55 protein-coding genes (2 of these 55 cut by a window edge) are annotated in these 55,781 nt (G+C 69.8%); 26 read left to right on the top strand and 29 right to left on the bottom strand.

Going from position 1 to position 55,781, the window contains the following annotated elements; all coding sequences use genetic code 11:
* Positions 1–153, top strand: the end of a protein-coding gene (locus tag N7E59_RS05240; RefSeq protein ID WP_261623865.1) for a DNA alkylation repair protein. Its footprint begins 522 nt before the window's first position; only the last 153 of its 675 coding nucleotides appear in the window; its start codon lies off the left edge, out of view; it ends in the stop codon at positions 151–153.
* 6 nt (positions 154–159) lie between these two features.
* Here the strand turns inward: N7E59_RS05240 and N7E59_RS05235 are convergent, their stop codons facing one another.
* The 4 genes from N7E59_RS05235 to N7E59_RS05220 form a co-directional block, all read right to left on the bottom strand.
* Complete coding sequence (locus tag N7E59_RS05235; RefSeq protein WP_261623864.1) at positions 160–465, bottom strand: cupin domain-containing protein; 306 nt, start codon at positions 463–465, stop codon at positions 160–162.
* Positions 466–510: 45 nt separating this feature from the next.
* Positions 511–1,077, bottom strand: coding sequence for a DUF3887 domain-containing protein (locus tag N7E59_RS05230; RefSeq protein ID WP_261623863.1), 567 nt, complete (start codon positions 1,075–1,077; stop codon positions 511–513).
* A 109-nt stretch (positions 1,078–1,186) separates the two neighbouring features.
* Positions 1,187–2,854, bottom strand: coding sequence for a formate--tetrahydrofolate ligase (locus N7E59_RS05225; protein WP_261623862.1), 1,668 nt, complete (start codon positions 2,852–2,854; stop codon positions 1,187–1,189).
* Between the two features lie 42 nt (positions 2,855–2,896).
* The gene (locus tag N7E59_RS05220) at positions 2,897–3,418 is read right to left on the bottom strand and encodes a methyltransferase family protein (protein ID WP_261623861.1); all 522 of its coding nucleotides are present in this window, start codon (positions 3,416–3,418) and stop codon (positions 2,897–2,899) included.
* Positions 3,419–3,583: 165 nt separating this feature from the next.
* Between N7E59_RS05220 and N7E59_RS05215 the strand changes: the two genes are divergently transcribed.
* Positions 3,584–4,222, top strand: a complete 639-nt coding sequence (locus N7E59_RS05215; protein WP_261623860.1) for an HD domain-containing protein — start codon at positions 3,584–3,586, stop codon at positions 4,220–4,222.
* A 33-nt stretch (positions 4,223–4,255) separates the two neighbouring features.
* Here the strand turns inward: N7E59_RS05215 and N7E59_RS05210 are convergent, their stop codons facing one another.
* Positions 4,256–5,173 (bottom strand): NADP-dependent oxidoreductase, encoded by a 918-nt coding sequence (locus tag N7E59_RS05210; RefSeq protein WP_315942987.1) that lies wholly within the window; start codon positions 5,171–5,173, stop codon positions 4,256–4,258.
* 174 nt (positions 5,174–5,347) lie between these two features.
* Between N7E59_RS05210 and N7E59_RS05205 the strand changes: the two genes are divergently transcribed.
* Entirely contained in the window at positions 5,348–6,259 is a 912-nt protein-coding gene (locus N7E59_RS05205; protein ID WP_261623858.1) for an SDR family NAD(P)-dependent oxidoreductase, read from the top strand.
* On the opposite strand, the gene N7E59_RS05200 is transcribed toward N7E59_RS05205, so the two are convergent.
* From N7E59_RS05200 to N7E59_RS05190, 3 genes are read right to left on the bottom strand one after another with little or no spacing between them, the layout of a single operon-like run.
* Positions 6,235–7,644, bottom strand: a complete 1,410-nt coding sequence (locus N7E59_RS05200) for a cryptochrome/photolyase family protein (protein WP_261623857.1) — start codon at positions 7,642–7,644, stop codon at positions 6,235–6,237. The genes N7E59_RS05205 and N7E59_RS05200 overlap by 25 nt on opposite strands.
* On the bottom strand, positions 7,641–9,224 hold the full coding sequence (locus tag N7E59_RS05195) for an SDR family oxidoreductase (protein ID WP_261623856.1): 1,584 nt from the start codon (positions 9,222–9,224) through the stop codon (positions 7,641–7,643). The genes N7E59_RS05200 and N7E59_RS05195 overlap by 4 nt, the downstream gene beginning before the upstream one ends.
* 10 nt (positions 9,225–9,234) lie before the next feature.
* A complete protein-coding gene (locus N7E59_RS05190; protein WP_261623855.1) occupies positions 9,235–10,305 on the bottom strand; it encodes a hypothetical protein in 1,071 nt (356 codons plus the stop codon).
* 165 nt (positions 10,306–10,470) lie between these two features.
* On the opposite strand from N7E59_RS05190, the gene N7E59_RS05185 reads away from it, so the two are divergent.
* The 5 genes from N7E59_RS05185 to N7E59_RS05165 are packed head-to-tail and all read left to right on the top strand — an operon-like array spanning position 10,471 to position 14,648.
* A complete protein-coding gene (locus N7E59_RS05185; protein ID WP_261623854.1) occupies positions 10,471–11,370 on the top strand; it encodes a phytoene/squalene synthase family protein in 900 nt (299 codons plus the stop codon).
* Positions 11,367–13,022 (top strand): phytoene desaturase family protein, encoded by a 1,656-nt coding sequence (gene crtI, locus N7E59_RS05180; RefSeq protein ID WP_261623853.1) that lies wholly within the window; start codon positions 11,367–11,369, stop codon positions 13,020–13,022. Before N7E59_RS05185 ends, crtI begins: the two co-directional genes overlap by 4 nt.
* Positions 13,023–13,024: 2 nt before the next feature.
* Positions 13,025–13,411 (top strand): lycopene cyclase domain-containing protein, encoded by a 387-nt coding sequence (locus N7E59_RS05175; RefSeq protein WP_261623852.1) that lies wholly within the window; start codon positions 13,025–13,027, stop codon positions 13,409–13,411.
* The gene (locus tag N7E59_RS05170) at positions 13,408–13,764 is read left to right on the top strand and encodes a lycopene cyclase domain-containing protein (RefSeq protein ID WP_261623851.1); all 357 of its coding nucleotides are present in this window, start codon (positions 13,408–13,410) and stop codon (positions 13,762–13,764) included. Before N7E59_RS05175 ends, N7E59_RS05170 begins: the two co-directional genes overlap by 4 nt.
* Entirely contained in the window at positions 13,761–14,648 is an 888-nt protein-coding gene (locus N7E59_RS05165; protein WP_261623850.1) for a prenyltransferase, read from the top strand. Before N7E59_RS05170 ends, N7E59_RS05165 begins: the two co-directional genes overlap by 4 nt.
* A 25-nt stretch (positions 14,649–14,673) precedes the next feature.
* On the opposite strand, the gene N7E59_RS05160 is transcribed toward N7E59_RS05165, so the two are convergent.
* Positions 14,674–15,324, bottom strand: coding sequence for a hypothetical protein (locus tag N7E59_RS05160; RefSeq protein WP_261623849.1), 651 nt, complete (start codon positions 15,322–15,324; stop codon positions 14,674–14,676).
* A gap of 160 nt (positions 15,325–15,484) precedes the next feature.
* Between N7E59_RS05160 and N7E59_RS05155 the strand changes: the two genes are divergently transcribed.
* Positions 15,485–16,819, top strand: coding sequence for an HAAAP family serine/threonine permease (locus N7E59_RS05155; protein ID WP_261623848.1), 1,335 nt, complete (start codon positions 15,485–15,487; stop codon positions 16,817–16,819).
* A 4-nt stretch (positions 16,820–16,823) separates the two neighbouring features.
* Here N7E59_RS05155 and N7E59_RS05150 read toward each other — a convergent pair whose 3' ends face one another.
* Positions 16,824–17,276 (bottom strand): hypothetical protein, encoded by a 453-nt coding sequence (locus N7E59_RS05150; RefSeq protein ID WP_261623847.1) that lies wholly within the window; start codon positions 17,274–17,276, stop codon positions 16,824–16,826.
* A 149-nt stretch (positions 17,277–17,425) separates the two neighbouring features.
* Here N7E59_RS05150 and N7E59_RS05145 point away from each other — a divergent pair, with 149 nt between their 5' ends.
* On the top strand, positions 17,426–19,099 hold the full coding sequence (locus tag N7E59_RS05145) for a long-chain-fatty-acid--CoA ligase (protein ID WP_261623846.1): 1,674 nt from the start codon (positions 17,426–17,428) through the stop codon (positions 19,097–19,099).
* A gap of 33 nt (positions 19,100–19,132) precedes the next feature.
* Here the strand turns inward: N7E59_RS05145 and N7E59_RS05140 are convergent, their stop codons facing one another.
* Positions 19,133–19,861 carry a pyroglutamyl-peptidase I family protein gene (locus N7E59_RS05140; protein ID WP_261623845.1) on the bottom strand — a complete coding sequence of 243 codons (729 nt, stop codon included), beginning with the start codon at positions 19,859–19,861 and terminating at the stop codon, positions 19,133–19,135.
* Between the two features lie 41 nt (positions 19,862–19,902).
* Complete coding sequence (locus N7E59_RS05135) at positions 19,903–20,316, bottom strand: hypothetical protein (protein WP_261623844.1); 414 nt, start codon at positions 20,314–20,316, stop codon at positions 19,903–19,905.
* Positions 20,317–20,399: 83 nt separating this feature from the next.
* On the opposite strand from N7E59_RS05135, the gene N7E59_RS05130 reads away from it, so the two are divergent.
* Complete coding sequence (locus N7E59_RS05130; protein WP_261623843.1) at positions 20,400–20,981, top strand: TetR/AcrR family transcriptional regulator; 582 nt, start codon at positions 20,400–20,402, stop codon at positions 20,979–20,981.
* 69 nt (positions 20,982–21,050) lie between these two features.
* Here N7E59_RS05130 and N7E59_RS05125 read toward each other — a convergent pair whose 3' ends face one another.
* Positions 21,051–23,939, bottom strand: a complete 2,889-nt coding sequence (locus N7E59_RS05125) for an FAD-binding and (Fe-S)-binding domain-containing protein (protein ID WP_261623842.1) — start codon at positions 23,937–23,939, stop codon at positions 21,051–21,053.
* Between the two features lie 208 nt (positions 23,940–24,147).
* On the opposite strand from N7E59_RS05125, the gene N7E59_RS05120 reads away from it, so the two are divergent.
* The 10 genes from N7E59_RS05120 (at position 24,148) to N7E59_RS05075 (ending at position 35,589) form a co-directional block, all read left to right on the top strand.
* Entirely contained in the window at positions 24,148–25,734 is a 1,587-nt protein-coding gene (locus N7E59_RS05120; RefSeq protein WP_261623841.1) for an N-acyl-D-amino-acid deacylase family protein, read from the top strand.
* 60 nt (positions 25,735–25,794) lie between these two features.
* Positions 25,795–26,118: a YhdT family protein gene (locus tag N7E59_RS05115; protein WP_261623840.1), complete on the top strand. Its 324-nt coding sequence runs from the start codon at positions 25,795–25,797 to the stop codon at positions 26,116–26,118.
* Positions 26,118–27,632, top strand: coding sequence for a sodium/pantothenate symporter (panF, locus tag N7E59_RS05110; RefSeq protein ID WP_261623839.1), 1,515 nt, complete (start codon positions 26,118–26,120; stop codon positions 27,630–27,632). Before N7E59_RS05115 ends, panF begins: the two co-directional genes overlap by 1 nt.
* 233 nt (positions 27,633–27,865) lie before the next feature.
* Positions 27,866–29,038, top strand: coding sequence for an NAD(P)-dependent malic enzyme (locus tag N7E59_RS05105; RefSeq protein ID WP_261623838.1), 1,173 nt, complete (start codon positions 27,866–27,868; stop codon positions 29,036–29,038).
* Between the two features lie 119 nt (positions 29,039–29,157).
* Positions 29,158–30,930, top strand: coding sequence for a bifunctional sugar phosphate isomerase/epimerase/4-hydroxyphenylpyruvate dioxygenase family protein (locus N7E59_RS05100; RefSeq protein WP_261623837.1), 1,773 nt, complete (start codon positions 29,158–29,160; stop codon positions 30,928–30,930).
* A gap of 134 nt (positions 30,931–31,064) precedes the next feature.
* The gene (locus N7E59_RS05095) at positions 31,065–31,604 is read left to right on the top strand and encodes a TRAP transporter small permease (protein WP_261623836.1); all 540 of its coding nucleotides are present in this window, start codon (positions 31,065–31,067) and stop codon (positions 31,602–31,604) included.
* Entirely contained in the window at positions 31,601–32,875 is a 1,275-nt protein-coding gene (locus N7E59_RS05090; protein ID WP_261623835.1) for a TRAP transporter large permease, read from the top strand. The genes N7E59_RS05095 and N7E59_RS05090 overlap by 4 nt, the downstream gene beginning before the upstream one ends.
* Positions 32,872–33,792 (top strand): shikimate dehydrogenase, encoded by a 921-nt coding sequence (locus tag N7E59_RS05085; RefSeq protein ID WP_261623834.1) that lies wholly within the window; start codon positions 32,872–32,874, stop codon positions 33,790–33,792. Before N7E59_RS05090 ends, N7E59_RS05085 begins: the two co-directional genes overlap by 4 nt.
* A gap of 15 nt (positions 33,793–33,807) precedes the next feature.
* Positions 33,808–34,839 carry a DctP family TRAP transporter solute-binding subunit gene (locus tag N7E59_RS05080; protein WP_261623833.1) on the top strand — a complete coding sequence of 344 codons (1,032 nt, stop codon included), beginning with the start codon at positions 33,808–33,810 and terminating at the stop codon, positions 34,837–34,839.
* A 114-nt stretch (positions 34,840–34,953) separates the two neighbouring features.
* Entirely contained in the window at positions 34,954–35,589 is a 636-nt protein-coding gene (locus N7E59_RS05075; RefSeq protein ID WP_261623832.1) for a TetR/AcrR family transcriptional regulator, read from the top strand.
* Here N7E59_RS05075 and N7E59_RS05070 read toward each other — a convergent pair whose 3' ends face one another.
* From N7E59_RS05070 to N7E59_RS05045, 6 genes are all read right to left on the bottom strand, one after another.
* Entirely contained in the window at positions 35,590–36,444 is an 855-nt protein-coding gene (locus N7E59_RS05070) for an IclR family transcriptional regulator domain-containing protein (protein ID WP_261623831.1), read from the bottom strand.
* Positions 36,445–36,479: 35 nt separating this feature from the next.
* Complete coding sequence (locus N7E59_RS05065; RefSeq protein WP_261623830.1) at positions 36,480–37,157, bottom strand: CoA-transferase; 678 nt, start codon at positions 37,155–37,157, stop codon at positions 36,480–36,482.
* 11 nt (positions 37,158–37,168) lie between these two features.
* Entirely contained in the window at positions 37,169–37,849 is a 681-nt protein-coding gene (locus N7E59_RS05060; protein ID WP_261623829.1) for a 3-oxoacid CoA-transferase subunit A, read from the bottom strand.
* A gap of 24 nt (positions 37,850–37,873) precedes the next feature.
* On the bottom strand, positions 37,874–39,064 hold the full coding sequence (locus N7E59_RS05055) for a thiolase family protein (protein ID WP_261623828.1): 1,191 nt from the start codon (positions 39,062–39,064) through the stop codon (positions 37,874–37,876).
* Between the two features lie 165 nt (positions 39,065–39,229).
* Entirely contained in the window at positions 39,230–39,676 is a 447-nt protein-coding gene (locus N7E59_RS05050) for a PTS sugar transporter subunit IIA (RefSeq protein WP_261623827.1), read from the bottom strand.
* Entirely contained in the window at positions 39,676–39,906 is a 231-nt protein-coding gene (locus N7E59_RS05045) for a PTS glucose/sucrose transporter subunit IIB (protein WP_261623826.1), read from the bottom strand. The genes N7E59_RS05050 and N7E59_RS05045 overlap by 1 nt, the downstream gene beginning before the upstream one ends.
* A gap of 212 nt (positions 39,907–40,118) precedes the next feature.
* On the opposite strand from N7E59_RS05045, the gene N7E59_RS05040 reads away from it, so the two are divergent.
* The 3 genes from N7E59_RS05040 to nagA are packed head-to-tail and all read left to right on the top strand — an operon-like array spanning position 40,119 to position 43,287.
* The gene (locus tag N7E59_RS05040) at positions 40,119–40,886 is read left to right on the top strand and encodes a GntR family transcriptional regulator (RefSeq protein ID WP_261623825.1); all 768 of its coding nucleotides are present in this window, start codon (positions 40,119–40,121) and stop codon (positions 40,884–40,886) included.
* 2 nt (positions 40,887–40,888) lie between these two features.
* Positions 40,889–42,187: a PTS transporter subunit EIIC gene (locus N7E59_RS05035; protein WP_261623824.1), complete on the top strand. Its 1,299-nt coding sequence runs from the start codon at positions 40,889–40,891 to the stop codon at positions 42,185–42,187.
* Positions 42,187–43,287 carry an N-acetylglucosamine-6-phosphate deacetylase gene (gene nagA, locus N7E59_RS05030; RefSeq protein WP_261623823.1) on the top strand — a complete coding sequence of 367 codons (1,101 nt, stop codon included), beginning with the start codon at positions 42,187–42,189 and terminating at the stop codon, positions 43,285–43,287. The genes N7E59_RS05035 and nagA overlap by 1 nt, the downstream gene beginning before the upstream one ends.
* Before the next feature lie 80 nt (positions 43,288–43,367).
* On the opposite strand, the gene pcaC is transcribed toward nagA, so the two are convergent.
* The 8 genes from pcaC to N7E59_RS04990 form a co-directional block, all read right to left on the bottom strand.
* Positions 43,368–43,823 (bottom strand): 4-carboxymuconolactone decarboxylase, encoded by a 456-nt coding sequence (pcaC, locus tag N7E59_RS05025; RefSeq protein WP_261623822.1) that lies wholly within the window; start codon positions 43,821–43,823, stop codon positions 43,368–43,370.
* Complete coding sequence (locus N7E59_RS05020) at positions 43,816–44,649, bottom strand: alpha/beta fold hydrolase (protein ID WP_261623821.1); 834 nt, start codon at positions 44,647–44,649, stop codon at positions 43,816–43,818. Before N7E59_RS05020 ends, pcaC begins: the two co-directional genes overlap by 8 nt.
* Positions 44,646–46,049, bottom strand: a complete 1,404-nt coding sequence (locus N7E59_RS05015; protein WP_261623820.1) for a lyase family protein — start codon at positions 46,047–46,049, stop codon at positions 44,646–44,648. Before N7E59_RS05015 ends, N7E59_RS05020 begins: the two co-directional genes overlap by 4 nt.
* A 4-nt stretch (positions 46,050–46,053) precedes the next feature.
* Positions 46,054–46,668: a protocatechuate 3,4-dioxygenase subunit alpha gene (gene pcaG / locus N7E59_RS05010; protein WP_261623819.1), complete on the bottom strand. Its 615-nt coding sequence runs from the start codon at positions 46,666–46,668 to the stop codon at positions 46,054–46,056.
* 4 nt (positions 46,669–46,672) lie between these two features.
* The gene (gene pcaH, locus N7E59_RS05005; protein WP_261623818.1) at positions 46,673–47,482 is read right to left on the bottom strand and encodes a protocatechuate 3,4-dioxygenase subunit beta; all 810 of its coding nucleotides are present in this window, start codon (positions 47,480–47,482) and stop codon (positions 46,673–46,675) included.
* Positions 47,483–47,628: 146 nt separating this feature from the next.
* Positions 47,629–48,369, bottom strand: a complete 741-nt coding sequence (locus N7E59_RS05000; protein ID WP_261623817.1) for an IclR family transcriptional regulator — start codon at positions 48,367–48,369, stop codon at positions 47,629–47,631.
* Positions 48,370–48,392: 23 nt separating this feature from the next.
* Positions 48,393–49,610: a 4-hydroxybenzoate 3-monooxygenase gene (locus N7E59_RS04995; RefSeq protein ID WP_261623816.1), complete on the bottom strand. Its 1,218-nt coding sequence runs from the start codon at positions 49,608–49,610 to the stop codon at positions 48,393–48,395.
* A 59-nt stretch (positions 49,611–49,669) separates the two neighbouring features.
* Positions 49,670–50,425 (bottom strand): IclR family transcriptional regulator, encoded by a 756-nt coding sequence (locus N7E59_RS04990; RefSeq protein WP_261623815.1) that lies wholly within the window; start codon positions 50,423–50,425, stop codon positions 49,670–49,672.
* 179 nt (positions 50,426–50,604) lie between these two features.
* On the opposite strand from N7E59_RS04990, the gene N7E59_RS04985 reads away from it, so the two are divergent.
* Positions 50,605–52,062, top strand: a complete 1,458-nt coding sequence (locus N7E59_RS04985; protein WP_261623814.1) for an aldehyde dehydrogenase family protein — start codon at positions 50,605–50,607, stop codon at positions 52,060–52,062.
* A 21-nt stretch (positions 52,063–52,083) separates the two neighbouring features.
* Here the strand turns inward: N7E59_RS04985 and pabB are convergent, their stop codons facing one another.
* Positions 52,084–54,258: an aminodeoxychorismate synthase component I gene (gene pabB, locus N7E59_RS04980; protein ID WP_261623813.1), complete on the bottom strand. Its 2,175-nt coding sequence runs from the start codon at positions 54,256–54,258 to the stop codon at positions 52,084–52,086.
* Complete coding sequence (locus N7E59_RS04975; RefSeq protein WP_261623812.1) at positions 54,236–55,084, bottom strand: aminotransferase class IV; 849 nt, start codon at positions 55,082–55,084, stop codon at positions 54,236–54,238. The genes pabB and N7E59_RS04975 overlap by 23 nt, the downstream gene beginning before the upstream one ends.
* 67 nt (positions 55,085–55,151) lie before the next feature.
* On the opposite strand from N7E59_RS04975, the gene N7E59_RS04970 reads away from it, so the two are divergent.
* Positions 55,152–55,781, top strand: partial view of a D-serine ammonia-lyase gene (locus tag N7E59_RS04970; protein ID WP_261623811.1) — the 5' portion only. 699 nt of this gene lie beyond the right edge of the window; the window shows 630 of its 1,329 coding nt (coding positions 1–630); the start codon lies at positions 55,152–55,154; the stop codon falls past the right edge of the window.

The raw sequence follows: 55,781 nt of genomic DNA, 5'->3' as shown, positions 1-55,781 counted from the left end.
GGGATCAGTCATGCGGAGCAACGTGCCCGGGCGATCGGCGTCGGAGAGCGACTCGGGGTCCTCAGGGACTATCCGACCCCTCCGAACTGCACCTCCCCCTACGCTCCCGTCTGGATCGCAGAGATCGTGAGACGTCGGGAGGAGCAGGGATAGGGAGTCTCATCCCGCTGGGGACTGCCGCTTCAGCTCGATCTCCACGAAGGCGCACTCCGAGTCCGACTCATTGACCACGTTGTGCCGGGCCCCGGCCCGACGCGTGTAGCTGCGTCCGGGGACGAGGTCGTTCGGTGCGACCTCACCGTCGGAGTGGACCTGGAGGGTCCCGCCGGTCAGCGGCACCACGACGTAGTCGAACTCATGGGTGTGCTCACCGGTCTGGGTGCCCGGCGCGAAGCGCCATTCGGTGACCCTGACATTCTCGTCGTCGATCTGAACGGTGGCCTCGGCAGTGACGTCGGTACTCATAGATGCAGTCCTATCAGGCCCGGGCCGCCGGGGGAACAGGGGTGGTCAGAAGGGCAGCGGACTGTAGTCGGGCGGGAGGATGAGCAGCCCGACGATGCGCCGTCGGTCGTCGAACGCGACCCTTCCCATCCGTTCTCCGGCCTCGCAGTTCAGCGTCGTGACGCCGACGACGGTTCCCATGATCTGGTCGTCCTCCTCGATCCTGTCCCCGGCTGGGAGGACGACGTGCGTGTCGTCGAAGGACTCCTTGGCACCGAACTCCGTGAGCACCGACGTCCAGACCTGGGAGATCGTCGAGGCGGTGAGGTCGGGTCCCACATCGGGATGCAGCATCTGCTCGAGTGCGTCGTAGTCGGCGGTGGAGATGAGGTCGAAGACCTGCTCAGTCCGGGTGCGGATCTCTGTCAGTGACATGGGGACTCCTGTGATCTTCCGGCTGTCGACCGGATCGGTGACTTCTCCGAATCGCTTGAATGCGGCCTGACGGCTCATGCCCAGCGCCCGACCGATGTCCACCCAGGTCCGCCCTTCATAACGAGCCTGACGGACGCTCTGCCGGAGCTGTTCCTTGGCCTGGTCGAGGTGCTGTTGAGCCTGTCTGATCGGATCCATGCCATCAGTAAACCTTTGGTTGACAGGCTATGTCAACCAAAGGTTTACATCGTGCGGATTCGATCTCCCGGTCACAGGTGCGAGCTCAGGTGCCTGCCCCGTCGCATCCTCAGGAGAGGCCGCTCACCCCGCCGTCGGCGGTGATGTCCATGTCCAGCGCCGCAGGGTGCTTGGGCAGTCCGGGCATCGTCATGATGTCTCCGGTCAGCACCACGACGAATCCGGCGCCGGTGCGCACCTGCAGGTCCCGGACGGTGAGCGTGAAGCCCTCCGGGGCGCCCCGCAGGGACGGGTCGTCGGAGAAGGAGTACTGGGTCTTGGCCACGCACACCGGCAGCCTGTCCCATCCCTGGCGCTCATATTCGGCGAGCTTCCGACGGGCGACGGAGGAGAACTCGGCGCCGTCGCCGCGGTACACCTCGGTGACCAGGGTGCGGATCTTCTCCTCCAGAGTCATGTCTGCCGCGTAGAAGGACTGCATCTCAGCAGGCTGTTCGAGCGCCCGGGACACCTGCTCGGCCAGGTCGACGGCACCGGCGCCTCCGCGGGCCCAGGCTTCGACCACCGCGCTGCGCAGCCCCTGCTCCACGCACCAGGAGCGCAGCGCCTCGACCTCGGCGTCGGTGTCGTGGACGAAGGCGTTGATCGCGATCACCGGCTCGGCACCGGCCCCGCGCATGTTGGTCACGTGGCGGTCGAGGTTCGCCAGTCCCCGGCGCAGCGCGTCGACGTCCTCGGTCCTGAGGTCGTCCTTGGCTACGCCGCCGTGCATCTTCAGCGCCCGTACGGTGGCCACCAGCACGACGGCATCCGGGTAGCAGTCGGCCTGCGGCGCCTTGATGTCGAGGAACTTCTCCGCACCGAGGTCCGCGCCGAAGCCGGCTTCGGTGACGACGACGTCAGCGAGCCGGCGAGCCGTCTGAGTGGCGCGGACCGAGCTGCACCCGTGGGCGACGTTGGCGAAGGGTCCCCCGTGGATCAGGGCGGGGTTCCCCTCGAGGGTCTGCACCAGGTTCGGCTGGACGGCGCGTTTGAGCAGAACCGTCATAGCGCCGGCGACACCGATGTCCGCGACCGTCACCGGCCGCCGGTCGTAGGTGCTGGCGACGGTGATCCTCCCCAAGCGGGCCTTCAGATCCTCCAGGTCAGTGGCCAGACATAGGACGGCCATGACCTCGCTGGCCACGGTGATCGTGAACTGGTCCTCACGCGGCACGCCCTGGGCCGGTCCGCCGAGGCCGACGACGATCTGGCGCAGTGCCCGGTCGTTCATGTCCAGGACCCGGCGGAAGTCGATGCGTCGCGGGTCGATGCCCAGCGCGTTGCCCTGCTGGATGTGGTTGTCGATGCTCGCGGCGAGGAGATTGTTGGCCGAGGTGATGGCGTGGAAGTCTCCGGTGAAGTGCAGGTTGATGTCCTCCATCGGCACCACCTGCGCATAGCCGCCGCCGGTCGCTCCGCCCTTCATGCCGAACACCGGACCCAGCGAGGGTTCGCGCAGGGCGGCCGCCGCCCTCACGCCGATCCTGTTGAGCCCGTCGGTCAGACCGACCGTCATCGTCGACTTGCCCTCCCCGGCCGGGGTCGGCGTCAGGGCGGTGACCAGGACGACCCGTCCCGACTGGGGGCGCTCACGGAGCTGTTCGGCGTCGATCTTCGCCATGTGGTGACCGATCGGATAGAGGGCCTCATCGCTGAGACCCAGGTCATGGGCGACGTCGCCGATGGGTCGGAGGTCCGCCGCGGATGCGATCTCGATGTCTGAGAGGTGACTCATGTCACGATCCTATGATCTGTGCCGTCGGTCGGTGAAGCGGTTTCAACCTGTGGAGGGTGTGTCGCCGAGCTGATCGTCGGGGGCTGCGGAACTGCGGGCGGACGTCCGGGAGGGGGACCACAGCCACCTGGGAGTCTGAGCGGCGTACTGCTCGTACTCGCCTCCGAAGCGCCGCCGCAGCGCCGCCTCCTCGACGGGGATCTGCATGCGGTCGATGGTCACGGCGAACGCCGCCGCCGGCGGAAGCGCCCAGAGGCTCCGCCGCACCACCGCGTGGGCGACCAGCAGCCCCGTCATGCCGACGTACATGGGATTCCGAGTCAGCCGATTCGGGCCGGTCCGGATCAGGGACGACGGCCGGTCGACGTCGACCGGATCGACGGTGGTGCCGCCGGTGACGAACCGGCGGATCGACTCGGCCAGCATCCACAGGGAGCCGCCCGCGATCACCCCGGCGCCGACGGTCGCGATCCGTGAGGGACGGGTGCGTGGCGCCGCGAGACGCTGCAGCGCACCGGCCGCACCCAGCAGCACGACCGGGGGCACACGCACGGAGACGTCCATGCTCACACGGTATCCGCGGGACGGGGCGAGCACCACAGGTGTGGCCCTCAGCGTCGCTGACCAGCGATAATGACCATCGAGGCGCCCGTGGAGGCGCCGTCCGATGAGAAGCGGTCACATCCCTGGGGCTCATCAGCCCCACCCGACGACGAGAGGCAGGACGACATGGCCGAGACCATCGCCGGCATCGACATCCCCGACAGCAGGATGGCCCGAGAGGCCACCGCACTCGTGCGGGATGCGTCCTCCGACCTCATCTACGACCACTCGAGGCGTGTGTTCCTCTTCGGCTCCCTGCGCGGCCGGCAGGAGGGGCGCGAGGCGGACCCCGAGCTGCTCTACGTCGGAGCGATGTTCCACGACCTCGGACTCACCGAGCGCTACCGGCGCACCGACCAGCGGTTCGAGATCGACGCCGCAGACGAGGCGCGCCGGTTCCTGAGGTCCTACGACCTCGACGAGGCGGCGATCGACCGGGTCTGGGCCGGCATCGCCCTGCACACCACCCCGGAGATCCCCCTGCACATGGCGCCGGAGACGGCCCTGGTGACCCGAGGAGTCGAGGTCGACGTGCTCGGCGTCGGTTTCGATCAGATCCCTGCGGCGGCGCGGGAGGAGATCGTCGCGGCGCACCCGCGCCCCGACTTCAAGGAACGGATCCTCGCGGCCTTCACCGAGGGGCTCAAGGACCGACCGGAGACGACCTTCGGCAACGTGAAGGCCGATGTGCTGGACCACTTCCTGCCCGGCTTCCGGCGCGACGACTTCGTGGAGATCATCCGAGGCTCCGACTGGCCCGAATGAGCCGACGGAGCGCTGCCGACCCGTCGAGCCGCCTCAGGTCGTCGGGTCGATGAGGATCTTGCCGTTCGCCTCGCCGCGGCGGCTCACCTCGAGCGCCTCGACGGCCTCGGACAGCGGGAACGTCCGATCCAGCCCCACCTCGAGGGATCCGTCGGCCACCTGGTTCAGCAGGGTGTCGAGGCGACGCCCGTCGGGGCGCACCCACACCCAGCGGCCGCCGTGCTCCTCGACCTCCGGGTCGGCGATCGAGATGTGCCGCCCGTCGATGGTCAGCAGCTCACGGGTCTGCTCCCACACGCCGCCGACGAAGTCGGCCACGGCGCTCACCCCGTCCGGAGCCTCGGCGCGGACCTGCTCCACGAGCCCTTCTCCGTACTCGAAGGGCGTGACGCCGAGCCCGCGCAGCCGGTCATGGTGCTGGGCCGAGGCGGTGCCGAAGACCGTCGCACCCCGGGCGACGGCCAGCTGGGCGGCCAGGTGGCCCACCCCGCCGGAGGCCGCATGGATCAGCAGCGTGTCCTCCTCCCCGATTCCGAGGGTCTCCAGGGAGCGCAGAGCCGTCAGACCGGCCAGCGGCAGACCGGCGGCGACGTCGGATCCGACCGCGTCGGGGATGCGGGCGACCGAGGACGCCGGCAGCGCCGTGAACTCGGCATAGGTGCCCCCGTGGACGACGTCCTTGCGTCCGTAGGAGGCCACCCGATCACCGACGTGGAACTCCGGGACGTCGGGGCCGATGTCTTCGACCACACCGGCGACGTCCCAGCCGGGGATCGCCGGGAAGATGACGTCCAGCATCGGATCGAGGTGCCCGGCCATCACCTTCCAGTCGACCGGATTCACCGCAGCCCGCTCGACGCGGATCAGCACGCTTCCGGGTCCGAGCTTGGGACGTGGGGCGTCATCGGTCAGGCGCAGCGTCTCAGGGTCGCCGTATTCGGAGTAGGTCATCGCACGCATATCCGCCCCAACGGGACCTGAGGTGCGGCTATTCCATCCCCACCCTCATCGGTTGGGCGCTCCGCGTCGCCGACGAGCGCCCCCGACGGCCTCAACGCGACGCGGAGCGCCCAACCGATGAGGGGGTGAGGGGACGGCAGAGGAGGTGATGGGAGGATGGACCCCATGCCCAGCCGCCGCACCGTCGTGATCACCGGGGCCAGCGCAGGGATCGGTGCCGCGGCCGCACACCGGCTGGGTCGCCGAGAGGACACCCGACTCCTCCTGCTCGGCCGCGACCCGGAACGTACCCGTCGAGTCGCCGAGGCGACCGGCGCCGAACATCTGATCGCCGACTTCACCGAGCTGGACCAGGTCCGCACCGCCGCGGAACAGCTGCGTCAGCGCTGCGGGAGGATCGACGTCCTGGCCCTGAACGCGGCCGCCGTCCACCGGCACCACCGGCGCACCGTCGACGGCTTCGAGGCCACCCTGCAGGTCAACCATCTGGCCCACGCGCTGCTCACCGAGCTCCTCGCCGACCTCATCGGGGCGCCGCAGTCCGCCGGCGCCGCCGTAGTGGTCACCGCAAGCCGCGCCGAACGCCACTCGGTGCTCACCCCGCCCTTGGACCGTCGACGGTTGGAGGGCGGAGACCACTGGTGTCCGCACCACGCCTACGCCGCCTCGAAGCTCGGCAATGTGCTCTACGCCCGCGCGCTGGCCCGGCATCGTCCGACGCTGCGACCGGTGTCCTTCCACCCGGGGGTCATCAACACCGGCCTGGCCTCGGCCCTCTCCCTGCGCCACCGCTTCCTCTACCGCAGCGCCGGACTGGTATCACCTCTCAACGTCATCGACGGTGGTGACAACCTGGTGCACTTCATCGACGGGATCCCCGGCCGCACCTGGCAGCCCGGCGTGCACTACGACGCCGACCGCACCCGATCCAGGCTCTCCGCGCTCGCGTCCGACGACGACGTCGCCGAGTCCCACTGGCGACTCACCCGGCAGATGCTCGGACTCACCCCCGAGGCAGGGACCGGTGAGCCCTCAACGGTCCCAGCCGCCCCTCAGCGGCCCCTGATCGACTCGTAGTGGGCCAGCGCCTCCCGGCGGGATTCGGCGAGGTCAACCACCGGCTCCGGATAGTCGTCGGTGCCCAGCTCCGGGATCCAGCGCGCGACGTACCGGTGCTTCGGGTCGAAGCGCTCCAGCTGCCGCTCGGGATTGAAGATCCTGAAGTACGGGGCCACATCGGCGCCGCAGCCGGCCACCCACTGCCAGTTCGCCGGGTTCGAGGCGGCGTCGGCGTCGACCAAGGTGTCCCAGAACCAGGCCTCACCCTCTCGCCAGTCGATGCCGAAGTTCTTGATCAGCAGGCTCGCCGAGGCCATCCGCACCCGATTGTGCATATGCCCGGTGTCCCAGAGCTCCCGCTGTCCGGCATCCACCCAGGCGAAACCGGTCTCACCGCGGGCCCACGCGCGGAACAGCTCCGGCTGCTCCCTCCGGGTGCTCCACGGGTAGGCGTCGAACTGCGCCTTGAGGTTCCGGTGGGGCATCTGGGGGAAGTGGTACAGCAGGTGCCAGCAGAACTCCCGCCACCCCAGCTCGGAGAGGAAGCCGGACGCCTGCTCCGGCGCCTCCTCATGGGCGGCGGTCCAGACCTGCCGGGGGCTGAGCTGTCCGAACCTCAGGTAGGGGGAGAGGCCGGAGGTGCCGTCGAGCTCCGGGCGGTCACGGGACTCGTCGTAGTCGTCGACCTTCTCCTGCAGGAAGGTCTCCAGCCGTCGGTGTCCGCCCGATTCGGTGGGGTCCCAGGTGCGCCGCAGCCCGCCGGCCCAGTCCGGTGCCGTGGGCCGCAGATCCAAGTCGGAGACCGAGCCGCGGGACACCCCGGAGCCGGAGACGGCACCGGCGACGCGCTCATACTCAGCCACCGGCCGAGGCTCCGGCAGCGGATCCTCCTGACTACGAGCGCCGACCTCCCGCCAGAACGGAGTGAACACCTTGTACGACCCGCCGTTCTGGGTCTCCACCGTCCACGGTTCGTGCAGCAGCGAGGACGGGAAGCTCTCCGGAGTCACCCCCTGCGCGGACAGCCGTCCCTTGATGCCGGCGTCGACGTCCCGCTCGGGACCCCCGTAGCGCCGAGACCAATGGACCCGGTCGACCCCCAGCGCCTCGGCCAGCTCGGGGACCAGGCGGGCCGGATCGCCGGAGCGGACCAGCAGCGGGACTCCGAGTCCACGCAGCCGTTCCTCCAGCGACTCCAGGGCTCCGTGCAGCCACCACTTCACCGCCCCGCCCAGGGCGCGCACCCCGGGACTCACCTCGTCGAGGACGTAGAGCGCGACGACGTCGCCGGAGCCGGCCCCCGAGCCCTCTCCGGCTTCGGCGGCCCGGACGCAGGCCGCATGGAGGGCCGGGTGGTCGGCGGTGCGCAGATCGTCGCGGAACCACACCAGGGTGCGGGTCATGCGGCCCCCTCCGTGCGTCGCGCGTGGGCGGCGGCGATGATGTTCTTCCGCATGGCCGGGAAGATGAACCGATGGAACGGCGCCATCGCCGCCCAGTAGGCACGTCCCAGGACGTTCTCCGGGAAGAAGACGGCCCGCTGGGTGTACCGGCACCCGCCGGGTTCGTCCTCGACGAGGAACTCCAGCCAGGCGTCCCCGGAGACCCGCATCTCGGCGCGCAGCACCAGGCGTCGATCCCGCTCGAGGGTCTCCACCCGCCACCAGTCCACCGGATCGCCGACGCGCAGCTCGTCCGGCAGACGACGCCCTCGGTTCAGACCGGCCCCGCCGGCGAGCTTGTCCACCACACCGCGGATCTTCCAAGCCGCGGGCATCGAGTACCAGCCGTTCTCCCCACCGATCCCCTCGATGACAGGCCACACGTCGGCGGCGGTCGCCCCCTCGACGTGGGCGCTGCGCCGGTCCACATGGACCGGGCGGCCCGACCACTCGGGGTCGCTGGGCAACGACCCGGCGGCCTGGTCGAGCTCCCCGACGTCGGCGTCCCACGACGTGTCGATCGCACCCTCCTCCTCGCGCCGCAGGGCCAGCTTCACCGATTCGGCGTAGCTGAGCAGCCCCCGGGCCGGCGGCGGGATGATCTCGTCGACGTCGTGGTCGTCGGTGATCGCGTCCTCCTGGAGGGACTGCACCAGCGGCCGGGTCAGCGCCATCGGCAGCGGGGTGACCAGTCCGACCCAGATCCCGGAGAGCGTGGCCGCCGGCAGCGGCAGCGCGAGCACGACGCGTCGGCGCAGACCGGCCAGCCGGGCGAACTCCCGCATGACCTCGGCGTAGGTGAAGACGTCGCGGGAGCCGATGTCCAGGGCACGGTTGACCGGACCGGTGACGTCGGCGGCGCGGACCAGGTAGTGCAGGACGTCGCGCACCCCGATCGGCTCCACCCGGTTGGCCACCCAGTCGGGGGCGGGCATGACGCGCAGCGCCAGGGCCAGGTGGCGGATCATCTCGAAGGATGCGGATCCGGAGCCGATGATGATCCCGGCCTGGAAGGCGATGGTGTCGACGGGGCTGTCCAGCAGGATCTGGCCCACGGTGGCGCGGGAGCGCATGTGGGGAGAGAGCTCGCGGTCGTTCGGGTGCAGCCCGCCGAGGTACACGGCCCTCGAGACCCCCGCCCCCGCGGCGGAGTCGGCGATCCGGTGCGCCATCTCTGCCTCATGCTGTTCGAAGTCGGAGCCTCCGCCCATCGAATGCACCAGGTGGTAGACGACGTCGACGTCGGCCATGGCCTCGTCGAGTCCGACGCCGTCGTCGAGATCGACCTGATGGGTCTCCACCTGATCCGCCCACGGGACGTCGACGAGCTTCTGCGGGGAGCGCACCGCGACGCGCACCTGATGACCGGCCTGCAGCAGGCGCGGGACCAGCCGTCCGCCGATGTAGCCGGTCGCGCCGAGCACCAGCACCCGTCGGGGAGAGGGTGTGGGGGCGACCCGCTCGGGTCCGAGTCGGGCCTCCTCCGAGGTGTCGGGGGTCCGGTGTCGCGGACTCGCGTCATCGGCCGGTCGGTCGCTCATGGTGTCTCCCTCATCTCGGGTCCAGCGCCTTCTCCGGGAACATGGCGTCGAGCAGCATCCCGGTGACGTCCCGGGGCGAGCCGACCCAGGGGTAGTGATGGCCGATCATCATGGGACTGGCGTTGATCTCCAGGACCATGGGCTCGCCCGGGCCGGGGGAGCCGTCGGGGTTGCGGGGCAGCAGCAGATCCAGTCCGGCCAGTCTCAGACCCGGGATCGAGCGCACGGTGCGTTCGGCCAGACCGATCTCCGCCGAGGTCAGCTCATCCGTGGCGTCGATCCCGTCCCCGCCGCTGTGGACGTTGGAGTTCGCCCGCAGCGGCACATGCCTGCCGTCATCGGGCACCGTGGACCACTCCCAGCCGTGCTGTGCGAGGGTGCGGGTGGTCAGCTCGTCGACCGGGATCTCCCAGTGGGCGGGGTTGTCGGCCTCGCGGCGAGCACGGTTCTTCTCCTCGACGAGGGCGGCGACCGTGGAGGAGCCGTCGCCGACGACGTGGGCCGGCGCCCGCCGGGCCGCGGCGGCGACCTGACCGAAGATCATCAGCACCCGGTGCTCGACGCCGCGGATGAACCGTTCGACGAGCGCATCGCCGTCGGAGGCGGCGACGTCGCGGAAGGCTTCGGAGAACTCGTCGGCGTCGCGGATGTCCAGGTGAATCTGGCGTCCTCCGTCCCCGGAGTTCGGCTTGACGACGACCGGCAGCCGGCGCTGGGCCCAGGACCAGGCCAGGTCAGGCTCGTCAGCACGGAAGACCATGTTCTCGGGTGCGTCCACCCCGTAGGTGCGCAGCAGTCGGGAGGTCACATCTTTGAACAGCGTGCACCGCTTGGCCAACACGCCGTTGAGGTTGGATCGGGCTCCGTTGAACCACACTCTGCGTCCCTGGTGCCGCACGCTCAGCCGCTGCTGACGGTCCGGGGCGAAGTCGATCCCGCGCACCAGGGCCCGGTGGGCGAGCATCGTGCTGGTCGACCCCGAGTGGATGGCGCGCTCGAGCAGGTAGGACTTGGTCTCAGCCAACGTTTCGGCCCGCGGAGTGGCCCCGAGGTCTGCCCGGGCTTGGGCGCCGATGGTCACCGAGCGGCTCCCTTCTGCTCCGAGGTGCGACGGGAATGGCTCCCAGAATACGAGATGACGCCGCGGATCAGCAGGAAAGTGTCTCAGCGAGACCTCCGAAGATCTGCCCGGCCGGGTTCCCGATAGGATGGTCGAGGACTCGGCGCCGGTGATGAGGAGGTTCGCGTGAGTGCGGAACCCTCGCCGGCGCGGCGGTTCACCCGGACTGCAGATGCGGCAGCGGACGATGTGATCGATGCCTATTCCACCTCCTTCGGCTGGGCCACGCGGCTGCTCGGTCGCCGCCACCGCGCCCACGTGCGCAGCATCTATGCCCTGGTGCGCGTGGCCGACGAGATCGTCGACGGCACCGCCGCCGGTTTCGGGCTCGGGCCTGAGGCGCAGGCCGAGACGTTGGACCGCTACGAGGCCGAGACCCGCCGGGCGATGGCATCGGGCTTCAGCACTGACCTGGTCATCCACAGCTTCGCCCGCACCGCTCGGCAGGCGGGTATCGACACCACGCTGACAGGTCCCTTCTTCGAGTCGATGCGCGCCGACCTCTCCGGCTCTCCCGCCGACGCCGGGGAGCGGGACCGATATGTCTACGGTTCGGCCGAGGTGGTCGGACTCATGTGCCTGCGGGTGTTCCTGCGGGAAGAGACTCCGTCTCCGGCGGAACGGGCCCGCCTGGAGGTCGGGGCGCGCCGTCTCGGCGCGGCCTTCCAGAACGTGAACTTCCTGCGCGACCTCGCCGCGGACTCGGAGGATCTGGGCCGGAACTACCTCTCCGACCGCGGCGTGCTCACCGTGGAGGAGCATCAGGCATGGGTGCGGACCATCGCCGAGCAGCTCGACGCCGCCGCCGCCGTCATCCCGCTGCTGCCGAGGGACTGCCGGGCGGCGGTGACGGCGGCCCACCTGTTCTTCGCCGAGCTGCTGCGCCGGCTCGCGGCCACCCCCACCCACGAGCTGCGACGACGACGCATCCGCGTGCCGGACCCGGTGAAGCTGCGGCTGCTGGCCCAGGCGCTCGCACCCACCGGCCCCGCCCTGCGGCCGACCCCGACGAGGAGCACCCGATGACGGAGCCTGCGACCACACGCGACGACCATTCCGTCGGCCGTCGGATCGCGATCATCGGTGCCGGCGTCGCCGGTCTGGCGACCGCGGCCCTGCTGGCCCGCGACGGCCACCGCGTGACCGTCTACGAGCGCTCCGAGTCCCTCGGCGGACGTGCCGGGCGCATCGAGGACCGCGGTTTCCGCTTCGACACCGGGCCCTCCTGGTACCTGATGCCGCGGGTCTTCGAGCACTTCTTCGCGATGGCCGGCACCAGCGTGGACGACGAGCTGGAGCTCGTGGACCTCGACCCCGGATACCGGGTGTTCCCCGAACCGGCGGCGGGACGCGCCTCCGAACCCGTGGACGTCCACGCCGACGCCGCCCGGAACCGTGAGCTCTTCGAACGGCTGGAGCCCGGTGCGGGGAAGGCGCTCGCCGACTATCTGGATTCGGCCGAGCGGACCTCCGAGATCGCCGAGCGTCGCTTCCTCTACAACCCGTTCACCCGACCCACCGGCTTCGCCTCCCGTGAGGTGCTGGCCGCGCTGCCGCAGCTGACCACCCTGCTCGCGCGGTCACTGCAGCGGTACGTCGCCGACCGGTTCACCCACACGGTGCTGCGTCAGATCCTCGGATACCCGGCGGTCTTCCTGGGCAGCCGACCTGAGGACGCCCCGGCGATGTACCACCTGATGAGCCACCTCGACCTCGCCGACGGGGTCCGCCATCCGATGGGCGGCTTCGCCCGAGTCGTCGATGCTCTGGCCGATGCGGCGCGCCGGGCCGGAGCAGAGATCGTCACCGGCAGCGAGGTCACCGAGATCGTGGTCGCCCCACGGCTGCGGCGCCGCCGGCCCGGTGCCGCACGCGGCCGGGTCACCGGGGTGCGCCGGCGCGACGCGGACGGGGCCGAGCACCAGGACGACGCCGACGTCGTCGTCTCCGGAGCGGACCTGCACCACACCGAGACCGCGCTGCTCGCCGAGGCATACCGCAGCCGACCCCAGAAGTGGTGGGACACCCGCGCCGTCAGCGGGCCCGGCGCCGTCCTGGTCATGCTGGGTGTGCGCGGGAAGCTGCCGGAGCTGGCGCACCACAGTCTGCTCTTCGCCGACGACTGGACCCCGCAGTTCGAGGCGATCTTCGGTGAGGACGCGGACTGGCCGGAGACCCCGTCGATCTATGTGTGCCGCCCCAGCGCCACCGACCCCGAGGCCGCCCCGGCCGGCCACGAGAACCTCTTCGTACTCATCCCCTGTCCCGCGGAGCCGGGCATCGGTCAGGGCGGGCCCGACGGCGACGGCGACGAGCCGGTCGAGCGCATGGCCGACGCCGCCGTCGATCAGATCGCCGAGTGGGCGGGGATCCCGGACCTGCGCGGACGGATCGTCGTGCGGCACACCCGCGGCCCCGGCGACTTCGCCGCCGACTACCACTCCTGGCGGGGCGGCGCCCTGGGCCCGGCCCACACGCTGGGCCAGTCGGCGATGTTCCGTCCGCAGAACGCCTCGTCCCGGGTCGACGGCCTGTACTTCGCGGGGGCGACCGTGGCCCCGGGGGTCGGCGTCCCGATGTGCCTCATCAGCGCCGAACTGGTGCTCAAACGGCTGCGCGGGGACCACAGCCCCGGCCCCACGCCCCCGCAGCGACGCCCGGGCGGGACCGGAGGCTGAGCGTGGGTCTGATCTATCTGCTCGCCCTGCTCGGCTCGGCGGCCTGCATGCTGCTCATCGACTTCCGTCACCGGCTCTTCCTCTTCCGCCGTCCTCGGGCGGCCGCACTGGTCCTCCTGCTCGGCACGGTGTTCTTCCTGCTGTGGGACGTGGCCGGCATCGGCCTGGGGATCTTCCTCTCCGGGGAGAGCCGATTGGACACCGGCATCATGCTCGGCCCGGAGATGCCGCTGGAGGAGCCGGTGTTCCTGATGTTCCTGGTGCTGTGCACGATGGTGGTCTACACCGGCGCGGTGCGGGTGCTGACCCATCTGCGTCGTCCGCGTGGTCCTCGCGGTGCTCCGGCCGCTGAGGTCGGCGCGGATGGGACGGGCGGGAGCGGCCGATGACGTATCTGTGGCTGACCCTGGTCTTCATCGGCGCCGCCGCGACGGTCGCTCTGGTCGCCCGGCGTCGGATGGTGTGGGCCGCGGTGGGGGTGACCCTGCTGGTGATGAATCTGCTGACCGCGGTCTTCGACAACCTCATGATCGCCGCAGAGTTCTTCCACTACGAGGACGCCCACCTCTCCGGACTGGCCGTGGGGCTGGCGCCCGTGGAGGACTTCTCCTATCCGATCGCCGGGGCGCTGCTGCTCCCGGCGCTGTGGCACCTGCTGCTGCGTCGCGACTCCCGGGGCAGGTCTGCACCGAGGCCGAGCGCTGCGCCCAGCGGCGGCCCCGAGGGAGGCGGCACCCGATGAGCCGCTCCGCAGCCCCCGCCTCGACCGCCGCCCAGCTGCTCTCAGCCTCCCGACCGGTGAGCTGGATCAACACCGCCTACCCCTTCGGTGCCGCCTACCTGTTCGGTGCCGGCCAGGTCGACTGGCTGCTCGTCGTCGGAGCCGTGTTCTTCCTCATCCCCTACAACCTGGCGATGTACGGGATCAACGACGTCTTCGACTACGCCTCGGACCTCAACAACCCTCGCAAGGGCGGGATCGAGGGGGCCGTGCTTCCGCAACGGCTCCACCGGACCACGCTCCTGGCCTCGGCGCTGTCCGTCGTCCCCTTCGCGGTCGTGCTCGCGGCGGTCTCCGGTCCGGCGACGTGGGTGCTGCTGGGGATCAGCCTCTTCGCGGTCGTCGCCTATTCGGCCCCGCCGATGCGCTTCAAGGAGCGGCCGTACCTGGACTCGATCACCTCCAGCACGCACTTCGTGAGCCCCGCCGCGGTCGGATTCGTCCTCGCCGCCGACACCGGAGGCGGCGTGCCGGGACCCACGGCCGGACTCATCCTGGGCGCGTTCTTCCTGTGGGGGATGGCCGCCCACGCCTTCGGCGCGGTGCAGGACGTGGAGCCCGACCGGCGTGCAGGCATCGGGTCGGTGGCCACGGCGACGGGAGCCCGACGCACCGTGCGCCTGGCCGTCGTCCTCTGGACGGCCTCGGGCCTGCTCGCCCTGACCCTGCCGTGGCCGGGCCAGGTGGCCGCCCTCGCCGTCACCCCCTACCTGGTGCTCTCGGTGCCCTGGTGGTCGGTCACCGATGAGACCGCCCACCGGGTCAATGCGGCCTGGCGGCGGTTCATCCTGGTCAACTACTTCGCCGGCTTCCTGGTCACCATGGTGCTGATCCTCGCCTGGTGATCCTGGCTCGGTGAGCCGCGGGACGTCAGCGCCAGAGGATGACCAGCGTCAGCAGCGCTCCGGCGACGACCAATAGGGGAGAGGTCCAGAGCCCGTGGAACGCGCCCCAGCCCGGGCTTCGGGTGCCCAGGGTGAAGCCGGCGAAGCCGGGCAGGAAGCCGACCGCTCCGGCGACGGCGAGGCCCAGGAGCAGCACCGAGACCGTCTGCGTGTCGCCCAGCGGGGACAGTGAGGTCCCCAGCCCGGTCGTCGACTGCACCGTCAGCGCGAGGTAGACCAGGATGGGCATGGCTGCGACGGCCAGCAGCAGGAACAGCAGAAGGCTGACCAGCCAGCGGAGGGCCCCGCTCCCGGCACCGCGCGGCCGGGCGGGTCCGGGGTGGGCCGGACTGTGGTGGGCCGGAACGTGATGGGTCGGAACGTGGTGGGCGGGCCCCGCGGGCGACCAGTCCGGGGCCGGGGACCCCCAGGTCGGCGTCGGTCGGCTCTGGTCGGGGAGGATCACCGGGTACTGCGCGCCGGCGTCGGACCGGGGCGTCGTCGGCTCCTGCGCCTGCTCCCTCTGCCGGGGCGTCCGCACCTCGGCTTCGGCGGAGAGTCGGAGGGGTCTGGTCGGGCGCGCCGGGATGCGGGGCAGCTTCACGGTGTCGTGCACGGGTCCCTCCTTCGGCGTCATCACTCCACCGTAACGGACTTTGCGACAGCAAACTAGGGGGTGCGGGACTCGGAGCCGGACCGCCCGCAGATCGGGGGTACGATTCCCTGGGCGTCGCACACCAGGACGGTCGGCGCCGCCGGACCGACCGACTCCGACGACACCCAGGGATGACCACCGCATGCGCACACGATCCGCCGCTCGAGAATCCGCCGAGGGCCCCCGCTCCGCCGCAGGGCCCGGCGAGGCCGACACCGGCGGTCTGCCTCCGCACCACTCCCCGGACCGGGGCTTCGAGCGCACGTGGATGATCTCCCTGTTCGGCACCGCCGTCGGTGCGGGAATCCTGTTCCTCCCCATCAACGCCGGCGCCGGCGGGCTGTGGCCCCTGGTCGTGGCCACGGTGCTGATCGGCCCGATGACCTACTTCGCCCACCGGGGCCTGTCCCGGTTCGTCGCGGCCTCGGACCGACCGGGGTCCGACATCACCGTCGTCGCCCGCGACCTCTTCGGCGAAGCCGCCGGACAGGTCATCACGGTGCTGTACCTGCTCTCCATCCTGCCGATCGTGATGATCTACGGAATCGCGATCACCAACACCGTCGACGACCTGCTCACCGTGCAGCTCGGACTGGAGTCTCCGCCGCGCTGGCTGCTGTCCGGCCTGCTCGTCGCGGCCCTGATGCTGGTGATGATCCTCGGCCAGCGGATCATGCTGGTGGCCATGCAGTGGCTGGTCTACCCGCTGATCGCGGTCCTGCTCGGAATCAGCCTCTTCCTCATCCCCTACTGGGACTTCGGAGTCTTCGTCGGCGCCGAACAGTCTCCGGCCCGGATGCTCAGCGCCCTGCTGCTGGTCATCCCCGTGCTCATCTTCGCCTTCTACTTCGCGGCCGCCGTCTCCCAGTTCACCCTGGCGATGCAGCGCCGGTACGGGTCCGCCGCCGACCTCCGCGCCCAGGTGGTGCTGCGCCGCTCCACGATGCTGCTGGTCCTGTTCACCATGGGATTCGTCTGGTCCTGCGTGCTGGCACTGGGCGTGGACGGGCTGCGTGAGGCCCGGGACGCCAACCTGCCGGTGCTGTCCTATCTGGCGCAGACGCTCGACAGCCCGCTCATCGCCTACATCGGCCCGGCCGTCGCGATCGCCGCCATCGGCTCCTCCTTCTTCGGCCACTACCTCGGCGCCGCCGAGGGCACTGCGGGGCTGGTCCGCTCCGCCGCCCGCGCCGTGGGACGGACGCCGTCGGAGAAGGCGGTGCGTTGGGGGGTCGCCGGGGGCATCTTCCTCGCCACCTGGGGTGCGGCCGTGGCGGACCTCGGCGTGCTCGACATGATCGAGACCCTCGTCGGACCGGTGATGGCGCTGGTGCTCTACCTGATGCCGATGTACGCGATCCGCCGGTTCGACGTGCTGCGGCAGCACCGGGGCCTCGCCTCGAACGTCTTCGTGACCCTCGCCGGGTTCTTCGCCGTGGCGTGCATCGTCTACCGGGTCGCCGTCGTCGGATTCTGACCGGTCAGCCGCCGGCCCCGATCACATACTCCAGCAGCAGCACGCCGAGCACGGAGTAGACGATGCCGATCCACAGTGCGTGTGTCATCGAGGTCCAGAACCGTCCGGTGGCGATGAGCAGACCGATCGCCCAGGGTATGCACGCCATGATGTAGCCGACGACGAGCATCCACAGGCCCATCAGCTCCTGGTTGGCCAGCATCCACAGCCCCACGCCGAGCATCCAGACCATCGTGGCCTCGAGCAGCAGAGCGGCGATGAGCACCGAGGCCACGGTCGCCCACAGATACCTGGCGACCCGCCACCGGTCCTGCCGCACCGTGTCCCTCCGGGCGGCACCCTTCCGCGTACCGGCTTTCGGTGCGGTCCCTCGTCGCGCGGTCCCTCTCTGTGCGGCGGCCTGCTTCGACCGTGCGGAGGTGCCGCGCTTCGGCGGCCGCTTCTTCTTCCGACTCATCGCGGCTCAGGATATCGTCCGCCTCTGACGTGCGTGGGCGCCCCTCGAGGTGCCGCGCGATCAGCCGTTGTGACGGGACCGGGGCGTGTGTAACCTCATCCTCACCACCGCTGATGTGGCACGGACCACTCGTCGGAAGGATGACAGCGATGACCACCGCGCAGACCGTCTTCGGCACCCCCTCCACCATGGGCGACGACGAACAGCTGACCACCACTCGGCTCTTCTCCCACGCCGCCCGCAGCTTCGGCTCCCAGCAGATCGTCCACCGTGACCAGGACGGGGACTGGCACACCACCACCTACGCCGAGACCTGGCGCCGCATCCGACGACTGGCCGCGGGACTGCGCGAATACGGCGTCGGGCCGGGGGACCGGGTCGGGCTGCTCATGTGGAACGACGTCCGTCACTTCGAGTCCTACTTCGCGATCCCCGCCCTCGGAGCCACCATGGTGCAGCTGAACCTGCGCCTGGCTCCGAAGGACATCGCCTACGTCATCGAACAGGCCGGAGTCACCCACATCATCGTCGACGAGTCGCTGGCCTCACTCGCCGGCGACGTCGACCAGCACCTGAACACCCGGATCCAGCGGTGGTTCATCGGCACCGACCATCGGCTCTCCGACGCGCAGATACGACTGCACAACGTGCACTCCTACGACTCCGTCGCCACCCACAACCAGCCGCTGGAGGACCTGCCGAACGTCGACGAACGCTCCGCCTCCGGGGCCTGCTTCACCACCGGCACCACCGGTCGCCCCAAGGGCGTGTTCTACTCCCACCGGTCCACCTGGCTGCACGCCGACGCCCTGGCCGTGAACGTCGGCATCGGCCTCCACGACACCGTGATGCTGCTGACCCCGATGTTCCACGTCCAATGCTGGGGGCTGCCGTACGCGGCGGTGAAGGTCGGGGCGAAGATCGTGCTGCCGGGCCGGTTCACCATGCAGCAGACGCCCATGCTGGTCGAGGCGATGACGGAGAACGCCGTGACCGTGGCGCCTGCGGCACCGGCGATCCTCAACCCGATCCTGCATCAGTTCCAGCAGCTGGAGCAGACCCCGGACCTCAGCGGCACCCGCTTCATCTGCGGCGCCTCCGAACCGCCGCTGTCGCTGATGCGGGGGATCTGGGAGCTCACCGGGGCGGAGGTCATCCATGCCTACGGGGCCACCGAGACCTCGCCCATCGTCTCGGTGAACCGGGTCCTGCCGGCTGTGGCGGCCACCATGGACGAGGAGCAGCGATGGCGGCTGCGCCGCTCCCAGGGGATGCCGGTGGTCGGCGTCGACGTGAAGATCGCCGACCCGATGGGGCAGGCGCTGCCCTTCGACGGCGCCTCCGCCGGGGAGATCCGGCTGCGCGGGCCCTGGGTCACGCGGTCCTACTTCGAGGACCCGGAGGCCGATGAGAGCGCCTTCGACGAGGAGGGCTACTGGTGCTCCGGCGACGTCGGCACCGTCGACGAGAACGGATTCCTCAAGGTCACCGACCGGCTGAAGGACATCATCAAGTCCGGCGGCGAGTGGATCTCGTCCATCGACATGGAGAACACGCTCGCCGGCCGCTCGGAGGTCGGAGACGTCGCCGTCGTCGGGGTCTCCCACCCGAAGTGGGGCGAGCGGCCGCTGGTGCTCGTGGTCCCGACGATGGGGGCCGAGGTCACCGCAGAGACCGTGCGTCAGGCGCTGAGCGAGGACTTCGCCGACTGGCAGCTGCCCGACAAGGTGGAGGTCGTCGACGAGATCCCCCGCACCTCGGTGGGCAAGATCAACAAGCGCAGCCTCCGAGAGACCTACGCCGAGGCCTACCAGGACGCCTGAGCGGGGGCGCCGCGCCCCGACCGCGGGTCCTGCTCAGTGCAGGGCCCCGGCCGCGGCGACGGCGTCCGGGATGGGGTGCAGGCTCTCGGCGAGCAGCATCTCCACGGCCTGCACCGCCTGGTCGAAGGTGACCGGGGAGTCCGGGGAGTGCAGATCCGGGACATGGACGAACCCGCCTCGGGCGTCTGCACCGGTGCGATCGAGGTGGTCGAGCAGGGTGTAGAGCACGTCGTTGCAGACGAAGGTGCCGGCGCTCAGGGACAGGTGGACGGGGATCTCCGCGGCGGCGATGCGCGCCAGGGAGGCCTTCAGCCGCAGAGTGGCGAATCGGGCCTCGGGGCCGCCGTCGACCACCGGTTCGTCGATCGGCTGGGTGCCGCCGTTGTCGGGGATCCGGGCGTCGCGCAGATTCAGACCTACGCGCTCCAGCGCCACGGCCTCGGTCCCGGCGGCCAGACCCAGGGCGACCACCAGGTCCGGCGCTTCGCCGGCCGCGGCCAGCTCATCCAGTCGGGCCCGGAGGCGGGTTCCGGCCGGACCGAACTCCACCGGCAGCAGCAGGGTGTGCAGCTCGAGGGACTCCCCGTCGGCGCTCCGTTCCGAGGCGACCGTCGAGACGCCCCGGTCGGCGCGGCGGCGCAGCTCGTCGGCGAGGTCCCACGAAGGGTTGCGGTCGGCCCCGTCGAACGGCTCGAATCCGGTGATCAGGATGCGGCGGGGTGCTGATGCGGACATCGGCTCGTGCGCGGTCGGTGAGGACATGCCGAGAGTGTATCCGCCGGGTGTGGTGCCAGCGGTGAGGCTCAGGCCCCGGTGAGCAGACCCACTCCCAGCGTCCCCAGGCCGGCGACAAGGAACGCGACGCCGGCCCAGAGCAGCACGATCAGCCCGTTGGGCCGGGTGCGGCCCGACCCGGCGGCGGAGAGGAAGAACCCGGCGGGCATGAGGATCGCGGCGATCAGCACGCCGGTCCGGGCCAGCCACTCCCAGGTGCCCCGGAGGTCGGTGGCCTCGGTGAGCAGCAGACAGACCAGGCCGAGGGTGATGAGCACCCCGGCGTGGGCGTGGCCGGCGCGGAAGAAGGCGACCTGGAAGTCGGTGGCCGGCACCCGGCCGCGGACGACGCGGGTGAGGAAGTGCCCGCCCGTGGTGACCGTGATGGCTGCGAGCACCACGATCCCGGCGGTGGACTGGGCGGAGGAGGACAGTTCCCACATGACGACTCCCGATGGAGGGAAGTTATATGACACTGTCAGATAACAGTGTGAGGAAACTTGTTGTCAAGGGTTAGGATGCTGCTGTGGCACGTCCCAGGATCTACGACCAGCAGGTGCGCACCCGGCTGCTGACGACCGCTTCGGCCGCCGTCGCAGCAGGCGGCGAGCAGGCGGTGTCCCTGCGCTCGCTGGCCTCCGAGGCCGGAGTCACGACCGCTGCGGTGTATTCGCTGTTCGGAGGACGGAGGCAGCTGCTCGACGCCGTGGTCGAGGAGGGGTTCCGGCGGTTCGCGGCCCATCTGGACGCCGCGGCTCGGACGGACGATCCGCGCGCAGATCTGCTGGAACTGGGTCTCGCCTACCGGGAGTATGCCCTGGCCGAGCCGGACTTCTACCGGGTCATGTTCGGCACGCCGCGCACCGACGGCGTGCAGCCCGATTCGCCCGCCACGGGCCGTCCCACCTTCGCCGTGCTGCGTGAGGCCGTGGCCCGCGCACTCGGTGCCGGAGACCGGGGGCACGGCCCTGACCCGGAGGTCGAGGCGCTGCGTCTCTGGGGGCTGGCCCACGGGCTGGTCAGCCTGGAGCTGGCGGGCCTGCTGGAGGGTGACGCGGATTCTCGGAGACTCCGCTACATGGGTGCGCTGCGCTCCTCATCCCTGTGACACGGGACGGGCCGTCACTCATCTACAGGGGTGCGTCGGGCTTCTCATATATCGAAGCCCGACGCACCCTCATAGCTGAACGGCAGGTCCCTCCTGGGTCAGCTGCTCGGCGAGCTCGATGATGTGCTGGTAGTCCCGTCCGGTGGCACGGGACATGCCGATCTCACAGGTGCGGTTCGACGACGCATAGGCCGTGGTCCCACAGGCGCGGACCTCCGCCGCCTCCTGGGCGGTGGCCGAGTCGGTGAGCTCCGGGTGGAGCAGCCCCCGGTCCCCGGCGAACCCGCAGCAGCCCCAGGCGGCCGGGACGACCACCTCGTCGGCGAGCATCTCGCCCAATCCGGTCAGGTGGGCGTTCGTCCCCGACCGGGTCGAGGCGCAGGTGGGGTGGAGGGTCAGCGAGGGGATCCGACGGTCCACCGTCAGCGCCGGCATGACTCGGGTCTCGACGAACTCCACGGCGTCGACGATCCGCAGCTCGGCGTACTCCGGGTGCTCGGCGACCGCGGTGGAGAGCATGTGGTGCAGACCCTCCGAACAGGAGGAGGCGTCGCAGACGACCGGCAGTCGGCCGTGGTCCGACTCCCGCCACAGCGCCGGCAGCACCGTCTCGCGCATGGCGGCGAACCCCGCCTCCATGCCCTTCGAACTCCACGGGGTCGAACAGCACATGGAGTCGATGTCGGCGGGCACCGTGAGTCCCACCCCGGCCCGTCGGCACAGGGCGCGGAATGCCCCCATCGATCCCTCCCCCGAGCCGGCGGGCCCGAACATCGCTGAGGTGCAGGCGGCGAAGAACACCGCGTCCGCCTCGGCGGCATCGGTCCACACGTCCTCCTGCCGGCGTCTGCGCGCACCACCGGCGGGGAGGTCGTCGGTGTAGAGGGGGATCTGGTCGGAGCCGGCGGCCCGGCGGGCGAGCCGGGTGGCGCCCAGCACGAGGGGAGTGGGGACCCGCTTGGCGGTGCTCAGCGCCGAGCCCGCCCCGCGGGAGGCAGCCTCCCAATGCTGGGCGGCCCGGTGCCACATCGTCTGCTCGGCCCGGCCGGCTCCCTCCGCGCGCAGCCGCTTCACCAGCTCGCCGGTGTTGATGTCCACCGGGCAGGCCGTCTGACACATGCCGTCGGCCGCGCACGTCTGCAGGGAGTCGTACTCCTCGGCCTCCCGCAGCTCGGCCAGCAGCTCGTGGTCGCCCTCCCGGTCTGCTCGGGCCATGGCGCGGCGCAGCACGATCCGCTGCCGCGGCGTGGTGGTCAGTCCGCGGCTGGGGCACACCGACTCGCAGAATCCGCACTCCACGCAGCGGTCGACCTCCTCCTCCACCGGAGGGTTCGTCTTCAGTCCGGTGAGGTGGAACGAGGGATCCTCGGACAGGATGATCCCCGGGTTGAGGATCCCCTGCGGGTCGACGAGCCGCTTGAGCTCCACCATCACCTCGAAGAGCTCGTCTCCGTACTGACGGCGGACGAAGGGGGCCATGTTCCGCCCGGTCCCGTGCTCGGCCTTCAGCGACCCGTCGTATCCCAGGACCATGGACACCAGGTCCTCGGTGAAGCGGGCGTGCCGGGCGACGCCGGCGTCGGTGTCGAAGGTCTCGGTGAGCATGAAGTGCAGGTTGCCGTCGCGGGCATGGCCGAAGATGCAGGCGTCCTCGCCGTAGTCGTGCTCGGCGAACAGCGTGGTCAGGGCCCGGCAGGTGTCGAGCAGCCGGGGTGCCGGGACGACGATGTCCTCCAGCAGCGCGGCCGTCCCCTGCGGGCGGGCCGCGGCGACGGTGGCGTAGAGCCCCTTGCGCACCGTCCAGAGGTCTGCGCGTGCGGTGGGGTCCCGGGTCAGGGAGGGGTCTGCGGAGAGCGCGAAGTCCTCGAAGGTCTCTCCGGCGGCGGTCAGGGTGGACTCGAGGGCGTCGTCGTCGCCGGCCTGGTACTCGATGAGCAGGCAGGCATGGTCGACGACGTCGAAACGGCGCAGCTGATCGACCTGCGCCCCGGAATCCTGCGCGATCTTCAGACTGGTGGCGTCCATGAGCTCGATCGCGACCGGGGAGGTGCGGTTCACCGCGCGCAGTGCGGCGCTCGCGTCCTCGAGGTTCCGGAAGAACAGCAGGCCGGTGGCGGCCAGGGGCTGGGTGGGCACCGTGCGGAAGACGGCCTCGGCGACGAAGGCGAGCGTCCCCTCACCCCCGATGACCAGGTGCAGCAGGATCTGGACGGGGTCGTCGTGGTCGAGGAACGCGTTGAGCCCGTAGCCCAGGGTGTTCTTCATGGAGAACAGGTGCTCGATCCGCTCCACCGACGCCGAGTTTTCGCGGATGCGGTCCCGCAGCCGCAGCAGACCCTCATAGATGTGCGGCTCGGCGGTGCGCAGGGTGTGGTCGGCGGACGGGTCGGCGGTGTCGACCACGGTGCCCGAGGGGAGCACCAGCACCGCAGATTCGAGCATGTTGTAGGTGTTCAGCTCGGTGCCGCACGCCATCCCCGACGAGTTGTTGGAGATGACCCCTCCCATGGTCGCCGCGGAGGACGAGGCCGGGTCGGGGCCCAGGTGGTGGCGGTGGCGACGCAGGTGGTTGTTGACCTGGTTGACCGTCAGACCGGGGCCCACGCGGACGCGGGCGCCGTCGTCGAGGACTTCGATCTGCTGGAAGTGCTTCCGGGTGTCGGCGAGGATCGCGTCGGTCTGCCCCTGTCCGGCGAGGCTGGAACCTCCCGAGCGGAACGTCACGGGTCGACCTCGTCGGCCTGCGGCGATCAGCAGCTCGGCCACCTCGGACGCGCTGCGCGGAGTGGCGACGATCTCCGGGGTGAACAGGTAGTGGGAGGCGTCCGGGGCGTAGCGGATCCGGTCGGCTGCCCGGCGCGTGGCCAGGGGACCGCCGGGCCGCCGCGGGTCCAGGAGCTCGTCCAGGGCGTCGGTCTCACGCGTGACGGAATCAGCAGGTGCGGCGGTGTGCGGCATGGCGTCTCCCAGGATCGGCGCAGGTCAGGCGGCGTGCGGCCCCGACGGGTCCGGGCCGCGCCTGAGTGTGTCGAGGGTAACAGCCTCCAGAGGTCGCGACGGATCGCGTCGCGTTCGCACCTGCAGACCGAGGATCCGGCCATGAGGACCTCCCTCTCGAGGTCGGAATTGCTATCGTGCTGTCCATCGGAGTCGGAGGGGGTCCGGGATGGGGAGCACGCTGCTGCGGGGAGCGGTCGTCGTCGACGGCTCGGGCGACCCCGCCGTCCCCGGTGACGTGCTGATCACCGACGACCGGATCGCCGCCGTGGCACGGGCCGGAGAGATCCCGGTCCGCCGCGCCTCCCAGGTCTCGGATCTCAGCGGGCTGACGCTGATGCCCGGCTTCATCGATGTCCACGCGCACTCGGACAACGCGCCGCTTCTGGAGGACGTCGACACCTCCAAGACCGCCCAAGGCGTGACCACGGAGATCAACGGCAACTGTGGCTTCACCCTGGCGCCCGTCGCCCCGGAGAACGTCGACGGGTTCCTCTCCCTGGTCCGCCGGATCTTCCCCGACCATGACTGGTCCTGGCACGGCTACGCCGAGTTCCTCGACCATGCGGCCGATGCCGGTCTCCCGACGAACTTCGCCAGCCTCATCGGCCACAACACCCTGCGCATCGCCGCGATGGGCCTCGAGGAGCGGCCGCCCTCCCCGACCGAGCGCACAGCGATGCGCCGAGGACTGGAGGAGGCCCTCGCCGAGGGGGCGGTCGGACTCTCGACCGGCCTGGTGTACCCGCCCGGGGTGTACAGCGGAACCGATGAGATCGTCGAGCTCGCCGCGGCGCTGCCGTCCACAGCGGTGTACGCCAGCCACATGCGCAATGAGGGGCAGCACCTCAGGCGCAGCATCGAGGAGACGCTCGAGGTCGCCGAACGAGCGGGCGTCCGGTGCCACCTCTCACACCTGAAGGTGGCGGACCGCCGGCGCTGGGGTGCCATGGACGACGTCTTCCAGGATCTGGCTCCTCGGCGTGCCGGACTGCCCATCACCCAGGACGTCTACCCCTACACCGCGGCGAGCACCATGCTGACGGCCCTGCTGCCGCCCTGGATGCATGCCGGCGGAACACGCCCGCTGCTGGAGCGGCTGCGCTCGGCCGGCTGCCGGGACCGGGTCCGCGCGCAGGTGGGGGATCCGACCGCAGACTTCGAGAACTACGCGCTGGCCGCCGGATGGGAGAACATCGTCCTGGCCGGCTCGGGCACCGGACGCTACGACGGCGCATCGATGGCGGAGATCGCGCTCGGACGCGGACAGGACCCCGTCGACTGTCTCGCCGACCTGCTCATCGAGGAGGAGCTGCGGGCCACGATGATCATGCACATCATGTCCGAGGGCGACCTGCGGCGCGCCCTGGACGACCCCCGCACGATGATCGGCAGCGACGGTCTGCCTCGGGGGAACGGGGGACGCCCCCACCCGCGCGGAGCCGGTTCGTTCGTCAGGGTCCTCGACGTCTACGTCCGCCGGCTCGCGGTCATGCGGCTCGAAGAGGCGGTCCGTCGCATGACGTCCCTGGCCGCCGAGACCTTCTCGCTTCCCGGTCGGGGACGGATCCGAGAGGGATACGCCGCCGACCTCGTCGCGGCGGACATGACGACCGTCGAAGATCGGGCCACCTATTCCGAACCGACCGCCGGGCCGCGCGGGATCGAGCACGTCTGGATCAACGGGGAGCCGGTCGTCCGGGAGGGGACCCCCACCTGTCGTCGTCCGGGCCGAGTCCTGCGAGCCCGCCACTGAAGTCCACCGAGAGGCACTGCAGTCCACCGAGAGGCACCGCGTCCACCGAGAGGCACCGTGATGAGCAGACATGAGACCGAAGACTTCGAGCATGACCCCCGCTATCGGGTCTCTCTGCGGGAGACCTGGCTGTGCCTGATCTACTGGGCGCTCTTCACAGGGATCGCGATGGTGATCGCGTGGGGCCTCGGCGCCGGCGTCGACGGGGCGGAGCAGGACTTCGTCATGGGCTTCCCCGCCTGGTTCTTCTGGAGCGGCATCGCATTCGTCGGTGTGGCCAGCTTCATCGCGCCCTACCTGATGGTGAAGTTCCTCTTCCGAGAGATCAGCCTCGAGCCCGACGACGACGGCCTGGTCCGGACCGACCGGGAGGGTGATCTCTGATGCGCTGGGACATCGCGGCTCCGATCATCATCCTGCTGGCCCTGATGATCCCGATCGCCCTCTACTCGCTGAGGCGGACGAAGCAGCAGGCCTCCGCCTCGGGCGGCTACTACATCGGAGGACGCTCCCTCGGCCCGATCATCCTGATCTTCACCGTCATCGCCTCCGCGGCGAGCTCGGGGACATTCCTCGGCGCCCCCGGGCTGGCCTTCGCCGAAGGCTACGGGTGGATCTGGGGCGCACTGATGCAGGTCCCGGCGGCGATCCTCGCGCTCGGGCTGGTCGGCAAGAAGTTCGCCATCGTCGGCCGCAAGCTGAACCTCATCACGTTCACCGACTTCTTCAAGGCACGCTACGAATCACGGGCCGTCACCCTGGTGACGGCCATCTGCATGGTCGTCTTCCTGGTGGCCTACATGGTGGCGCAGTTCGTCGGCGGGGCCCGTGTCCTGGAGGCCATCACGGGTGTGCCGTTCTGGATCCTGGTGATCGTCTTCGCACTGATCGTCGCCCTGTACACCTCGATCGGCGGGTTCCTCGCCGCCGCCTTCACGGACGCGGCCCAGGGCATCATCATGCTGCTGGGCGGAGTCGTGCTGTGGATCCTCGTGCTCACCACGGTGGGCGGATTCGCGGGCATAGAGCGCGAGACCCGGACGGTCGACCCGGAGCTGCTGGTGCTCCCGGGGGCCAGCGGGTTCGACCTGCCGATGATGTTCTCCTACGCGGTCATGTTCGGCTTCCTGCTGGCCTGCCTGCCGCACGTCGTCGTCCGTGCGATGTCCTACCGGGACTCGAAGAGCCTGCACCGGGCGCTGTACATCGGCCCGGCGATCTTCATGCTCTTCACCCTCGGCTTCGGCGCGATGGGTGTGGTGGGCAAGGCGCTGTACCCGGAGGCCCCGGTGGCGGACCTCGTCATACCCCACATGATCATCGAACAGCTCCCCGGACCGCTGGCGGGTGCCGTCCTCGCAGCGCCCCTGGCGGCCGTGATGTCCACCGTGGACTCGATGATCCTGGTCGTCTCCGGCGCCATCGTGCGGGACCTGTGGAAGGAGTTCATCAAGCCGGAGATGACCGACAGGCAGGAGTACCGCGCGGGGACGCTCGTCAGTCTCGGGATCGGTGTCATCGTGCTGCTGCTGTCGCTGCAGCCGCCTGACTTCCTGCAGTTCATCATCAACTTCGCCATCGGGGGACTCGAGGCCGGGCTCTTCGTGCCCCTGATCCTGGGGCTCTACTGGAAGCGCGGCAATGCCCTGGGAGCGCTGCTGTCGATCTCCGGAGGGATGATCTACTACCTGCTGGCGTCCGAGTTCTTCGAGGCCCTGGCGTTCGGCATGATGCCTGTCCTGCCGGCGGCGGTGTTCGCGTTGGGGATGTATCTGCTCGGCAGCTGTGTCGGACGTCCCCCGAGCCACCAGGTCCTGGTGAAGTTCTGGGGGACTCAGCGGGCCATCGAGCGGGAGCTCGGATACGACCCCGGCGATGCGGGGGTCCGCCGGGTCTGAGGGGACGGGCCGAGGTCCTCGGACGTCCGAGCTTCTCATGTGCTGAGACGTCGGGGCGGAACTGTGGACTCTGGTCGACGGATCCCGCAGAGTGAGACTCTATCGGTCCGAACACCCCCTGGGCCCCTGCGACGGTGCGGCACCCGACGATCTCGGTCTGCGCGCAGCGTGCGGACGAGTCCGCGTGACACCGGCGATGACGCCGACGACACCTCACAGGAGCTGCAACAGAGATGAACATCGAGAACCCGAACGCCCCGATCACCGACGACGAGGTCTTCCGCGAACACGAGGGCGGCAAGCTCTCTGTGGAGAGCACACGTCCGCTGAACTCTCAGCGGGACCTGTCCATCGCGTACACCCCCGGCGTCGCGAAGGTCTCCCAGGCCATCGCCGAGGACCCCTCCCTGCACGCCAGCCACACGTGGACGGACCGGCTGGTGGTCGTCCTCTCCGACGGGTCCGCGGTGCTGGGGCTCGGTGACATCGGGCCGGCCGCCTCCCTTCCGGTCATGGAGGGCAAGTCCGTCCTCTTCCGCGAGTTCGGGGGGCTGAACTCCATTCCGCTGGTCATCAGCACCCGGGACATCGACGAGATCGTCGAGACCATGGTGCGGCTGCGCCCCTCCTTCGGGGCGGTGAACCTCGAGGACGTCGCCGCTCCCCGCTGCTTCGAGCTCGAGGCCAAGCTGAAGGAGGCGCTCGACTGCCCCGTCATGCACGACGACCAGCACGGAACCGCCGTCGTCGTGCTCGGCGCACTGATCAACGCCGCGCGGCTGACCGGCCGTGAGCTGTCCGGGCTCCGCGTGGTGATCGCCGGGGCCGGCGCCGCCGGCATCGCGGTGACCGAGATCCTCGAACAGTCCGGGGTCACCGACATCGTCATCACCGACTCGAAGGGTGTCATCCACTCCGGACGCGACGACCTCTCCGGCGTGAAGGCCGAGGTGGCGCCGAGGACCAACCCGCGCGGAGTCACCGGTGGGATCGCCGATGCGCTGGAGGGTGCCGACGTCTTCATCGGCGTCTCCTCGTCGAAGGTGCCGGAGGAGGCGATCGCGAAGATGGCCGCGGACTCGATCATCTTCGCGCTCTCCAATCCCGACCCGGAGGTCATGCCCGACGTCGCGGCGCGCCACGCCGCCGTGGTGGCCACCGGCCGGTCGGACTTCCCGAACCAGATCAACAACGTCCTGGCCTTCCCCGGGATCTTCCGCGGCGCCCTGGACGCGGGCGCTCGGGAGATCTCCGCAGAGATGAAGGTGGCGGCCGCCGAGGCGATCGCCGACGTGGTGGGCACTGCGGCCGAGGTCGACTACATCGTCCCCTCACCGCTGGACCCCCGCGTCGCCGAGACGGTGGCTGACGCGGTCAGGAGGACCGCGCAGGCGCAGGAGGCCTGAGGGGCGTCAGAGCCGAGGACTTTCGACGAGGGGCGATGATCCGAGAGGATCGTCGCCCCTCGTCCGTGGGTGCCCGATGAACCCTCTGCAATGAACGGAAAGTTTGGTACATTCCGGCTATGAGGACTTCGATCGCCACCGTCTGCCTGTCAGGAAGTCTCACCGAGAAGCTCCGAGCCTGTGCCGAAGCAGGGTTCGACGGTGTCGAGATCATGGACGCGGACCTGACGGTGGCGTACGAGTCGCCGGAGGAGATCCGAGAGCTGTGCCGTCGGCTTGGTCTGACGATCGACATGTTCCAACCGTTCAGGGACGTCGAAGGCGTCGAGGAGTCGCTGTTCTCGGACACACTTCGGCGGGCAGAGGTCAAGTTCGAAGTCATGCGGAGGCTCGGCGCGGATCTCGTCCTGGTGTGCAGCAACGTGGCGTCGGCGACGATCCCGGATGACGAGGTCGCGGCCGATCAGCTGGGCCGGTTGGCGGATCTGGCCGCCGACTACGGCATCCGCGTCGCCTACGAAGCCCTCGCATGGGGGCGATTCGTCGATGACTACCGACACGCATGGCGACTGGTGGAGATGGCGGACCGACCCAACCTCGGCACCTGCCTCGACAGCTTCCACATACTGTCCCGGGGCCACGATCCCTCTGCCGTCGAGGAGATCGACGGCGACCGGATCTTCTTCCTGCAGCTGGCCGATGCCCCGCAGCTGGACATGGACGTCCTGTCTTGGAGCCGACATCACCGCCTGTTCCCCGGTGAGGGGGACTTCGACCTGACCGGATTCCTCGCACACGTATGGAGGGCCGGGTACCGGGGTCCTCTTTCTCTGGAGGTCTTCAATGACGTATTCCGTCAGACCGACGTCGATCGGACGGCTTCGCACGCCCGCAGGTCGCTGTCTTGGCTCGCTGACAGGACGGCGGTCGCCAACGACTGGAGGGACGGTCGCCTGGCTGCCGTCCAGTCGCCTCGGGAGATCGACTTCGTCGAGGTCGCGGGGGACGAACTGGCCACGTTCGACTCGATGCTCGAGAAGCTCGGGTTCGCGTTCCGCGGTCGGCACCGGAGCAAGCAGGTCCGACTCTGGAGCTTCGGCGACTCGCGGATCATCCTCAATGAGGAGGTCCGAGCGCAGGAACCGAGACTCTCCGCCATCGGAATCCTGGTCGACGATGCGGAGGCGGCCGTCCGACGCAGCGCAGCTCTCGGGGCGCCGTCGGTCTTCCGCCGCACGTACTCCGGCGAGCAGGACCTTCAGGCGGTCAGCTCGCCTGACGGAACTGAGGTCTACTGGAACGACATCAGAGCCGAGGACGGCTGGGTCGGAGAGTTCGAGGGCGGGGTCGATTCGGTCTCCGTCGGGGGTCGAAGCGTGATCGACCACATCAATCTCTCCTACCCGTGGCAGGAGTTCTCCGAGGCGGTGCTCTTCTGCAACAGCGTCCTGGGCCTCTCGATGGATGATCCGGCCGACGTGCCCGGTCCTACCGGACTCGTGCGCAGCCAGGTCATGCGTGCCGAGGACAGCGCCATCCGCCTGCCGCTCAATATGGCACCACCGACGGCACCGCTTCCGGCGCGCCACATCGCCGTGGCATGCGACGACGTCGTCGGCCTGGCGCGGACCGCTCGGGACAGGGGCCTCGACTTCCTGCGCGTCCCCGACAACTACTACGACGACCTCGCGGCACGGTTCGCCCTCGATGAGGATCGATTGGCTGAGCTGCGTGAACTCGATCTGCTCTACGACCGCGTCGAGGGAGGCGAGTTCATCCACTTCTACACACCGACCGTCGGGGGAGTGTTCCTCGAGGTCGTCGAACGTCGGGGCGGCTACGAGGGCTACGGGGCCCCGAACGCTCCTGTGCGTCTCGCCGCCCAACGCTGATCCCCGTCACAACCGGGGCTCGACCTGGCACGAATGTCCGTCCTGCGGTGTGATTGACACCTAATGTAATAACCGGTACGTTCGTTCCAATCGATGTGGTGCAGACCACATTCGTACAGGAGCGAGGAGTATCCATGCCGACACAGCCTCGGTGGACGTTTCGGAGTGCGTCACGCCTGATCACACGCCTAGAGATCGGCGTCGGCGCCGTCCTGCTGCTCACCATCTTCATCCTGATGTTCGTCCAGGCCGCCCAACGTCACCTCCCGATGGACAGCCTCGCCTGGACCGGCGAGGTCTCACGGTTCTCCCTCGCCTGGCTGACCTTCCTGATGGCGGGCGTCCTCGTCACGGAACGTGGTCACATCACCTTGGAGGTCCTCGACACCGTCCCGAACCAACACGTCGTGCGGGGCGTACAGGCGTTCGCGCTGCTGGTCGTCGCGGCGACGGCAGGGTTGCTCGTCCATGAGGCCTGGAGCCTCGTCGAGACGCAGGGCATCTTGCGGTCTCCCGTCCTCGGGCTCCCGATGTCGTGGGTCTACGCTCCCCTGCTCGTGGGAATGGTGAGCACAGTGATCCGATCCGTGATCTCGGCGGTCGACATCGCCCTCCACGGGCCGGTCCTGCCCGAGATCAGCGATGAGAACGATCTGCAGGTGAGCCCGTCATGACACTCGCCCTGCTCGGCATCGCCATCGTGGTGCTCCTGATGCTCCGGGTGCCGGTCGCCTTCGCCTTCCTCGGCCCGTCGCTGGTCTACATGCTGGTGGACGGTCGTTCCGCGGGGATGGCCATGCGTCAGGTGGCAGAGGCCGCTCAGAGCTTTCCGCTCCTGGCTGTGCCGCTGTTCATCCTCCTGGGGTCTCTGGCCAACCATGCCGGTCTGGCGGACCGGATCTTCCGCTTTGCGCTCGCCCTCTTCGCCAGCATTCGGGGCAATCTCGGCTACGTCACGGTCGGGACGAGCGTCGGCTTCTCCTGGATGAGCGGCTCGGCCGTCGCAGACGCGGCGGCACTCGGGAAGGTTCAGATCCCGGCCATGCTGAAGAACGGCTACGACCGTCGATTCGCGACCGGCATCTCGGCGACCTCGTCACTGATCGCCCCGATCATGCCGCCCAGTATTCCGGCCGTGATCTACGCCGGACTGGCCGCCGCCTCGACGGGCGCGCTCTTCGCGGCGGCTGTCATCCCGGCGGTCCTGATCGCCCTGGGACTCTGCGTCGTCGTGTGGGTGCTGGTCCGTCGTCAGCCGAACATCCGTCGTGGCCGGTTCGACGTGCAGGAACTCCGAGCATCGACCAAGGGCGTCCTGCTTCCGATCCTGACTCCTGTGATCATCCTCGGTGGGATCCTGGCCGGGCTGTTCACGCCTACCGAGGCCGCGGCCGTCTCGGTCGTCTACGTCATCCTGATCTCGCTCATCCAGCGTTCCCTGTCGTGGCGCGGGTTCATCACGGCTCTCCGCGAGACGGTGCTGACCACAGGCGCGATCATGATCATCGTGGCCTCGGCAGCCCTGCTCGGATACATCCTGGCGCGTGAACGGCTGCCGCAGATGCTGACTGAGCTGCTCTTCGAGATCACGGAGAACCCGGTCGTGTTCCTGCTCCTCATCGCCGGGCTCATGCTGATCCTGGGCACTGTGATCGATTCGACGGCGATCCTCGTCCTGGTGGTGCCGATCCTGCTTCCGATCGCCCTGGAGTACGGCATCGACCCCATCAATCTCGGAGTCGTGCTCATCCTGTCGCTGATGATCGGCCTGCTGACACCGCCCGTCGGCACGGTCCTGTTCATGACGGCGGCAGTGTCGAATACGAGGGTCGGTGAGGTGTTCCGGGGCATCCTCCCCTTCCTGATACCGGCGATCGTCGTGACGCTGCTCGCGATCCTCCTGCCGGATCTGATCCTCTTCCTGCCGGGGGTGCTCGGCCTGTGAACGCGGCGACCCCCCGACGACGGCACCGGTCGTACCTGATCGGACTCATCGGCCACGGCGTCTGGCCGTCGCTGACTCCTCCGATGCATGAGCACGAGGGCCGGCGGCACGGGATGAACTATGTGTATCGGCCGGTGGAGTTCAACCTGTCCGACCTGTCCGACGGATCCCCGGAACGACTGCGAGCGCTCCTGGAGTGGGCCCAGACGCTCGGATTCGACGGCCTCAACATCACCCATCCCCTGAAGCAGACCGTCCTGCCCCTGGTCGACGACCTGAGCGGCACAGCTCGCTCGATCGGAGCCGTCAACACCATCGTCTTCGACTCAGAGCGCGGTCTCATCGGGCACAACACGGATGTCACCGGATTCCGAGCATCTCTGGACGACGCTCTCGCAGCGGCCCCCTGTGGCCGTGTCGTCCTCGTCGGAGCCGGCGGGGCCGGATCTGCAGTCGCCCACGGCCTCGCAGGTCGAGGTGTCGAATCGCTGGTGATCGTGGACGTCGACGAGCGACGGGCCGAATGCCTCGTGGACGACATCCGGTGCGAGTACACGGTCGAGGTCTCATCGGCCCGACCGGACGATGTGGGGCGGCTCCTGGGACAGGCGGACGGAGTCGTGAACGCGACCCCCTTCGGCATGTCCCACCATCCTGGCACCCCGTTCGACACCGATGCGCTCACCGGCGACATGTGGGTCTCGGACATCGTGTATCGGCCCGTGGAGACTCAGCTGGTGAGGCGCGCACGGGCCCACGGCTGTCGGGTCATCGTCGGTCTGGGGATGGCGATGCACCAGGCCGCGGACGCCTTCGAGATATTCACCGGTGAAGCGGCCGACCGGAGCGCGATGCTCAGCGATCTGCGCAGTCTGATCGAGACGGAAGAAGCTCATACTCGGGTTCCCCGACCCTGAAGAAAGGAAATCACCATGTCCTCGCATCGAACCAGAATGACCGGACTGGCGGCGCTCGCGACCGCCCCTATGCTCGTCCTCGTGGGCTGCGGCGGAGGAGGTGAGGGGGACGGCGAAGGCGACGGCGACGGAGGCACGACGAGTCTGACGCTCGCACACAGCTACAACGACAATCAGCCGCAGGTCGAATGCGGCGTGGATCTGATCGAAGAGGAGGTCGCATCAGCGGATGTCGGCCTGGAGATCGAGAGCTACGGCTCCAGTCAGCTGGGAGGCGACAGCGACCGCATCGCCTCTGTGACCTCGGGAGACATCGACATCGACATCCAGGGCGCCTCAGCCTTGGGGTCGGTCCATGAGCCGGTCAGCATCTTCGACGCCGCCTACGTCTTCGACGACGCCGATCACCTCGAGGAGTTCATGGACAGTGACGACTCCGATCCGGTGATCGAGTCGTTCGCCGAGGAGACCGGCATCCACACCCTCGGCGTCTGGTCGGCCGGTGCACGTCACTTCACCGCTGATGAGGCGATCCGTTCTCCTGAGGACCTCTCCGGGCTGAGGATCCGCTTCCCCGGATCCCCGCAGTACCTGATGAACGCGGAGGCCCTCGGTGCGAACGCCACCGAGGTCGCCTATGAAGAGTTGTACCTGTCGCTGCAGCAGGGCGCCGTGGACGGCCAGGAGAACCCGATCACGAACATCGAGTCGGAGAGCCTCAACGAGGTGCAGGACTATCTCAGCCTCTCCTCCCATCAGCTCAACACGAACCTCGTGATCATCGGCTCCGTGTGGGATGAGCTGGACGAGGAGCAGCAGGAGGTTCTGACCTCAGCGGTCGAGAATGCTGTGACGGAGGTGACTGAATGCGTGGCCGACGAGGAGGAGGAGGTCCTCGACGAGTGGCGCGACGGCGGCGAATGGGAAGTCGTGGACGACGTCGACGTCGAGGCGTTCCAGGACCAGGCGCTCGAGCACTTCGAGGAGAACCTCGAGGGCGAGTCCCGCGAGGTGTTCGACGCGATCCGCGGCACTGCCGATCAGTGACGGGTCAGCGGCACGGGGTCAGGAGCCGGTTCGGCGGTTCCTGACCCCGGTCCGTCGTCCGGGCGGTCCTCGGCTGAGCCACTCCGACGGATGATGTTCAGTAAGGTGACACTCATGAACGGACAGATCATTCGTCAGCGTGACGCCGAGAGGACCAGGTCGGAGTTGCTGTCGGTGGCGACGGAGGTGTTCGCCGACTCCGGCTACTCAGGGGCCAGGATCGACGAGATCGCTCGTCGCACCAGGACGACGAAGCGGATGATCTACTACTACTTCGGCGGCAAGGAGCAGCTGTATCTCGCCGTCCTCGAAGCGGCCTATCGGGGCATCCGTCAGGCTGAGCGAGAGCTGCGGATCGACGAGCTCAACCCCACAGATGCCCTGCGTCAGCTCACGGAGCTCACCTTCGAGCATCACCGGGAGAACGGTGACTTCATCCGCCTGGTCGCCATCGAGAACATCCATCGCGGGAACTTCATCCGACAGATCGAATCACTCAGGGATCTGAACCAGCCCGCGCTCAACCTGCTCGACGAGATCCTCGATCGCGGACGTCAGCAGGGATGCTTCCGCGACGACGTCGATGCCCTCGACGTGCATCTCCTCATCAGCTCCTACTGCGTCTTCCAGGTGGCCAACACCTATACGTTCGGCTACCTCTTCGGGCGTGATCTCCAGGACGAGGCGAACCGGTCCCGTCTGCGCCGCATGATCGGCGACGTGGTGGTGTCCTGGCTGACGGATCACTGACTACGCGTTCCGGATCGACCCTGACGCCCTCGCGGTGTGCCGGGTGAGCGCGCCCGTGCCGCGCTCCCACGCCCGGACCGACAGTTCGGCCCTCTCTGCGCACTCCCGCAGGGGGTCCAGGACGCGGGACAGAGACTCTTCCGCGGACTCCAGCCCCGCGGAGACGGAGACGTTCATGGCGGCGACGACCCCGTGGTCGGGGTGGCGCACGGGCACGGCCACCGAGCGGAGGCCGGCCTCGAGCTCCTGATCGACCATGGCGAAGCCCGCCCGGCGAGCCTCGGTGACGAGGGCGATGAGCTCGTCGACGTCGGTCACCGTCGTGGGGGTCAGCTGAGGCCGATGCCATCCGGCGAGGGTGCTGCGCAGCTCCTCGTATCCGAGGTCGCCCAGCAGGATCCTCCCCATCGACGTCGCGAAGGCAGGAAGGCGCGTGCCGACGTCGAGGTCCATCCGCATGATCCGGCGGGTGTGCACGCGGGCGATGTAGATGATCTCCGTACCCGCCAGGACGGAGGCGGAGGAGGACTCGTCCACCGTTCGGGCCAGGGTCTGCAGGGCCGGCTGCAGGACGTCGCGCAGCCCGCCGCCCGCAGAGAAGCCCATGCCGAGGTTGAGGACCTGGGGAGTCAGCGAGAAGTCCCGGCCGTCCGTGGTCGCATAGCCCTGATGGACCAACGTGTGCAGCATCCGCCGCGACGAGGCTCGGGACAGCCCGGTGCGGCGGGCCACCTCGGACAACGTCATCCTCGGCTCTCCGGCGGCGAACGCCTCCAGGATCTTCAGCCCGTTGGCCAATGAACGGACGAAGTCCTCCTTGCGCGGGGCGTCAGCCTCGGTGTTCTCCTCTGTCACGCTCACGACACTATCGGGCGGGGGCGGGATCCCCCTCAGACCGCGGACCCGGTGCCGTCGACGACCTCGACGTCCAGCCTCTCGGCGATCTCCTCGGGAGTCAGCCCGTAGGCCTCACGGAGGGTCACCACCGGTGCGCCCTCCTCGTCGCTGGAGAGCAGGAACACGCCGTGGTCGGAGTAGACCCTGGTCACGCAGCCCAGACCGGTGGCCGGGTAGGTCAGCGTCGGGACGATCTTCGGGCTGCCGTCCTTGGCGAACAGCGACATCATGACGAAGACGTCCTTGGCGCCGATGGCCAGATCCATGGCCCCGCCGACTGCGGGAATCGCATCCGGAGCGCCGGTCGACCAGTTGGCCAGGTCCCCGGCCGCCGAGACCTGGAAAGCACCGAGGACACAGACGTCCAGGTGGCCGCCGCGCATCATGGCGAACGAGTCGGCGTGGTGGAAGTAGCTGGTCCCGAAGGTCTCGGTGACCGGGATCTTGCCGGCGTTGATCAGGTCCTCGTCGATGTCCTCGCCGTGGGCCTGCGGACCCATGCCCAGCATGCCGTTCTCGGTGTGCAGGGTGACGCCCTGCTCCGGGTCGAGGAAGTCCGAGACCTTGGTCGGCTGGCCGATGCCCAGGTTCACGTAGGACCCGGGGGCGATGTCGGCGGCGACCTTTTCGGCGAGCTGTTCGCGGCTCAGCGTTGACGTGTCGGTGCTCATCTGGTGCTCCTTCAGGCGCTGCGGCCGGTCGCGTCGGGCAGGACGGTGACGGTGTCCACGTAGATTCCGGGGGTGACCACGTGCTCCGGGTCGATCCCTCCGGCCTCGACCAGCTCGTCCACCTGGACGACGGTCGTGGAGGCGGCGGCGGCCATGACGGGACCGAAGTTCCTGGCCGTCTTGCGGTAGACGAGGTTGCCGACGGTGTCCGCCTTCAGCGCCTTGATCAGGGCGACGTCGCCGCGCAGCGGGTGCTCCAGCACGTAGTTCCGACCGTCGATCTCCCGGGTCTCCTTGCCCTCGGCCAGCTCGGTGCCGTACCCGGTGGGTGTGAAGAAGGCGCCGATGCCCGCACCGGCGGCGCGCAGGCGCTCCGCCAGGTTCCCCTGGGGCACGAGCTCGAGTTCGATCTCACCTGCCCGGTAGGCCTCGTCGAAGTGCCAGGAGTCGGACTGTCGCGGGAACGAGCAGATGATGCGTCGGACGCGGCGTTCGCGGATGAGCAGCGCCAGCCCGGCGTCGCCCTGGCCGGCGTTGTTGTTCACCACGGTCAGGTCCGTGGCGCCGCACTCCAGCAGCGCGTCGATCAGCTCCATGGGCTGTCCGGCGTTGCCGAAGCCGCCCATCAGGATGGTGGAGCCGTCCGTCACCGAGCTCACGGCTTCGGCGGCGTTCTCTGCGATCGTGGTCATCGGTGCCTCTCTGCCCTACGGCGTTCAGTGGGTCTCGGTGTTCTCGAGGACGACGGCCAGCCCCTGGCCGACGCCGATGCACAGGGCCGCCACGCCCCATCGTGCTCCGGCTGCCCGCAGACGCGCGGCCAGGGTGCCGATCAGGCGTGTGCCCGAGGCGCCGAGCGGGTGGCCGAGTGCGACGGCGCCGCCCCAGGCGTTGACGATGTCCGGGTCCACGCCCCAGGCGTCGGTGCAGGCCAGCGCCTGGGCGGCGAAGGCCTCGTTGAGCTCGATCGCGCCGACGTCGTCCCAGGAGATGCCGGCCCGGCGCAGGGCCCGGTCGGCGGCCTCCACCGGGGCGAAGCCGAAGTATTGAGGTTCGTTCGCCGCGGCGCCCCAGCCCGCGACGCGGGCCGTCGGGCTCCGTCCGATGACCTGGGCGGCGGCCGCCGAGCCCAACAGCGCCGCCGAGGCGCCGTCGTTCATCGAGGAGGCGTTGCCGGCGGTGACCGTGCCGTCCTCCCGACGGAAGACGGTGCGGAGCCCGCCGAGCCTCTCTGCGGTGACGCCGTCTCGGACGGTCTCGTCACGCGGCAGCTCCGCGTCCGGGTACTGGGTGATCAGGTCGTCGTAGCGGCCGGCTTCCCAGGCCTCCACCGCCAGAGCGTGGGATCGTGCGGCGAACTCGTCCTGCCGGTCACGGCCGATGCTGTACTTCTCCCGCAGCTGCTCGGTGGCCTCGCCCAGGGAGACGGTCCATTCGGCGGGCATGCGTTCGTTGATCAGCCGCCAGCCCAGGGTCGTGTTGGAGAGCTCGAGGTTCTGCATGGGGAAGGGTCGCTCGGTCTTGGGGAGGACCCAGGGCGCGCGGGACATCGACTCCACACCTCCCACGACCATGACGTCGGCGTCCCCGAGGGCGATCTGCCGCGCAGCCATGATCGTCGCATCCAGCGACGAACCGCACAGCCGGTTCACCGTGGTGCCGGGGACCGAGACGGGAAGGCCCGCCAGCAGCCAGGCCATCCGTGCGACGTTTCGGTTCTCTTCGCCCGCACCGTTGGCATTGCCGAGGACGACCTCGTCGACGGCGGCGGGGTCGAGCGCGGAGGAGCGTTCCAGGGTGGCCGCGATGACATGGGCGGCGAGATCGTCCGGTCGCACCCCGGACAGGCCTCCGCCCAATCTGCCGAAGGGGGTGCGGACGGCGTCGTAGACGAACGTCTCCTGCATCCCTGACCTCCTCGTGTTCGGTGGGCGAACAAGTGTGCGTTCTCAGTACATCGTACTCGTCTACGGCCATCCGGTGAAGGTGTTCATGCCCACAGCCTGCGCTTACCCCGTCCGGATGATCGGAGGGTCGCGGAGGAGGAGTCGGTCAGTTGGGGGAGGACTCGGTCAGTCGCGGGCGACGAAGAGCGTGGCCCCGGAGGAGACCTCGCCCCGAGCCTCTTCGGCGATCCGGTCCTCCGTGGCCTCCAGTGCGACGACCGGGACGATCGCGGAGAGTCCGGCCTCCCGCACGACCGCCGGGTCCCATCCGATGATCGGCGCCCCGGCCTCGACGACCTCGCCCTCGCTGCGGAGCACGGTGAAGCCCTCGCCCCGACGGGAGACCGTATCGATGCCCAGATGGACGAGGACCGCCAGCCGCGACTCGCCGATGACGACGAACGCGTGCGGGTGGACCTTCAGCAGCCGTCCGGCGATGGGCGCGACCGCCTCCTGCGGCCCGTCCTGCGGCTCGACCGCGGCGCCCGGACCCACCAGGCCGCCGGCGAAGACGGGATCGGGCACGGTCTCCAGCGCGTGGACCTGGCCGGTGCAGGGAGAGAGGACATCCATCAGCGCAGGTCTTCGATGTCCTCGGCCAGGGTGTCGGCCTCGGGTCCGACGATGACCTGGATGACGGTCCCGGAGGCCATGACGCCGTGGGCCCCCGCCTTCTTCAGCGCCTGCTGGTCGACGAGATCCGCGTCCTCGACCTCGGTGCGCAGTCGGGTGATGCACGGCTCGATCTCCACGATGTTGTCCGCACCGCCGAGTCCGGCCAGGATCGCCTCCGCCTTGCTCATGATGTGCTCCTCAGATGTCGGTGATGGCTTCAGTGTAGGCAGGTCCGACGTCGCTCGACATCGGATCGACCCGCACCGCCGCGCAGCGACGCCGCATCGACATCGCGCGAGGTCCTTGACAGCGACTGTGACGAGAGCCATAGTCAACTGGTACGTACCGGACCGTATCAGAGGCTCTGAGGGGAGCCGCGGTGAGAGGGGTGAGGCCGACCATGGATGTCACCCTGCCCATCACCGACGGGCCCCGTCCCAAGCACGAACAGTGTCGCGAGGCCCTCGCCCGACACATCCGCGACCACCTCGCCCCGGGCTCGCCGATCCCTTCGGAACGGTCCCTCCAGCAGAACTTCGGAGTGTCGCGGGCGACGGTCCGGCGCGCGGTGGAGCAGCTCATCACCGACGGTCTGCTGACCCGAGTCCCCGCCAAGGGGACATACGTCGCCCAGCCGCGGCTCGACTCGCGCCTGCACCTCGCCTCCTTCAGCCAGGACATGCGGCGGCGGGGCCACGTGCCGTCGACCGTCCTGCTCGAGGTGGCGCGGCGGGACGTGACGGGGACGGTCGCCGAGGCGCTGAAGCTGCGACCGGACCAGGAGGTCTGGCAGATCCGCCGGATCCGCCTCGCCGACGACGAGCCCGTCGCCGTCGAGGAGGGCTGGTACCCGGTCTCCCTGCTGCCTGACCTGGATCGTGAGGACCTCGGCGGCTCGCTGTATCGCGTGCTCGCAGAGCGGTACGGATACGTCATCGATGCCGCCGAGCAGACCGTCTGGGGTGAGATCTCCGATGCTCGCACCTCCGCACACCTCGGCGCCGAGACTCCGGTGCCGCTGCTCGTCTTCCGCCGGATCTCCCATGCCGCGGGAGTGCCGGTCGAGCATGTGGTCTCCCGCTATCGGGGAGACCGCTACGAAGTCCACATGTCTCTTCACGCCGGGGAGGTCCCGGCCGACCACGGATCGCCGTCTGAGAGGAACTGATCATGTCCGACACGCCCACAGATCCGACTGCGGGGAACCACCCCGACACGGCGCAGGATGAGGCGACCCCGCGACGTCGGCGCAACCCGTTCGCGAGGATCAACCTCGCTCCGGTGCAGAAGTTCGGCCGCAGCCTCATGCTGCCCATCGCCGTGCTGCCGGCGGCCGCGCTTCTGCTGCGACTCGGCCAGCCGGACCTGCTCGGTGAGGACGGCCTGGGATGGGACGAGGTCGCACCGGTGATCGGTGCGGCCGGTTCCGCGCTGTTCGACCACCTGCCGCTCCTCTTCGCCATCGGCATCGCCATCGGAATGGCCAAGAAGGCCGACGGCTCCACCGCGCTGGCGGCCCTGGTCGGCTACCTGGTCTACGAATCCGTCACCGAGGTCATGTCACCGATGGTGCTCGGAGCCGCACCAGAAGGCGAAGAGCAGGAGCTCATCAACTACGGGGTCCTCGGCGGCATCATCATGGGTCTGCTCTCCGCCTGGCTCTGGCAGCGGTACCACCGCATCAAGCTCCCCCCGTACTTGGCGTTCTTCGGCGGTCGGCGCTTCGTCCCGCTGCTGACGGCGCTGGCAGGCATCGTCGTCGGCGTCGTGGCCGCCTTCCCCTACCCGGCCTTCGATTCGGGACTGACCTCGCTCAGCGAGACGCTGGCGGCCAACACCGTCATCGGCGGGTTCGTCTACGGCATGATGAACCGACTGCTGATCCCCCTCGGCCTGCACCACATCCTCAACAACTTCCCCTGGTTCATGTACGGCAGCTACGAGGGCGATGACGGCTCCGTGGCCCACGGCGAGATCGCTCGCTTCTTCGCCGGCGACCCGACCGCCGGGGCCTTCATGACCGGCTTCTTCCCGATCCTGATGTTCGGACTCCCGGCGGCCGCCTTCGCCATCTGGCGCTGCGCGAAGCCGAAGAACCGCAAGCTCGTCGGCGGCATCATGCTCTCGGCGGCGCTGACGGCCTTCCTCACCGGAGTGACCGAGCCGCTGGAGTTCGCGTTCATGTTCGTCGCCTGGCCGCTGTACATCATCCACGCCGTGCTCACCGGAACGTCTATGGCTCTGGTGAACTTCCTCGAGCTGAAGCTCGGATTCGGGTTCTCCGCCGGTCTGTTCGACATGCTGCTGAACTGGGGGATCGCCACCGGGCCGATCTGGATCGTCCTGATCGGGCTGATGTACGCGGTGATCTACTACGTCGTGTTCACTCTGGCGATCCGGCTCTGGAACCTGAAGACTCCGGGCCGTGAGGAAGAGGAGGACGCGCAGGCCCAGCCGGAGACCACCTGATGGCGCGGGTGCTGTCCGCGGACTCGATGCTGCATCCGAGCGGGGACCTCCGTCCCGGCTGGGTGCGGATCGAGGACGGCCACCTCACCGAGGTGGGCGAAGGGTCTCCGCCCGCCGGGGCCGAGCATGTCGACGGGATCCTCGCCCCGGGCTTCGTGGACGTGCACTGCCACGGGGGCGGCGGCGCGGCATTCGACGACGGCGCAGAGGCGGCGGAGACCGCCCGGCAGACGCACAGGTCCCACGGCACGACGAGCATGCTGGCCAGCCTGGTCTCGGACGATCCGGCGCGCCTGCTCCGCACGGTGCAGGATCTGGCACCGCTCGTCCGCGACGGACGCCTGGCCGGGGTGCATCTGGAGGGGCCCTGGCTGAGCCGGGAGCGTGCCGGCGCCCATGATCCCGACCTGCTGAGCGCGCCCGACGCGACGGTCCTCGAGGAGCTCCTGGGGACCGGCGTCGTCCGCATGGTGACCCTGGCTCCCGAGCTGCCCGGGGGCACGGACGCCGTCCGGCGGATCGCCGCGGCCGGTGCGATCGCCGCCGTCGGACATTCCGACGCGACCTACCGGCAGACCCGCGAGGCGCTCGCCGCCGGCGCGCGGGCCGGCACCCACCTGTTCAACGCCATGCGGGGGCTGCACCACCGCGAGCCCGGGCCCGCGGCGGCGCTGCTGGAGGACGGCGAGGCGTTCGTCGAGCTCATCGCCGACGGCGTCCACGTCCATCCGGCGATGCTCGGATGGGTGCACCGCAGTGCGCCGGGACGGTGCCTGCTGATCACCGATGCGATGTCGGCGACGGGCGGGCCCGACGGGCACTATCGCTTGGGGCGGCTGCACGTCCGGGTGGACGACGGGGTGGCCCGGATCGCTGACACTGGAACCATCGCCGGGTCCACGCTCACCATGGATCGGGCGGTGCGCTTCGCCGTCGACGAGGCCGGGTTCGGCGCCGAGGACGCCCTTCGGGCCGCCTCGGAGGTGCCGGCGCGGCTGCTGGGACGCGACGACATCGGGGTGCTGCGCCGCGGCGCCCGAGCCGACCTGGTCCTCCTCGAGGAGGATCTCACCGTCCGCGAGGTCCTCCCCGCGTCGTGACGCACCACCGCCGACGTTGACTCTGGAGTTCGTGTCGCTCTCAGCTCTGAATGGCGCCCAGAGCGACACGAACTCCAGAGTCAACGGGTGGTGGAGGGGGGCTGTTCGTCGAGGTTCGGATCGGGACCTGCGTCGAGATCGTCGGCGAAGCCCTCGCCCAGCTCCTCGGTGAGGACCCGCTGCCCGATGCCGAAGGCGACGTTCGCCGCGGGCACCGAGCAGTAGATCGCTGACTGCAGGAAGACCTCCCTGATCTCCTCCGCCGTCATGCCGTTCCGCAGAGCGGCACGCACATGCATCTCCAGCTCCTCCCAGTACCCTCCGGCGATCATCGCGGTCAGGGTGATCGCCGAACGGGTGGTCCGGTCCAGGCCGGGCCGAGTCCAGATCGTGCCCCAGGCGTACCGGGTGATGAGCTCCTGGAAGTCTGCGGTGAATCCCGACTTCTTCGCCTCGGCCCGGTCCACATGCTCATCGGAGAGCACCTCGCGGCGTACGCGCATGCCTTCTCGGAACGTCCGGTCGTGCTCAGTCATCGAGGTTCTCCTCCAGAAGTCGTGCGACGGCGGCCGGGGCCTCCGCCGGGGCGAGATGGGCGACGCCGGCCAGGGTCTCGGATCGGCCGTCCGGCACACCGGCGGCGATGAGCTCCGCGTCCGCCGGAGGGCAGACGACGTCCTCCTCGCCGGCGACCGCCAGCACCGGACGGGTCGCCTCCCCCAATCGATCACGGAGGTCGACCTCGGCCAGCGCCCGGCAGACATGGGCGTAGGAGTGCCGGTCGGCGTACTGCAGACTGCTCAGCAGGTTCGTCGCGATCTCGGCGTGGGAGGACATGAAACATGGCCCGAACCACCGCTCGGCCGAACCGGCGACCATCGTCGGCGTCCCCGCCGTCTCCACCAGGTCGGCGCGTTCGTGCCAGGCGTCGGCTGTGCCGATCGATGCGGCGGAGCAGAGCACGGCGACGCGCCGGAACCGGGTGTTCGGGCGCAGCGCCAGGAGCAGGGAGACGACTCCGGCCACCGAGACCCCGGCGACGTCGACGACCGTCTCCCTCGCCCATCCGTGCGTCCCCGCCAGCTCGTCGACCATCGTCTCGACCGCGTCGGCCAGCTCCTCCAGGGAGAAGGGTCCGTCCGACGCCGGCTGGATCCCGTGACCGGGCAGATCCCATCCGATGACCGGCGTCTCCGAGGTCATGAGCTCCAGCGTCGGCTGCCACAGGGCCGTGACGCTGGTCCCCAAAGACGGGCCGACGACGAGGATCCGTTCCGGCGGATCGTTCAGCTGGGCTTCGTCTCCGTGCAGCAGCTGCGGGGTCAGACGCAGCGCGGCCGTCGGCTGGTGATCGTCTGTCATGTCCATGCGCTCCGTATCTGCTGATAGTCGGCGACGGCGGAATCGACGAACTCGTCCGCCCGCCCCAGGTACTGCGCCGGGTCGAACAGGTCGTCGAGGGCGTCCAACGCCGCCTCGCGGTCAGGGTTCGGATCGGCGCTGCGCAGCTGGGCCTCGATGAGGCCCCGCAGCGACGCGCCGTCGGCGAGCGAGGTGCGCACCGCCTCCTGCACAGCCTGCGCACCTCCCGGGAGCACCGAGGACAGGTGCTGCATGAGTCGTTCGCTCAGCAGGGCCTCACCGGCGTCGTCGACCGTCTCGCGCATGCGGTCGGGGAAGACCCGGAGTCCGGTGATCAGCTCGTCGGCCCGGACGGCGGACCCGCCGGCCAGACGCAGCAGCTCGGAGACGGCCGGCCACTCGGCATGCCAGGCCCCGTCCGGCCGCTCGTCCTGAGCCGCGGCCGCGGCGCCGAAGAGCGTGGCCAGATGCCCGGGGGCGGCGTCGGCGGCCGACCGGAGCAGCACCGACAGCACGGGATTCTGCTTCTGCGGCATGGCGGAGGAGCCTCCGCGGGAGGCGTCCGCGGGCTCGGCGAGCTCTGCGATCTCTGGTCGCTGCAGGATGAGGACGTCCCCGGCGATCTTCCCCAGAGCGGCGACCACACCGGTCAGCGCCGATCCCACGTCGAGCATCGGCCGCCGCTGGGTGTGCCACGGCCGGGCCGAGGGCATCTTCAGTCTGTCGGCGAGCTGATCCGTCAGCTCGGAGGCACCGCCGGAGCCGTACCGGTCGGTCAGGGCGGCCTGGGTCCCGACGGCGCCGCCCCACTGCAGGGGCAGCGACTCCACGGCGCGATGGAGCGCACTCACCGCCTCCCGCACACCGTCGAGCCACCCGGCGGCCCGCAGCCCGAACGTGGTCGGCAGGGCGTGGCGGGTCAGGGAGCGGGCCACGCACACCGTTCCCCGGTGGGTCTGGGCATGGGCGGCCAGGGCGTCGCAGATGCGGATCGCCCGGGCGATGATCCCTGCGGCGACGGTGCGCACGATCAGGTTCATCGCCGTGTCGAGCACGTCCTGGCTGGTGGCCCCGCGGTGCAGGGCTGCGTCCGACCCGCCCCGATCGGCCAACGCCCGTCGGATCTCGCCCAGCAGGGGGATGACGGGGTTCCCGCCGGCGACGCCCCCGGCGGCCAGCACCCGGGGATCGATCGGTGCGGCGTGCGGAACGGCCTGATCCTCACAGAGCCGCCGGACGGCCCGGGCGCTGGCCTCCGGTGCCAGGTCTGCGGCGGCGAGCGTCTCCGCCCAGGCGGCCTCGACGTGCAGGAGGGCGTAGACGACCGCCTCGTCGGAGGTCGCCGCGGCGGCTTCGGTGTCCGCCCAGACGGGGGCGAGGAGTCCGTACTGTCCGGTCATGCCCTCATCCTGTCACCGGACCGGTGACCTGTGGGGTGTTCGGGTACTGCAGGAACACGGTCTCCTCGGCACCCTGGAGGTGTACGTCGAACCGCAGGTCGCCGTCCTCCTCACGGGCGGCGATCAGCGTGCGGCGGCGCTCCTCGGGCAGAGAGCTGAGCAGCGGATCGGCGGCCAGCGCGCCGGTGTCCTCGGGCAGGTAGATGCGGGTGAACAGGCGGTCGAGCAGTCCGCGTGCGAAGACGGTGAGCAGGATGAACGGTGCCCGTCCCTCCTCCGTCGGGCCGGGGTCCACCGTGGTGAAGCGGAAGCGCCCGACATTGTCGACGGGGGTTCGGCCCCAGCCGGTGAAGGTGTAGCCGTCTCGGATCAGAGAGCCGTGCTCCGCCGAGATCCGGCCCTGTCCGTCGGCCTGCCAGATCTCCAGCAGCGCATCGGGCACGGGGACGCCGTCGCCGTCGTAGACGGTGCCGTGCAGCCGGATCGCGTCCGGATGGGAGCGGTCGACGAGCTTCTCTCCGTCGGGGAAGGGCAGAGCGTAGCCGTAGAACGGCCCCACCGTCTGGGCGGGGGTCGGGGTCAGGTCGGCCGACGTCTGGGGGGATGCGGGGGTGCTCATCGGATCAGTGCTCCTCGTCGGACGCGGCGTCGGACTCGAACCAGGTGCGGCTGCTGCCGGATAGGACGATGTCCCACCGGTAGCCGGTGTTCCATTCGTGGTTCGCCACGGAGTGGTCGTAGGCGGCGACCAGACGATCCCGCGCGCTCTGGTCGGTGATGGACTGGTAGATCGGGTCCAGGTCGAACAGCGGGTCCCCGGGGAAGTACATCTGGGTGATCAGGCGCTGGGTGAAGTCCGTGCCGAACAGCGAGAAGTGGATGTGTGCCGGACGCCAGGCGTTGTAGTGGTTCTTCCACGGGTACGGCGCCGGCTTGATCGTGGTGAACGTGTACTCACCGTCGGGGCCGGTGATGGTCCGACCCACACCGGTGAAGTTCGGGTCGATGGGTGCCGGATGCTGGTCCCGCTTGTGGACGTAGCGACCTGCGGCGTTGGCCTGCCAGACCTCGACCAGCTGGTGACGGATCGGGCGGCCGTCGCCGTCGACGATGCGGCCGGTGACCACGATGCGCTCGCCGATGGGCTCACCGCCGTGCTGGATGGTCAGATCGGACTCGAGGGTGCGGACGTCGCGCTCGCCGAAGGCGGGGGAGTGCAGCTCGATCTCCTCCGGGTCGGTATGGTGCAGCGACTTCGTGGGGCTGCGCAGCAGGGAGGAGCGATACGGCGGGAAGTTCATCCGCGCACTGGTCTCCTCGGGGCCTCCGTCGTCCCTGCTGCGGCGGTAGACGTCATGGATCTCGCGCATCTCTGCGCTGATCTCGTCCTGGGAGGCCTTGGCGGCATCCGGGTCGGTGTCGGTCTCAGCCATGGCGCTGACCTCCTCGGGTGTATCGGGTGTATCGGGCGCATCGGGTGTGCCGGTCTCCCCAGTGTGCTGGTCAGGATGTGGGCCGAGCCACAACAGCACCGTTGAACGGTGCCGAGAGGTTCGATGTCGTCGCGGTTCGGAGATCCTCAGCCGTTCGCACGGACCGCTCGGGCGATGCCGTGCCCGGCCGTCTGCAGCGCCATGAGGAACTGCGGGATCTCGGGGGAGTCCCGCGGCACGACGACGGTGAGCGCGGCCTCGGCGCAGCCGCTGCGGTCCAGCACGGGGACCGAGAGTCCGGCGGTGGGGGCGTCGATCTCCCCGCTCAGGCGGGCGAAGCCCCTGGCTCGGACCTCGTCGAGCTCTTCGGCCAGCCGGGGCCGCTCGGCACGGATCAGGTCTCGGTGCGCGGCGAGCCACTCCTCTCGACGTTCCGGGGCGGAGAAGGCCAGGAGCGCGTGTCCCATCGAGGTCCGGTGCGCCGGCATGGTGCCGGCCACCTCGGCCGGATTCACCGCCGCCCCCTGCTGGGAGAGACGTTCGACGATGAGGACGCCTGACCCGTCGAGGACGGCGAGCTGGGTGGTGTGGCGGACCACCGCGTTGACGTCCTGCATGAACGGCAGCGCCGCTTGGCGCAGGGTGCGGGAGAGCCGGGAGCGCTGGGCGATCTCCCACATCAGGCGTCCCGGTTCGATGAGCCCGGTCTCGGTGCGGGTGAGCAGCCCCTGCTCCGTCATCTCCGCGATGAGCCGGTAGCCGGTGGTGCGCGGGAGCCCGGCGCGGTCGGCGAGCTCCGAGGGGGAGAAGGCGGCGTGGTCGCGGAACCCCTCCAGCAGCCGCACCGCACGGCTGAGGACCGAGTCGCCGCTGGGGGAGTTCGCCATACGGCCAGCCTACGGAGTCGACCTCAGTCGGCCCATCCGGTGTAGGAGTCGGCGAAGTAGCCGCGTCCGTACGCGGAGCGGGTGATGGCCTGGAACTCGCCGCGGCGCCTCAGGTGAGCGAAGGAGTCCTCGTCCGGGCGGCGGTGCAGCAGGTTGGTGGCCCAGTAGGAGAAGTTCTGCGCCTTCCACACCCGGTCCAGGGCCGTGGCGGAGTAGCGCCGCAGCGGGTCGAACAGTCCGTCGTCGTCGGGCCGGGCCGCCGGGTCACCGAGGAGCTCCTCGAGCCGCGGGACGAGCGCCCGCACGTCGGAGAACGCGAGGTTCAGCCCCTTGGCGCCGGTGGGCGGGACGGTGTGCCCGGCGTCTCCGGCGAGCACCAGCCGACCGTAGGTCAGCGGGTCGCAGACATAGGACCGGAAGGGCAGCACGGTGCGTTCGGTGATGCGGCCGCGCCGCAGCTCCACCACCTCCTCGCCGCCGAGGACCCGCTGGATGTGGTCGAAGATCTCGTCATCGGACCAGGATTCGGGGTCGGTGTCCGGATCGCACTGGAAGTACATGCGCTGGACGGTGTCGCTGCGCTGGGAGATCAGGGCGAAGCCGACCTCCGAGTTCGCATAGATCAGCTCCGGCGCGGTGGGCGGAGCCTCGCAGAGGATGCCGAACCAGGCGAACGGGTAGGAGGTGAAGTGATCGGTGCGCACGCCCTCGGGGATCAGCTTCCGGCACATCGACCGGGACCCGTCGGCCCCGACGATCACCCGGGCCTCGATGGTGCGGGAGACGCCGTCGGCGTCGGTGAAGCCGATCTGCGGACGGTCCGAATCCAGTCCCTCGACGGCGGTGTTCTCCACCGACCAGTGGATGATCCCCTCCTCCCGCTGCCAGGCGGCGGCGAGATCCCGGAACACCTCGTTCTGCGGGTAGAGCCACACCGAACGGCCCACCAGCTCCTGGAAGTCGATCCGTCGCTGATCGCCCTCGAAGCTGAGCACCGTGCCGGTGTGCTCGTGTCCCTCGGTCAGCACCCGGGAGCCGATATCGGCGTCGAGGAGCATCTGCACCGTCGGGGCCTCCAGGATGCCCGCCCGCTGGGTGTGGGCGATGGTCTCTTCGCTGCGGGCTTCGACGACGGCGGCGGAGATGCCGCGGCGCCTGAGAAGCAGGGCGGTCATCAGTCCGGCCGGGCCCCCGCCGACGATGCCGACGTCGACCTGTGTGCCGTGCGGTGTGGTGTCCACTTCTCCTCCTGGTCCGTCTGTGCGCGGTTTGTGGGGTGCCGGGACGGCGTCGGGACCGTTCACCGTTGCCATCCGTCGGCGAGTCGGCGGTGGATCCCTCGGGCGGCGATCTGCAGGATCTGCACCCAGGGACCCGGCCGCTGGGCGACGTCCTCCTGATCGGTCACGAGTCCCAGTCCGGCGATCACACGGCTGTTTCGGTCCCGCAGGGGGACCGCGATGCCGGTGATGCCCGGTTCGATCGCGCCGGTCTGGGCGCAGTGGCCGCGTCGTCGCACGTCGGCGAGCCGCTCCTCCGAGCAGGCGGCCCGGGCGGTGGCGTCGGTCGGGTCGAGATCGCCGCGGTAGGCCTCCCGGGCCTCCGGTGCGGCGGCGGCGAGCAGGACGACGCCGGTGGCCGAGAGGTGCAGCGGGAGACGCTCGGCCACGGCGCCGTGGATGGCGGGGGCGTCCCGGCCGGAGATGCGGTCGAGGAAGAGGACCTCGGAGTCGTCGGTGATGCCCAGCTGGACGTGCTGGCCGACTACGGACTGCACATCGGCCATATAGGGCCGGGCGAGCACGGCGAGCTTGGTCCGTCGGGAGGAGCGGTTGGTGATCTCCCACAGGTGGGTGCCGATCGCGTAGCCCGACTCCTGGGCGTCGAGCCACCCGCGTTCCGCCATATCTCGGCAGAGTCGGTGAGCCGTTGCGGTGGGCAGGTCCGCCCGGCGAGCGATCTCCGCGCTGGTCATGGTGTCCTCTGTGCCGGTGAAGGTCGAGAGGATCCGGTCCAGCCGGGTGATCAGGGAGTCTCCGGATCCCGAGTTCGCCATCGTGCCTCCGTCCGCGGCGGTTGGCTGAGATCACCCAGACAGTACAGTGAGTGTGAGTCGCACCACAAAGGACTGCATCTGGTGAGGGGATCCCTTCCATTCAATGAGAGGGGACTTGTGATGGTCGACTCAGAGGACTGTGATCTGTGCGACAGGCCGTGACGACGACGGAGGACACTATGACACTGCTGGACCCGAGCACCTGGGACGGGAAGCTGTTCATCGACGGATGGACCGCCGGAACCGGCGAGCCGATCACCGTCACCGCGCCGGCGACGGCCGAGGAGCTCGGCACCGTCGCCTCGGCCTCCCGGGACGATGTGCTGCGGGCGGCGACCGCGGCCCGTCGGGCACAGAAGGAGTGGGCGGCGAAGAAGCCCACCGAGCGCGCCGCCGTCTTACGCCGCGCCGGACACCTCTTCGAAGAGCACGCCGAGGAGATCGGCTCCTGGATCATCCGCGAGGCCGGATCCATCCCGCCGAAGGCCGGCCTCGAGACCCACATCGCCGCCGAGGAGTGCTTCGAAGCCTCGGCCCTGCCGACGATGCCCCAGGGTGAGGTCCTCTCCACCGACCAGCCCCACTGGTCCTACGCGCGACGCCGACCGGTCGGCGTGGTCTCCGTGATCGCCCCGTTCAACTTCCCCCTGATCCTCTCCATCCGAGCCGTCGCCCCGGCCCTGGCGCTGGGCAATACCGTCCTGCTCAAGCCGGATCCGCGCACAGCGGTCTCCGGGGGTGTGGTGCTGGCCCGGGTCTTCGAGGAGGCCGGGCTGCCGCCGGGGCTGCTGCAGCTGCTCCCCGGCGGCCGGGAGACCGGCGAGGCCGTCGTCGAGGCCCCGGAGGTCACCACCGTCGCATTCACCGGGTCGACGAACGCCGGTCGCAGCGTGGGCGAGACCTGCGCCCGCCTGCTCAAGCGCGCTCACCTCGAGCTCGGCGGGAACAACGCGATGATCGTGCTGCCCGGAGCCGACCTGGACCGGGCCGTCTCGGCCGCGGCCTTCGGCTCCTTCCTCCACCAGGGGCAGGTGTGCATGACCACCGGACGCCACCTGGTGCACCGCGACATCTACGACGACTACGTCGAACGCCTCGCCGCCAAGGCCGACGGCCTGCCGGTGGGCGACCCGGCCGCCGATCAGGTCGCACTGGGGCCGATCATCGACGAGCACCAGCTGAAGCGGATCGACTCCATCGTCCAGGACACCCTCACCGCAGGTGCCTCAGCCGCCGCCGGAGCCTCCCACGACGGCCTGTTCTACCGGCCCACCGTGCTCACCGGTCTCAGCGAGGACTCCCCGGCCTGGACCCAGGAGATCTTCGGGCCCGTGGCCCCGGTGATGTCCTTCGACACCGTCGACGAGGCGGTGGAGCTGGTCAACCGCAGCGAGTACGGCCTGTCTCTGGGGATCCTGGGGGAGGTGGGCGAGGCCATGGCCATCGCCGACCGCGTCGAGGCGGGCAAGGTCCACATCAACGAGCAGACCGTCTCGGACGAGCCCCAGGCGCCCTTCGGCGGCTTCAAGGACTCCGGCAACGGCACACGGGTGGGCGGTCACGCGGCGAACATCGAGTCGTTCACCGAGACCCAGTGGCTCACGGTGCGCCCGGACATCGCCGAATACCCGTTCTGACCGAGGTGCCGGCGGCAGGGATCACCCGCGGGGGAGGCCGGCCCGCAGCTTGGTGACCATCTCTTCGAACTCGGCGGCCGGCTCCGACTCCAGCACGACCGCACCTCCGGCCCCGACCCGGATCTCCCCGCCGTGGACCACGGCGGTGCGGATCACGATGTTGAGGTCGCAGGCCCCGTCTGCGCTGAAGTAGCCGATCGCCCCCGAGTAGGGGCCGCGGGCTCGGCCCTCGAGCTCGTCGATGATCCGCATGGTGCGCAGCTTCGGCGCTCCGGTCATCGACCCTCCGGGGAAGCAGGCACGCACTGCGTCGACGGCGTCGACATCGGGGCGCAGTCGGCCGCGGATCGTGGACACCAGCTGGTGGACGGTGGCGTAGGACTCCACGGCCATGAACTCCGGGACCTCGACCGAGCCGACCTCGCAGACCCTGCCCAGGTCATTGCGCAGGAGATCGACGATCATGAGGTTCTCCGCCCACGTCTTCGTCGAGGTGCGCAGCTCCGCGGCGGCGTCGTCGTCCACCCGCGGGTCCGCCGAACGGGGAGCGGTGCCCTTGATCGGCTTCGACTCGACCGTGCCCTCGGCGTCGACCTTCAGGAACCGCTCCGGGGAGGAGCACAGCAGCTGGGTCTCCCCGAGACGCAGGAACGCGGCGTAGGGTGCGGGGTTCTGCCGCCGCTGTGCCAGGTAGGCGGCGAACGGGTCGCCGGAGAAGGGGTGGACGAACTCGTCGGTCAGGCAGATCTCGTAGCTCTCCCCGGCGTGGAGCTGCAGCAGGCAGGCCTCGACGTCGTCGATGTAGCCCTCGCGGGGCCGGCGCAGGTGCTCGGTCGGCTCCACCGACGACGGCAGTGCGGGCATCGGGCGGGTCTGCGGCGCCGCCGCGGGATCGCGCAGCAGTCGGCCCACGCGCACTGCGGTCTCGGCCGCCCACTGTTGGGCCTCTTCGAGGTCCTCCTCCTGGGAGGGTGAGGTGCTCACCGTCCACAGCGTCCCGGTGTCATGGTCGATCACCAGGTAGCGGGTCGCGGCGACGAACACCGCATCATGGGTCTGCGACCTGTGGGTCGTGGGGGATCCGCACTCCTCCCGCAGCTCGTAGCCCAGATGTCCGACGTACCCGCCGACCATCTCGAAGGGCAGCGCCGCCTGTCCTGCCGCACCGCCGGGCAGGCGACGTGCTCGCAGGCGGGCGGGCAGGACGTCGAAGATCGAACCGGCCTCCCAGGTCGTCGTCCCACGGAGCGGGTCGAGGACCTCCACCGCCGCAGGCGACTCCGCGGTGGGCCGTCGTCTGCCGGGGATCCGGTAGCGCAGCACCTCGCCGTGCCGGCCGCCGGGCACGCCCAGGTAGGAGAACCGGGAGTAGCCCTCGACCACGCTGCTGGAGTCCAGCCAGAACGCCCACGGGTCCTGGCCGCAGACGGCCTCGAAGAGCACGGCCGGGTCCGGCAGCGAGCCCGGGTCCCCGGAGCCGGGGACCTGTGAGGTCACCAGGGCCCACGGAGCCTCGGCGGGCTCGACGGAGTCCGGTGCGGAGTCCGGTGCAGAGTCCGTTGCGGAGCCCCGCCCCAGGCTCGACGACGTCGGAGCCTGCAGGGCCCCGGGGCCGCTTGCGGAGTCCACCAGATCACGGAAGTTCTCCAACAGCTGGGTCCCGCAGCCCGAGGCCACCGACTCCGGGTGGAACTGCACACCCCACCAGGGACGGTGCACGTCGTGGAAGGCCATGACGACCCCGTCCTCGGAGACGGCGTCGACCACCAGCCGTTCGGGAAGCGGCCGGCGCAGGCAGTGCGAGTGGTAGCGGACCACCGGAAAGTCCTGGGGCAGCCCGGCGAACAGACCGAGCCCGGTGTGGGAGACCGGGCTGATCCGCCCGTGCCGCGGAGTCGGCGCCGGTCCGACGTCGGCGCCGGCCAGCAGTCCCAGCTCCTGGTGACCCAGGCAGACCCCGAGCACCGGGATCGACGAGTCCTCGAGCAGCTCGAGCACCCGGCCCACATCCGCGCCGTGCTGCGGCATCCCCGGGCCCGGAGAGATCATCAGCGCGTCGAAGCCGGCCAGGAACTCGTCGTCCAGACGGGGGTCGTCGTTGGTCACCACCACCGGAGGGACGCCGTAGACCCGGGCGACGAGCTGGTACAGGTTGAACGTGTAGGAGTCGTAGTTATCGACCAGACAGGTCCGCACGGGACTCCCTCCACGCTTCGTGCCACCGGTGGACGGCGGTGCCTGCGGGGGCGACCTTCGGCGCACCGGCACCGTGCCAGGTGGTGACCGGACGGATCCCGCGGGCGGCGTTCAGCGCCCAGATCTCCAGGCCGTCCAGCTCCGCGGCGACCGCCGACTCCTGATGCACGGCCACCCCTGCTGCTTCTACGAGGGCGACGAGCTGCTCCTGGGTGACCGAGGGCAGCCGCGGCAGGCCCCGGGCGGGCAGGCACAGGGTCTCTCCGCGCCACCAGACCAGTGCCGAATGGTCGGTCTCGAGGATGTGACCCTCGGGGTCGACCAGGACGAAGTCGGTGGCACCGTGGTGTTCGGCCAGCTGTCGCTGGCGCGAGTACAGGGGCTGGTCGGGGCCCTTGTGCCGCGGCAGCTGCGGGGTTCCGAGCTCTGCGGCGAGTGCGTCGTCGCCGGACCACAGGACGACGTCGCCGCCGGCCTCGGGTGCCGGGCGCAGGCGCAGCACCAGATGGGGCGGACCGGCGGTGGTCGTCGGATCGGGTCGGTGCGCCTCGATGCGCGGCCACCATGCGCCGTGGGCCGGCACCGAGGTGGCGACCTCGTCCAAGAAGGCGCACACCTGTGCGGCGTCCGCGTCGGGGAACAGGGCCCGGACGCCCTCGGAGAAGCGTCCACGATGAGCCGTCCAGGCCACGGCGGCGCCGTCGTCGACGATCCACGAGTCGAAGACCGCGGGGGTGCCGACGGACCAGTCGTCCTCGGAGGACGACACGGCCGGGGTCAAGCCGTCGTCAGCGGTCCACAGGTGGACGCGGGGCTGGTCGGTCACGGGGCGGTCCTCATCGGTGCGGGGGCGAGACCCAGAGTACCGGTCGCCTGTGGTGCGGACCTGTGGCATGGTCAGTGCCATGGGTGCGGCGAGACATGGACAGACCGAAACGACCGTGACGGCGCGGCTGCGGGCCGCCGAGCCGACGGTATGGCTGCCCGGTCCCGGAGCACCGGCTGACCTGCAGAGAACTCTGATCGATGAGGCGGAGGATCGTTTCCGCCGGTTCGCCCCGCTGCTGGAACACCTCTTCCCGGAGACCGGCCCGACCGGCGGGGCTCTGGAGTCGCCGCTCCAGAAGCTGCCGGCCCTCCACCGAGCGCTGCTCGCCGACGGACCCGGCGGTGATCCTGTCCCGCCGAACCTGTGGGCGAAGCGCGACGACCTGCTGCCGATCTCGGGGTCGGTGAAGTCCCGCGGCGGCATCCATGAGGTCCTCGCCGCCGCCGAGCGGATAGTCCGGCAGGCCGATCTGATGGGCGACGATCTGGTCGGGACCTTCGGTGAGGCGTCGGTCCGTGAACTGCTGGGGGAGCACCGCCTCGTGGTGGGATCCACCGGGAACCTCGGTCTGTCGATCGGTTTGACCGGGCGGGCGTTGGGGCTGGCGGTCACCGTGCACATGTCCACCGACGCCAAGGCGTGGAAGAAGCGGATGCTGCGTGAGGTGGGCGCGGAGGTGGTCGAGCACGACGGT

Origin of the sequence: Nesterenkonia marinintestina (genome assembly GCF_025420485.1) — a bacterium.
Taxonomy (GTDB): Bacteria; Actinomycetota; Actinomycetes; order Actinomycetales; family Micrococcaceae; genus Nesterenkonia; species Nesterenkonia marinintestina.
Note: the sequence above shows the minus strand (reverse complement) of the source record. Positions and strands in the feature narration are given on the sequence as shown.

Excerpts from the sequence above, each read along its gene's own strand:
- N7E59_RS05235 (WP_261623864.1), bottom strand. The coding sequence starts at position 465 with ATGAGTACCGACGTCACTGCCGAGGCCACCGTTCAGATCGACGACGAG.
- N7E59_RS05230 (WP_261623863.1), bottom strand. The coding sequence starts at position 1,077 with ATGGATCCGATCAGACAGGCTCAACAGCACCTCGACCAGGCCAAGGAA.
- N7E59_RS05225 (WP_261623862.1), bottom strand. The coding sequence starts at position 2,854 with ATGAGTCACCTCTCAGACATCGAGATCGCATCCGCGGCGGACCTCCGA.
- N7E59_RS05220 (WP_261623861.1), bottom strand. The coding sequence starts at position 3,418 with ATGGACGTCTCCGTGCGTGTGCCCCCGGTCGTGCTGCTGGGTGCGGCC.
- N7E59_RS05215 (WP_261623860.1), top strand. The coding sequence starts at position 3,584 with ATGGCCGAGACCATCGCCGGCATCGACATCCCCGACAGCAGGATGGCC.
- N7E59_RS05210 (WP_315942987.1), bottom strand. The coding sequence starts at position 5,173 with ATGACCTACTCCGAATACGGCGACCCTGAGACGCTGCGCCTGACCGAT.
- N7E59_RS05205 (WP_261623858.1), top strand. The coding sequence starts at position 5,348 with ATGCCCAGCCGCCGCACCGTCGTGATCACCGGGGCCAGCGCAGGGATC.
- N7E59_RS05200 (WP_261623857.1), bottom strand. The coding sequence starts at position 7,644 with ATGACCCGCACCCTGGTGTGGTTCCGCGACGATCTGCGCACCGCCGAC.
- N7E59_RS05195 (WP_261623856.1), bottom strand. The coding sequence starts at position 9,224 with ATGAGCGACCGACCGGCCGATGACGCGAGTCCGCGACACCGGACCCCC.
- crtI (WP_261623853.1), top strand. The coding sequence starts at position 11,367 with ATGACGGAGCCTGCGACCACACGCGACGACCATTCCGTCGGCCGTCGG.
- N7E59_RS05170 (WP_261623851.1), top strand. The coding sequence starts at position 13,408 with ATGACGTATCTGTGGCTGACCCTGGTCTTCATCGGCGCCGCCGCGACG.
- N7E59_RS05165 (WP_261623850.1), top strand. The coding sequence starts at position 13,761 with ATGAGCCGCTCCGCAGCCCCCGCCTCGACCGCCGCCCAGCTGCTCTCA.
- N7E59_RS05160 (WP_261623849.1), bottom strand. The coding sequence starts at position 15,324 with ATGACGCCGAAGGAGGGACCCGTGCACGACACCGTGAAGCTGCCCCGC.
- N7E59_RS05155 (WP_261623848.1), top strand. The coding sequence starts at position 15,485 with ATGCGCACACGATCCGCCGCTCGAGAATCCGCCGAGGGCCCCCGCTCC.
- N7E59_RS05150 (WP_261623847.1), bottom strand. The coding sequence starts at position 17,276 with ATGAGTCGGAAGAAGAAGCGGCCGCCGAAGCGCGGCACCTCCGCACGG.
- N7E59_RS05145 (WP_261623846.1), top strand. The coding sequence starts at position 17,426 with ATGACCACCGCGCAGACCGTCTTCGGCACCCCCTCCACCATGGGCGAC.
- N7E59_RS05140 (WP_261623845.1), bottom strand. The coding sequence starts at position 19,861 with ATGTCCTCACCGACCGCGCACGAGCCGATGTCCGCATCAGCACCCCGC.
- N7E59_RS05135 (WP_261623844.1), bottom strand. The coding sequence starts at position 20,316 with ATGTGGGAACTGTCCTCCTCCGCCCAGTCCACCGCCGGGATCGTGGTG.
- N7E59_RS05125 (WP_261623842.1), bottom strand. The coding sequence starts at position 23,939 with ATGCCGCACACCGCCGCACCTGCTGATTCCGTCACGCGTGAGACCGAC.
- N7E59_RS05120 (WP_261623841.1), top strand. The coding sequence starts at position 24,148 with ATGGGGAGCACGCTGCTGCGGGGAGCGGTCGTCGTCGACGGCTCGGGC.
- N7E59_RS05115 (WP_261623840.1), top strand. The coding sequence starts at position 25,795 with ATGAGCAGACATGAGACCGAAGACTTCGAGCATGACCCCCGCTATCGG.
- panF (WP_261623839.1), top strand. The coding sequence starts at position 26,118 with ATGCGCTGGGACATCGCGGCTCCGATCATCATCCTGCTGGCCCTGATG.
- N7E59_RS05105 (WP_261623838.1), top strand. The coding sequence starts at position 27,866 with ATGAACATCGAGAACCCGAACGCCCCGATCACCGACGACGAGGTCTTC.
- N7E59_RS05100 (WP_261623837.1), top strand. The coding sequence starts at position 29,158 with ATGAGGACTTCGATCGCCACCGTCTGCCTGTCAGGAAGTCTCACCGAG.
- N7E59_RS05095 (WP_261623836.1), top strand. The coding sequence starts at position 31,065 with ATGCCGACACAGCCTCGGTGGACGTTTCGGAGTGCGTCACGCCTGATC.
- N7E59_RS05090 (WP_261623835.1), top strand. The coding sequence starts at position 31,601 with ATGACACTCGCCCTGCTCGGCATCGCCATCGTGGTGCTCCTGATGCTC.
- N7E59_RS05080 (WP_261623833.1), top strand. The coding sequence starts at position 33,808 with ATGTCCTCGCATCGAACCAGAATGACCGGACTGGCGGCGCTCGCGACC.
- N7E59_RS05075 (WP_261623832.1), top strand. The coding sequence starts at position 34,954 with ATGAACGGACAGATCATTCGTCAGCGTGACGCCGAGAGGACCAGGTCG.
- N7E59_RS05065 (WP_261623830.1), bottom strand. The coding sequence starts at position 37,157 with ATGAGCACCGACACGTCAACGCTGAGCCGCGAACAGCTCGCCGAAAAG.
- N7E59_RS05060 (WP_261623829.1), bottom strand. The coding sequence starts at position 37,849 with ATGACCACGATCGCAGAGAACGCCGCCGAAGCCGTGAGCTCGGTGACG.
- N7E59_RS05055 (WP_261623828.1), bottom strand. The coding sequence starts at position 39,064 with ATGCAGGAGACGTTCGTCTACGACGCCGTCCGCACCCCCTTCGGCAGA.
- N7E59_RS05050 (WP_261623827.1), bottom strand. The coding sequence starts at position 39,676 with ATGGATGTCCTCTCTCCCTGCACCGGCCAGGTCCACGCGCTGGAGACC.
- N7E59_RS05045 (WP_261623826.1), bottom strand. The coding sequence starts at position 39,906 with ATGAGCAAGGCGGAGGCGATCCTGGCCGGACTCGGCGGTGCGGACAAC.
- N7E59_RS05040 (WP_261623825.1), top strand. The coding sequence starts at position 40,119 with ATGGATGTCACCCTGCCCATCACCGACGGGCCCCGTCCCAAGCACGAA.
- N7E59_RS05035 (WP_261623824.1), top strand. The coding sequence starts at position 40,889 with ATGTCCGACACGCCCACAGATCCGACTGCGGGGAACCACCCCGACACG.
- nagA (WP_261623823.1), top strand. The coding sequence starts at position 42,187 with ATGGCGCGGGTGCTGTCCGCGGACTCGATGCTGCATCCGAGCGGGGAC.
- pcaC (WP_261623822.1), bottom strand. The coding sequence starts at position 43,823 with ATGACTGAGCACGACCGGACGTTCCGAGAAGGCATGCGCGTACGCCGC.
- N7E59_RS05020 (WP_261623821.1), bottom strand. The coding sequence starts at position 44,649 with ATGACAGACGATCACCAGCCGACGGCCGCGCTGCGTCTGACCCCGCAG.
- N7E59_RS05015 (WP_261623820.1), bottom strand. The coding sequence starts at position 46,049 with ATGACCGGACAGTACGGACTCCTCGCCCCCGTCTGGGCGGACACCGAA.
- pcaG (WP_261623819.1), bottom strand. The coding sequence starts at position 46,668 with ATGAGCACCCCCGCATCCCCCCAGACGTCGGCCGACCTGACCCCGACC.
- pcaH (WP_261623818.1), bottom strand. The coding sequence starts at position 47,482 with ATGGCTGAGACCGACACCGACCCGGATGCCGCCAAGGCCTCCCAGGAC.
- N7E59_RS05000 (WP_261623817.1), bottom strand. The coding sequence starts at position 48,369 with ATGGCGAACTCCCCCAGCGGCGACTCGGTCCTCAGCCGTGCGGTGCGG.
- N7E59_RS04990 (WP_261623815.1), bottom strand. The coding sequence starts at position 50,425 with ATGGCGAACTCGGGATCCGGAGACTCCCTGATCACCCGGCTGGACCGG.
- N7E59_RS04985 (WP_261623814.1), top strand. The coding sequence starts at position 50,605 with ATGACACTGCTGGACCCGAGCACCTGGGACGGGAAGCTGTTCATCGAC.